The sequence below is a fragment of the Streptomyces sp. NPDC048197 genome, assembly GCF_043202395.1.
In the GTDB taxonomy this organism is placed as follows: Bacteria; Actinomycetota; Actinomycetes; order Streptomycetales; family Streptomycetaceae; genus Streptomyces; species Streptomyces siderophoricus.
Genome location: NZ_JBIDAJ010000002.1, coordinates 287,477 through 345,147 on the forward strand (window position 1 = coordinate 287,477; position 57,671 = coordinate 345,147).

Sequence of the window (57,671 nt, forward strand, 5' to 3'; positions counted from 1 at the left end):
GCACCGTTGACCAGGGCCGGCCGGGCGGACAGTGCCAACCGGGAGAACAGCAGGGCCTGTTCGACGACCGGCCGGGCCCCGCGGACCAGCTTCGAGATGCCGCCGGGCGCGGCACCGGCGTCCGCCCGCAGCACCACGTCCGGGTCGAGCACCGCGAGCAGCGCGTCGAAGTCGCCCCCGCGTGAGGCGGCGAGGAAGGCGTCGACCACCTCCCGCTGGCGGGTGAGATCGGTGTCCGGAGCCGGCGCCGTGCCCCGGACCCGCCGGCGGGCGCGGCTGGCGAGCTGCCGGGTGGCGGCCGGCGTACGGTCGATGACCGGCGCGATCTCGTCGAAGGGCATCGCGAACATGTCGTGGAGCACGAACGCCAGCCGTTCGGCGGGGGAGAGGGTCTCCAGAACGACCAGCAGGGCGAGCCCCACCGAGTCGGCCAGCAGTGCTTCCTGCTCAGGGTCGACGCGGTCCGGGGAGCTCACGATCGGCTCAGGGACATGTGTGTCGAGGGGGTCCTCACGGCGCGCCTTGCGCATCCGCAGCTGGTCCAGGCAGACCCGGCCCACGATCGTGGTCAGCCAGCCGCCCAGGTTCTCCACCCCGTCCACGCCGGACCGGCTCAGGCGCAGCCAGGCCTCCTGCACGGCGTCATCCGCCTCGCTGAGCGAGCCGAGCATTCGGTAGGCCACCGCCCGCAGATGCCTCCGGTTCTGCTCGAACTGCTCCGCCAGCCACTGGGTGTCGGTCATCGCTCTCCTGCTTCCCCGTCGAGGTGCGTCATGAGGATGACGTGGCGGACCGGCACGATGTGACGGTCGCGTGGCGTGACGCAGTGTCGCGCTGTGTCACCCGCCCAGGTCGGCGCCGTCGGTAGCCGGGGGCGCGAGCCCGTCCGCGAGTTGGGCGGCGGCAAGGGCGACGGCCTCCTCGGCGGTAGTGCAGTGAGAGGGCACGGTGGAAGCGCCGGGATGGTGGACCCGGAACCGTCCGTCGTGCAACGGGGTGATGGCCGCCTGAACAACATACGGATAGCGGGGCCGGCTGCTGAGGTTCACGGTGAAGTGGCTGGTGAAAGGGTGGAGCTGCCCCAGGCGCGGATCTGCACGGCAGGCCTCCAGGAGGGGGACGATGCTCGGGTACGGCCTTCCCGGCGTGAGGGCCTCGTGACGTTCACGATTCCACTGCCAGACCCGTATCAGCCGCTGCCACCTGGCCTCGCCCGCTCCGGCAGGCCCGCCACCGTGGGCTGTCACCAGATCGGCGAAGTCGGGCTTCGGCGGTATCGGCCGGTGCCCCGCACGGGTGGGATCGTCAAGGCTCATCACTACAGTCTGCCCCTGCGTCGTCGCCCCGGGGACGGTTCGGCCGGGCAGCGGCGCTGCGCGGTCACATTTCGGTGCGAACGGTCGGGGAGTTCCCTGGGACAGGACAAAAGTCAGGGCATGACCGCGCCGCCTCGATGTACTAGAGTTATCTCGACATCGAGATATCTGCCGAGAGGCGTACCGCTGCCGCGCTGGTAAGGCGAGCCTAACTTAGGTTCACCTTAGCGGATGGGGCGAAAGCCCGTGACGGCAGGATGCGGTGGTACGCGCGAATTCATGCATGAAGGAGACTGTCGTGTCGGCGAACAGCTTCGACGCCCGCAGCACGCTGCAGGTGGGCGACGACTCGTACGAGATCTTCCGGCTGGACAAGGTCGAGGGCTCCGCCCGTCTGCCGTACAGCCTGAAGGTGCTGCTGGAGAACCTGCTCCGCACCGAGGACGGCGCGAACATCACCGCCGACCACATCCGGGCGCTCGGCAACTGGGACTCGCAGGCCCAGCCCAGCCAGGAGATCCAGTTCACGCCGGCCCGCGTGATCATGCAGGACTTCACCGGTGTGCCGTGTGTCGTGGACCTCGCCACCATGCGTGAGGCCGTGAAGGAGCTGGGCGGCGACCCGGCGAAGATCAACCCGCTGGCGCCGGCCGAGCTGGTCATCGACCACTCCGTCATCGCCGACAAGTTCGGCACGAAGGACGCCTTCGGCCAGAACGTCGAGCTGGAGTACGGCCGCAACAAGGAGCGCTACCAGTTCCTGCGCTGGGGCCAGAAGGCGTTCAACGAGTTCGCCGTCGTCCCGCCCGGCACCGGCATCGTCCACCAGGTCAACATCGAGTACCTGGCCCGCACCGTCATGGTCCGCGGCGGCCAGGCGTACCCCGACACCCTGGTCGGCACCGACTCGCACACCACGATGGTCAACGGCCTGGGCGTCCTGGGCTGGGGCGTCGGCGGCATCGAGGCCGAGGCCGCGATGCTCGGCCAGCCGGTCTCCATGCTCATCCCGCGCGTCGTCGGCTTCAAGCTGACCGGTGAGCTCAAGCCCGGCACCACCGCCACCGACCTCGTGCTCACCATCACCGAGATGCTGCGCAAGCACGGCGTCGTCGGCAAGTTCGTCGAGTTCTACGGTGAGGGCGTCGCCGCGACCTCCCTCGCCAACCGCGCCACCATCGGCAACATGTCGCCCGAGTTCGGCTCCACCGCCGCGATCTTCCCGATCGACGACGAGACCCTGAACTACCTCAAGCTGACCGGCCGCTCCGAGCAGCAGGTCGCCCTGGTCGAGGCGTACGCCAAGGAGCAGGGCCTCTGGCTGGACCCGAAGGCCGAGCCCGACTTCTCCGAGAAGCTGGAGCTGGACCTCTCCACCGTCGTCCCGTCGATCGCCGGCCCGAAGCGCCCGCAGGACCGCATCGTCCTCGCCAACGCCGCCGAGCAGTTCAAGCTGGACGTCCGCAACTACGTCGACGTGGTGGACGAGGCGGGCCAGGAGTCCTTCCCGGCCTCCGACGCCCCGGCCGTGCACCCCAACGGTGCGCCGTCCAACCCCTGCACCGTCACCGCCCCCGACGGCTCGACCTACACCCTCGACCACGGTGCGGTGACCGTCGCGGCCATCACCTCCTGCACCAACACCTCGAACCCGTACGTCATGGTCGCCGCGGCGCTGGTCGCCAAGAAGGCCGTGGAGAAGGGCCTGACCCGCAAGCCGTGGGTCAAGACCACCCTCGCCCCGGGCTCGAAGGTCGTCACCGACTACTTCGACAAGGCCGGTCTGACGCCGTACCTGGACAAGGTCGGCTTCAACCTCGTCGGCTACGGCTGCACCACCTGCATCGGCAACTCCGGCCCGCTGCCGGAGGAGGTCTCCAAGGCCGTCAACGACCACGACCTGGCCGTGACCTCGGTGCTCTCCGGCAACCGCAACTTCGAGGGCCGGATCAACCCCGACGTCAAGATGAACTACCTGGCCTCGCCGCCGCTGGTCGTCGCCTACGCCCTCGCCGGCTCGATGAAGGTCGACATCACGCGCGACGCCCTGGGCACCGACCAGGACGGCAACCCGGTCTACCTGAAGGACATCTGGCCGAGCGAGTCCGAGGTGAACGACGTCGTCGCCAACGCCATCGGCGAGGACATGTTCTCCAAGTCCTACAGCGACGTCTTCGCGGGCGACGCCCAGTGGAACGCGCTCCCGGTCCCGACCGGCAACACCTTCGAGTGGGACGCCGAGTCCACCTACGTCCGCAAGCCCCCGTACTTCGAGGGCATGCAGATGGAGCCGGCGCCGGTCCAGGACATCAGCGGCGCCCGCGTCCTCGCCAAGCTGGGCGACTCGGTCACCACCGACCACATCTCCCCGGCCGGTGCGATCAAGGCCGACACCCCGGCCGGCCAGTACCTCACCGAGCACGGCGTCGAGCGTCGCGACTTCAACTCCTACGGCTCCCGCCGTGGTAACCACGAGGTCATGATCCGTGGCACCTTCGCCAACATCCGCCTGCGCAACCAGATCGCGCCGGGCACCGAGGGCGGTTACACCCGCGACTTCACGCAGGCCGACGCCCCCGTCTCCTTCATCTACGACGCCTCGCGCAACTACATCGACCAGGGCATCCCGCTGGTCGTCCTGGCCGGCAAGGAGTACGGCTCCGGCTCGTCCCGCGACTGGGCGGCCAAGGGCACCGCGCTGCTCGGCGTCAAGGCCGTCATCGCCGAGTCCTACGAGCGCATCCACCGCTCGAACCTCATCGGCATGGGCGTGCTGCCGCTGCAGTTCCCCGAGGGCGGCTCCGCCGAGTCGCTCGGCCTGACCGGTGAGGAGACCTTCTCCATCGCCGGCGTGACCGAGCTGAACGACGGCACCACGCCGCGCACGGTCAAGGTCACCACCGACACGGGCGTCGAGTTCGACGCGGTCGTCCGCATCGACACCCCCGGTGAGGCCGACTACTACCGCAACGGCGGCATCATGCAGTACGTGCTGCGGTCGCTGATCGGGAAGTAATCCCCGGCAGCCGCAACCCGGCAGCAGCGCCACGACGGGCCGCACTCCCTCTGCCGAGGGGGTGCGGCCCGTCCGCATGGGCGCGGTGGCGTCACCGCCCCCGGTCACCGGCCGGCCGGCGCTCCCAGCAGCTCGACCTCGGCGAGCGTGGCGGTGCCGTCGGGCACCAGCCGGTAGTGCCGGTAGTCCGCCGAGTGGGCGAGCGCGAAGACCCGGGTCTGCCGGTCCCAGGCGAACGATGCGCCGGAGCGGCGGTCCAGCGGTGTCCAGTGCGTGCCGTCCGCGGAGCCCTCCAGCCGCCAGCCGGCCGGGGCGGTGCCGCGGTCGGCCGAGGTGAGCGTGTACGAGGTGACCCGGGCCGGCCGGGGCAGGTCGATCGGCGCCGCGGTGAGCGGGGCCGCCGTGTCGGAGGTGTTGTCGAAGAGCGGGCCGGCCGACGGGTCGGTGGAGTCCGCCGGCGGCACCGGCACCTCGTCGTCCTCGGTGAGGGACGTGGGCGCGGCGTGCGGGCCGGTGCCCCAGGAGGACGGCCGGTCGCCCATGGTGAATTCGAGGGTGCCGCCGCGGGCGAGCAGCCGGTGCGGCAGCGCGGTGGAATTCCACGGCTTTCCGTCGACCCGGAGGGCCTGGACGTAGACGTTGCGGGCGTTGTTGCGCGGGGCCTTGACGACGAGATCGCGGCCGTTCTCCAGATGGATCGTGGCCTTGGGGAACAGCGGCGAGCCCACCGCGTATTCGCCCTGGCCCATCACCAGTGGGTAGAAGCCGAGCGCGCTGAAGACGTACCACGCGGACATCTCGCCGTTGTCCTCGTCGCCCGGATATCCCTGGCCGATCTCACTGCCGAGATAGAGCCGGGAGAGCGCCTCCCGGACCCTTTCCTGGGTCTTCCAGGGCTGCCCGGCCGCGTCGTAGAGATAGGCGATGTGGTGCGACGGCTGGTTGTTGTGGCCGTACATGCCCATCCGGGTGTCGCGGGCCTCGGTCATTTCGTGGATCACCCCGCCGTAGGAGCCGGCGAATTCCTTGGCGGCGGTTTCCGGGGTGGAGAAGTAGGCGTCCAGCTTCTTCGCCAGCGCGGCGCGGCCGCCGTAGAGGTTGGCCAGCCCCCGGGTGTCCTGCGGTGCGGTGAAGGCGGCGGTCCAGGCGTTGGTCTCGGTGTAGTCATTGCCCCAGACCCGGGGGTCGAACTTCTCCGGGGGCAGCCGCCAGTGGCCCTCGGCGTCCTTGCCCTGGAAGAAGCCGATCCGGTCGTCGAAGAGCTTGACGTAATTCCGGGCGCGACCCAGGAAATAGTCCGACTCCTCCTTGTAGCGGGGCTTCTTGGTCTTCTCGTAGAGCGCCTGGCCCATACGGGCGATGCCGAAGTCGTTGAGACAGCCCTCCAGCGCCCAGGACATGCCCTCACGGGTGTCGGTGCTCGTATAGCCGAGGAAGGGCGCGGTGTTCATGCCCTTGCGGCCGACGCCGGAGCCGGGCGGGGCGACCGTGGCGTTCTTGACGGCGGCGGCATAGGCGGCCTCGGCGTCGAATTTCACGCCCTTGACATAGGCGTCGGCGAAGGCCACGTCGGAACTCGTACCGGTCATCAGGTCCGCGTATCCGGGCGAGGACCACCGCGAGATCCAGCCGCCGTCCTTGTACTGCTGGACGAAACCGTCGACCATTTTCCCGGCCCGCCGCGGGGTGAGCAGCGAATAAGCCGGCCAAGTGGTCCGATAGGTGTCCCAGAAGCCGTTGTTGACGTAGATCTGCCCGTCGACGATCTTCGATCCGGTCCGGGTCGGGGTGTCCGGGCCGGTCTGCGGGGAGAACGGGCTCGCATAGCGGCTGCGCGAACCGACCTGCTCGAAACCGGAGTTGGGGTAGAGGTAGAGCCGGTAGAGGTTCGAGTAGAGGGTGGTCAGCTGGTCGTGGGTGGCGCCCTGGACCTCGATGCGGCCGAGGAGCGCGTCCCACTGCGCCTGGGCCCGCTGCTCGACGGTGCCGAAGGCGGTGCCGGCCGGGATCTCCCGGTCCAGGTTCGCCCGGGCCTGGTCCACGCTGATCAGGGAGGTCGCGATCCGCATCGTCACGGTCCGGTCGGCGCCCGGGCGGAAGCGGAGGTAACCGGTGACGTCCTTGCCGCCCCCGCCCTCCAGCCGGCCGCCGCCGGTCACCGGTGCGTCGAAGACGCCGTAGACGAAGAGCCGGGTGGCGCCGACGGACAGCCCGCTGCGGACGTCCGAGAAGCCGGTGACCACACCGCGGTCGGTGTCCAGGCTCAGCCCGCCCTTGTTGTTGACGTTGTCGAAGATCAGGCTCGCCCGGTCGCCGGGGAAGGTGAAGCGCATCAGCGCGGCGTGGTCGGTCGGGGTGATCTCCGTCTTGAGGCCGTTGTCGAAGGTCACGCCGTAGTAGTGCGGCCGGGCGGTCTCGTTGCTGTGGTGGAACGGCAGTGCGCGGCCGGTGCGGGAGGCGTCCGGGGTGCCGTCCGCGACGGACGGCATCACCTGGAAGGTCTGCCGGTCGCCCATCCAGGGACTGGGTTCGTGGCTGGCGCTGAACGCCTGGAGGGTGGGCAGGTTGTCGGCGTTGTTCTTCCGCGCGTACTCGTAGAGCCAGTCGGCGGAGTTCGCGTTGGTCACCGGGGTCCAGAAGTTGAAGCCGTTGGGGACGGCGGTGGCCGGGAAGGTGTTGCCGCGCGAGAAGTTGCCGCTGGAGAGGGTGCCGCGGGTGGTGACGGCGTAGTCCGACAGATGGGCGAGCGGTTCCTCCGGCGGGGTGGGCCGGAGGCTGATGTCGTCGACCCAGCCGCGGAAGGCGGGCGCGTCGGAGGGGGCCTTGGGCGCGTCGTAGGCGACCAGGATCCGGTCGACGGTCCTGCCGGCGGCGACCGCGCCGATCCGCGAGGTGCGGTGGTTCCACTGGTTGACGTAGAGGGTCTTGGACGCGGCCTGGCCCTGCGGGGTCAGCGGGGCGCCGTACTGGTCGACCGCGGACAGGTCGCTGAGGTAGGTGCCGTCGGTGAAGGCCAGATCGACCGCGACATGGGTCGCGGGGTAGGACAGATCGGTTCTGGTCATTTCCGGGAAGACCAGGTACGAGAGCGAGGTGGACGCCGTGACCGGGACGTTGACGTCGAAGATCTTGTTGTACGCGTAACCGTGGCCGTCGGCGGTGTGGGTGCCGGCATAGCGCAGCGCATGCCCGCCGGTGAAGCCGGCGTGGGCCTTGGCGGTGGGGGAGTCGGTGGGACCGGTGTCGGGGCGGGTGCTCATGCCGGGCGCCGCCGGGGTGGTCTCCGGGCTCACGCCGGAGGTCCGGGGTCTGCCGTCGGGACCGGTCTCGGTGGTGTCGGTCCAGTCGGGGCGGGGCTGGCCCGGTTCGAAGGAGGAGCTGAACTCCCCGTCCGCGCGGGGGAGGTGGGGCGGCGCGGCCTGGGCCGGGCCGGGGAGGGTGAGGACGAGCAGAACGGCCGCGGTGAGGGCGGCCGGGCGGGTGATGTCCCGCAGCTGACGGTGCCGGTGTCGGATCCGCACGCGAGCCCTCTCAACCAGATTGACATCGTTGTCAGTTGAATGGCGCCAAGATAAACAGAGATAAGTAACGTGCGTGGGGACTTTGGTGTCAAGGGTGTCGCTGCGATCGGGGTGCCGGTCGTGTCGCGGGGTGATCCGGCGGACCACCGGCGGCGGATGCGCCGCATGTCCGCGAGGTCTCAACTAGGGAAAGATGCCCGGCCAACCCTGCATTCGATCTTGCCCCTTCGGCTGGAAGTGGACTATACCTGTCGGCGTCCGACCGGCCGTACGACCAAGGCCGTGGATCCGGGGGGAAGGCGGGGAACGGATGATTGACCCGCATTTCTCTAGCAGGCCCGGTGCACATCCCGTACAACTCAGCTTCATCTGACCCGCGGTGCCGGGGTGGCTCCGGTACACCGCCTGAGTCCTGAAGAAGGCGAGGACTTGAGCATGGGATCCACCTCAGAATTCAATCGTCGTGATCTGGTCAAGCGAGCCGCTGCCCTGGGGATCGTCGCGGTACCGGCCATGAGCGTGCTGTCCGCCTGTGCCAGCGGCGGTGGCGGCGACGAGGACAAGGTCGAAAAGGGCAAGAAGTCGGCGAAGAATCCGCTGGCGGTCAACGAGTCGGCCGGCCTCGACGTGGTCATCTTCGACGGCGGATTCGGCGACAAATACGCCAAGGACGCCCAGGCCCTGTACGTCAAGGCCTTCCCGAAGGCCGACGGCAAGGTCAAACTGTCCTCCACCCAGAAGATCCAGTCGACCCTGCAGCCGCGCTTCAACGGCGGAAACCCCCCGGACCTGGTCGACAACTCCGGCGCCGAACAGATGGATTTCGGCACGCTGGTGGCCAAGGACCAGCTGACCGACCTCACTCCGCTCCTGGACGCCCCCTCCGTCGACGACCCGGACAAGAAGGTGCGCGACACCCTGCGCCCCGGCGTCGTGGAAATGGGGCAGTTCGGCGGCAAGGAGACCTGGATCCTCTACTACGCCTACACGGTGTACGGGGTGTGGTACTCCCGGAGCAATCTGCAGAAGCTCGACGCGGAATACCCCGAAACCTGGGACGACATGCTCGCGCTCTGCGCGAAGGCCAAGAAGAAGGGCGTCGCGGGCTGGACCTACCCCGGTAAGTACCCGTACTACCTGCCCTTCAGCCTCTACCCGTTCATCGCGAAGATCGGCGGCGAAGAGGTCCTGAAGAAGATCGACAATCTGGAGCCCAACGCCTGGAAGGACCCGGCGGTCAAGGCGGCCTTCGAGGCCTATTACGAGCTGTACCGCAAGGGCTATGTGCTGAAGGGCTCGCCCGGCCTGGACCACCTCCAGTCGCAGAAGGCCTGGGCCGAGGGCAAGGCGCTGTTCATCCCCAACGGCTCCTGGGTGGAGAACGAGTCGGCCAAGCAGATCGCGAAGAACCCGCACTTCGACCTCGCGGTCGGCGCCCCGTCCAGCCTGTCCACCTCCGACAAGATGCCGTACGGCACGATCTGGGCGTCCGGCGGCGAGCCGTACATCGTCCCGAGGAAGGCCCGGAACGCCGAGGGCGGCATGGAATTGCTGCGCATCATGCTCAGCAAGCAGTCCGCGCAGAACTTCATCAAGCAGGTGTCCTCGCTGACCTCGCTCAACGGCGGCACGGAAGGACTGAAGCTGCCGCCGGGCCTGGCATCGGCGCAGGCCGCGCTGGAGAAGGCGGGCCAGAACATCGTCAATCCGCGGCTGCAGGACTGGTACGTGGCGCTGCAGAAGGAACGCATCGGGGTCGGCGCGCTGGGCGAGATGATGGCCGGCCGGATGACGCCCGACGAGGCCATCGCGAAGATCCAGAAGTATGCGGACGAAACCCGCGACGATTCCAGCGTGAAGAAGTACAAGCGCTGACCGATACGTCGTCCGACGCGTCACCGGCGGTGGGCACGCAGGCAGAGAGCGGGATCGGTAGTCATGAAACACGGTAAGTACCGTTTCATCGCGGGGTTCTTGGTGCTCCCGCTGGCGATTTATGCGATCTTCGTGATCTCGCCATTCCTCCAGGCCATCTACTACTCCTTCACGGACTGGACCGGACTGAGTCCGGACTTGCAGGTGGTCGGGTTCGACAATTACGCCCGCCTCTTCCAGGACGAGGTGTTCTGGGCCGCGGTGGGCAACAGCGTCACGCTGTTGCTGCTGCTGCCGGTGGTGACGCTCTCGCTCGGGCTGTTCTTCGCGTTCATGCTCAACGTCGGTGGCCGCCGCCGGAAGAAGGCGGTCATCGGCGGGGTGCGCGGCTCGGGCGCGTACAAAATCCTCTACTTCTTCCCGCAGGTGCTGTCGGTCCCGATCGTGGCGCTGCTCTTCCAGTTCGCCTACAACCCGGAGAGCGGCGCCCTGAACGCGTTCTTCGAAGCGATCGGGCTCGACGGTGTGCAGCCCGACTGGCTGGGGGATCCGCAGCTCGCGCTGTGGTGCGTGATGGCCGCCATGGTGTGGGCCAATGTCGGTTTCTACGTCGTGCTGTTCTCGGCCGGTATGAGTTCCATTCCGAAGGACTTCTACGAGGCCGCGCTGCTGGACGGCGCGAACCGCTTCAACACCTTCTTCCGGATCACCCTGCCGCTGCTGTGGGACACCGTGCAGACCGGCTGGATCTATATGGGGATTCTCGCCCTGGACGTTTCGGCCTTCGCGTTCGTGCAGATCATGAGCGTCGGCCCGGGCGGTCCCGACTATTCGACCGAGGTCCTTCCGCTGTACGTGTACCAGAAGACGTTCCGCGACGGTCAGGCCGGTTATGCGACCGCCATCGGCGTTTCCCTGCTGATCGTGACCCTGATCTTCTCGGGCATCGTCATGCGGCTGGGACGCCGCGAGCGACTGGAGTTCTGATGAGCGCGCAGACCGACCCCGCGGACCTCCCGGGCGTCACCAAGGAGCAGGGGCCGCCCGGCGGGGCCACCTCACGGGTGCCCGGACCGCGCGCCGGACGCGGCGGCCCGGACGGCACGGCCGGCCGGGACGGCGGCGGCGAGGGCCGGGTCCTCAACGTCTTCTCGCACGGAGTCCTGGTCATCTGGGGCCTGTTGGTGACCATGCCGCTGCTCTGGGCGGTGGTCAGCTCCTTCAAGGACGACACCGAGATCTTCGGCTCGCCCTGGAGCCTGCCCTCGGTGCTGCACTTCGACAACTGGGCCCGCGCCTGGGACAAGGCGAACATGGGCCAGTACTTCCTCAACTCGCTTATCGTCGTGGGGGGTTCGCTGATCGGCACGATGCTGCTCGGGTCGATGGCGGCCTATGTGCTGGCCCGCTTCGACTTCCCCGGCAACCGCTTCCTCTACTTCCTGTTCGTCGGCGGCATGGGCTTCCCGGTCATCCTGGCGCTGGTGCCGCTGTTCTTCGTCATGAAGAACATGACGCTGCTGGACAGCTACCACGGCCTGATCCTGGTCTACATCGCCTATTCGCTGCCGTTCACGGTCTTCTTCCTGAGCGGCTTCTTCCGGACGTTGCCCACTTCGGTGGCCGAGGCCGCGCTGATCGACGGCGCCTCGCACACCCGCACCTTCTTCCAGGTCATGCTGCCGATGGCCAAACCCGGTCTGATCAGCGTCGGGATCTTCAACTTCCTCGGGCAGTGGAACCAGTACCTGCTGCCGACGGTGCTCAACGTCGGTGATCCGGACAAGAAGATGCTCACCCAGGGACTGGTGGCCCTGGCGGTGAGCCAGGGGTACAAGGGCGACTGGTCGGGACTGTTCGCGGGTCTGACGATCGCGATGCTCCCGGTTCTCGCCGCCTACATCATCTTCCAGCGCCAGGTGGTGGCCGGGCTGACCGCCGGCGCGCTCAAGTAGTGCCTGATCAGACCGTGCCTCCCGCCGGATTGCCGGCGGGAGGCCGGTGCGCTGTGCTGGTTTCGGGGTGCCTGGAGGACTTGACGGGAGGTGGCCCGGGCGGCTCAGCTTAGATTCACATGTTGGAGACAAGCCGGGCCCCGCTGCTGTGGTCCGGCAAGGCGGGCGGTCGTCGCGCCGTCCGTCCCAGGCGGGAGTGGATGAGTCGATGGAGACTCCGGGGTCGCAGTCCTCGCTGCACCGGGCCAATCTGGAGCGGGTGGTACGCGCCGTACGCATGGCGGGCTCGCTCACGCAGGCGGAGATCGCCCGGAGCACGGGGCTGTCCGCGGCCACCGTCTCCAACATCGTCCGGGAACTGAAGGACGGCGGCACCGTCGAGGTCACCCCCACGTCGGCGGGCGGCCGGCGGGCGCGCAGCGTCTCGCTCTCCGGCGACGCGGGCATCGTCGTGGGCGTCGACTTCGGCCACTCCCACCTGCGGGTGGCGGTCGGCAACCTGGCGCACCAGGTGCTCGCCGAGGAGGCCGAGCCGATCGATGTGGACGCCTCCGCCGCGGAGGGCTTCGACCGCGCGGAAGTACTGGTCAACCGGCTGATCGAGGCGACCGGCATCGGCGCGGACAAGGTCATCGGCGTCGGCCTGGGCGTGCCCGGCCCGATCGACGTGGAATCCGGGACGCTGGGCTCGACCGCGATCCTGCCGGGCTGGACGGGCACGAACCCCCGCCAGGAGCTGTCCGGGCGGCTGGGCGTCCCCGTCTACGTCGACAACGACGCCAACCTCGGTGCGCTGGGCGAGCTGGTCTGGGGCGGGGGCCGCGGGGCCGCCGACCTCGCGTACATCAAGGTCGCCAGTGGTGTCGGTGCCGGGCTGGTGATCAGCGGGCAGATCTACCGCGGGCCGGGCGGTACCGCGGGCGAGATAGGGCACATCACGCTGGACGAGTCCGGGCCGGTGTGCCGCTGCGGCAACCGCGGCTGCCTGGAGACCTTCACCGCGGCCCGGTACGTCCTGCCGCTGCTGCAGCCGAGCCACGGACCCGATCTGACCATGGCGCGGGTGGTCCAGCTGGCCCGCGAGGGCGACCCGGGCTGCCGGCGGGTCATCGCGGACGTAGGCCGCCATATCGGAAGCGGTGTGGCCAACCTGTGCAATCTGCTCAATCCCAGCCGAGTGGTGCTCGGCGGCGATCTCGCCGACGCCGGTGAGCTGGTGCTCGCGCCGATCCGCGAATCCGTCTCCCGGTACGCAATTCCCAGCGCCGCACGGCAGTTGGGCATCGTCACCGGCACGCTCGGCGGTCGCGCCGAGGTGCTGGGCGCCCTGGCGCTGGTGCTGAGCGAGATGGGCGATTCGTCGCTGCTCGACGGCGCTCAGAACGTGGACGCACCCGCCCTGGCATAAGCGCTCTGCGTTCACACAGCTAACGCATGGCACCGTTGTCATCTCGTTAAGGATTTACTCCTTGACGGTCGGCTAGCGGCCGAGTTGACTTCCCCCACCTCGGCCGCAAGGACGCGGCCTCGTCAGGGAGGCAACCCCAATGAACGTTTGGACGCGTCGCGTCGTCATAGGCACCGCCGCCGTCTCGATGGCCCTCTCCGTGGCCGCCTGCGGCAAGGCCGGTGACAACGCCAAGGGCGGCGGTGGCGACAACAAGACCATCGGCCTGCTCCTGCCGGAGAACAAGACCACGCGTTACGAGACCTTCGACCGTCCGATGATGGAGGCGAAGATCAAGGAACTGTGCAGCGACTGCACGGTCAAGTACAACAACGCGGCGCAGGAGACCGAGACCCAGAAGAAGCAGTTCGACGCGCTGATCACCCAGGGCGTGAAGGTGATCATCCTGGACCCGGTCGACTACAAGGCCACCCAGTCGTGGGTGAACCAGGCCGCCAAGAAGGGCGTCAAGGTCATCGCCTACGACCGTCTGGCCGAGGGCAAAATTTCGGCCTATGTCTCCTACGACAACGAGAAGATCGGCCGCCTCCAGGGTGAGGCGCTGGTCAAGGCGCTCGGCGACAAGGCCAAGGACAGCAATGTCGTCATGATCAACGGCTCGCCGACCGACCCGAACATGCCGTTCTTCAAGAAGGGCGCCCACAGCGTCCTCGACAAGCAGGTCAAGAAGATCGCGTACGAGCAGGACATCCCCGACTGGTCCTCGGACGAGGCCAACAAGAAGATGAACGCCGCCCTCGACTCGCTGGGCAAGGACGGCATCCAGGGCGTCTACTCCGGCAACGACGGCATGGCCGGCGGCATCATCACCGCGCTCAAGCAGAAGGGCGTCAAGGTCCCGGTCGGCGGCCAGGACGCCGAGCTCGCGGGTCTGCAGCGGCTCCTCAAGGGCGACCAGGCGTTCACCATCTACAAGCAGATCAAGCCGCAGGCCGACTCCACGGCCGAGATCGCGGTCAAGCTGCTCAAGGGCGAGAAGATCGACTCCCTGACGTCCACCAAGGTCGACAGCCTCAGCGGCGCGGTCAAGGGCATCCCCGCCAAGCTCTACGACGCGCAGATCGTGACCAAGGACAACATCGCCTCCACGATCATCAAGGACAAGGTCTACAAGGCGAGCCAGATCTGCACCGGCGACGTCAAGAAGGCCTGCGCCGCGGCCGGCATCAAGTAGCCGGCGACAGCACCTACGCCACACCAACCACGCGGCGCCACCCCCTCGGTACCGCGTAAGGCCTCCGGCCCCGGCCCGCGCCGACCCGTTCCGGGCGCGGGCGGGGCCCTCCCCCGCATCCCCTCGGCTCGTAGAGCACCCCTCTGACCGCTCGCAGAGCCCCCCTCTTCGCACCACCATGCCCCCCGCCGTTGTGACGGCGGCGAAGGAGATGATTCACGTGTCCGCTACGCCTGTGCTGGCGTTGCGCGGAATCTCCAAGCGGTTCGGCGCCGTCCAGGCACTCACGGACGTCACGCTGGAGATCCACCCCGGTGAGGTGGTCGCCCTCGTGGGCGACAACGGCGCCGGCAAGTCCACCCTGGTCAAGACCATTTCGGGCGTCCACCCGGTCGACGACGGCACCATCGAGTGGGAGGGCGAGGCGGTCCGCATCAACAAGCCGCACGACGCCCAGGAGCTCGGCGTCGCCACCGTCTACCAGGACCTCGCGCTCTGCGACAACCTCGACGTCGTCGCCAACCTCTTCCTCGGCAACGAGAGCCGCACCGTCGGCATCCTCGACGAGATCGCCATGGAGAAGCGCGCCAAGGAACTGCTCGACACCCTCTCCATCCGCATCCCCAGCGTCCGCATTCCGGTCGCCGCGCTCTCCGGCGGCCAGCGGCAGGTCGTCGCCATCGCCCGTGCGCTGATCGGCGACCCGAAGATCGTCATCCTCGACGAGCCCACCGCCGCGCTCGGCGTCGAGCAGACCGCGCAGGTCCTCGACCTGGTCGAGCGGCTGCGCGAGCGCGGCCTGGGCGTCATCCTCATCAGCCACAACATGGCCGATGTGCAGGCCGTCGCGGACCGGGTCGCGGTGCTGCGGCTGGGCCGCAACAACGGTGTCTTCGACGTCGAGGGCACCTCCCACGAAGAGATCATCGCCGCCATCACGGGTGCCTCGGACAACGCGGTGACCCGCCGCAAGGCGCGCACGGACCAGGTGAAGAAGGAGGCCGGGGCATGAGCGACCTCACCAAGGAGCCGGCGGGCGGCGCCACGGAGGCTGCGGCCGACGCCGCCGCGGAGACCGCGACGGACACCGTGACGGAGTCCCCGTCCGACGCCGCCGCGGAGACCGCGGAAACCGCGGAGGCCACCGCCGCCGACGCCCCCCAGCCCGCCGCCGTCGACCCCCGGCTGCTGGTCCGGGAAGCGGGCCTGGCCGGCTACCTCGCCGACTTCAAGCGCCGGGTGCGCGGCGGTGAGCTGGGCTCGCTGCCGGTCGTCATCGGCCTGATCGTCATCGCGATCGTCTTCCAGCTCAAGAACAGCAGCTTCCTGTCGGCGGACAGCCTCGCGAACATCGGTGTCTACACCTCCGGCCTCGGCATCATGGCCGTCGGCATCGTCTTCGTCCTGCTGCTCGGTGAGATCGATCTCTCCGTCGGCTCGGTCGCCGGCGTCGGCGCGGCCGTCTGGGCGGTGCTCAGCGTCACCCACGGGGTCAGCGACTGGCTCGCGGTCCTGATCGCCATCGCGGCCGGTGTGGTCATCGGCGTCATCCATGGCTTCTTTTTCGCCAAGATCGGCGTTCCGGCGTTCGTCGTCACCCTGGCCGGATTCCTCGGCTGGAGCGGTCTGCAGATCTGGATGATGGGCCAGGAAGGCTCGATCAACACGCCGAGCGGCAGCCTGGTCGAGAACCTCACCGGCTACTACTTCGAGGACAAGGCCGCCGCGTACGGCCTCGCGCTGGTCGCGGTCCTCGCGTACGCCGGTTCGCTGCTGCTGGACAGCAAGCGCCGCAAGGCCGCCGCGCTGACCTCCCGGCCGCTCAGCGAGATCCTGCTGCGCACCGGTGTGGTCGCGGTGATCGCCTTCGTGGTCGCCTACGTCCTCAACGAGCCGGCCGGTGCCCGCGGGCTCCCGCTCGCCCTGGTGCTGTTCCTGGCCGTGCTGGTCATCGCCGACTTCGTGGTGCGCCGCACCTCGTACGGACGGCAGATCTTCGCGGTCGGCGGCAACGCCGAGGCGGCCCGCCGGGCCGGTATCAACGTGAACAAGATCCGGATCAGCGTCTTCGCGATCTCCGGGATGCTCGCCGCCTTCGGCGGTCTCTTCATCGCCAGCCTCTCCGGTGGCGCCACGAAGAACCTCGGTTCCGGCAACACCCTGATGAACGTCATCGCGGCGGCGGTCATCGGCGGCACCAGCCTCTTCGGCGGCCGCGGCAAGATCTGGTCCGCGCTGCTGGGCATGCTGGTCATCCAGTCCATCCAGCAGGGTCTGAACCTGCTGGGCATGGCGAGTGAGATCCAGTACATGATCACCGGCGCGGTGCTGCTGGCCGCGGTCGTGATCGACTCGGTGTCGCGGCGCACCCAAAAGACCGCTGGGCGCACCTGACCGCGGGTCGTATCTCGTGTGCAGCAGCGCCATCAGCGCACGTAACCGCAGGTCGTTTCACGGGTGCGGCAGCGCCATCAGGCGCACGTAGCCGCGGGTCGTTTCTCGGGTGCAGCAGCGCCGCCAGGCGTACCTGACCGCACACCGCCGGCCTCCGGCGATGTGGTCGTCGGCCCCCACCGGGCGTGTCCCGGTGGGGGCCGAAACGTGTTCCTGGAGGCATTTCCAGGGCGGCCGAAAGACGGCTTTCACCCGAGTGACATACATCGCAAGGCCCGGGCGTCGCCGCAGCGGGCGCGACATTAGACTCATCTGATCGGCAAGCTCGATCGATCGACGGCAGCAGCAGCAAGCAGCAAGGAGGCAGGGGTGGCGTTGCTTTCCCGTATCAGGGGACCGCGCGATCTGGACCGACTGGGCCCGGAGCAGCTGGAGCAGCTGGCGGGGGAGATCCGTTCCTTCCTTGTCGACGCGGTCTCCAAGACCGGCGGCCACCTCGGCCCGAATCTCGGTGTGGTCGAGCTGACCATCGCCCTGCACCGGGTCTTCGACTCACCCAAGGACCGGGTCCTCTTCGACACCGGCCACCAGTCCTACGTCCACAAGCTGCTCACCGGCCGTCAGGACTTCTCCAGGCTGCGGGCCAAGGGCGGTCTGTCGGGCTACCCCTCGCGGGCGGAGTCGGCGCACGACGTCATCGAGAACAGCCACGCCTCGACGGTGCTGGGCTGGGCGGACGGTCTGGCCAAGGCCAATCAGGTGCGCGGGAAGAAGGACCATGTCGTCGCGGTCATCGGCGACGGCGCGCTGACCGGCGGGATGGCCTGGGAGGCGCTGAACAACATCGCGGTCGCCAAGGACCGCCCGCTGGTCATCGTCGTCAACGACAACGAGCGCTCCTACGCGCCGACCATCGGCGGGCTGGCCAACCACCTCGCCACCTTGCGCACCACGGACGGCTACGAGCGTTTCCTGGCGCGCGGCAAGGACCTGCTGGAGCGCACCCCGGTCGTCGGCAAACCGCTCTACGAGACGCTGCACGGCGCCAAGAAGGGCCTGAAGGACTTCATCGCGCCGCAGGGCATGTTCGAGGACCTGGGCCTGAAGTACGTCGGCCCGATCGACGGCCATGACATGGAGGCGCTGGAGTCCGCGCTGCAGCGCGCCAAGCGATTCGGCGGCCCGGTCATCGTGCACTGCCTCACCGAGAAGGGCCGCGGCTACAAGCCGGCCGAGCAGGACGAGGCGGACCGTTTCCACGGCATCGGCGTCATCCACCCCGACACGGGGCTGCCGGTGGCCTCCGGCGGTGCCAGCTGGACCTCCGTCTTCGGCGACGAGATGGTCGAGCTGGGCCGGGAGCGCGACGACATCGTGGCGATCACCGCGGCGATGCTGCAGCCGGTGGGCCTGGGCAAGTTCGCCAAGGCGTTCCCCGACCGGGTCTACGACGTGGGCATCGCCGAGCAGCACGCGGCCGTCTCCGCGGCGGGCCTGGCCACCGGCGGCCTGCACCCGGTCTTCGCGGTCTACGCCACCTTCCTCAACCGCGCCTTCGACCAGATCCTGATGGACGTCGCGCTGCACAAGTGCGGTGTGACCTTCGTCCTGGACCGGGCCGGTGTCACCGGCGACGACGGCGCCTCGCACAACGGCATGTGGGACATGTCCCTGCTCCAGGTCGTCCCGGGCCTGCGGATCGCCGCCCCGCGCGACGCCGACCAGGTGCGCGCGCAGCTGCGCGAGGCCGTCGAGGTCAAGGACGCACCGACCGTCGTGCGCTACTCCAAGGGCAAGGTCGGCCCCGCCGTCGAGGCGGTGCGCCGGGTCGGCGGCATGGACGTGCTGCGCGAGCCCGCCAGCGCGGTCGAGCGGCCGGACGTGCTGCTGGTGTCCGTGGGTGCGCTCGCCCCGATGTGCCTGGAGATCGCCGACCTCCTCGACAAGCAGGGCATCTCCACGACCGTCGTGGATCCGCGGTGGGTCAAGCCGGTCGACGAGGCGCTGCCCGGCCTGGCGGCCCGGCACCGGGTCGTCATCACCGTCGAGGACAACTCCCGGAGCGGCGGCGTCGGTTCGGCGATCGCGCAGGCACTGCGGGACGCCGGTGTGGACCTGCCGCTGCGGGACTTCGGCATCCCCGAGCGGTTCCTGGACCACGCCTCCCGCAAGGAGGTCATGGCGGAGATCGGGCTCACCGCCCCCGACATCGCCCGCCAGGTGACCGGCCTGGTCGCCAAGATCGACAACCGCGACGAGGACACCGCCGGCGCCGCGCCGACCGAGGACGCCGCCGGTGCCCAGGGCACGGCGGAGCCCGCCGAGGTCGCCCGCGACTGACTCCCGCGCACTGCTGCCGATGGGCCGGCCGGTCATCCGTACGGATGTTCCGCCCGGCCCATCGGCATCACGGCAACCGCACCCCATCGGGTGAATCCCCACCGCCCGGGGGCCCGCCGAAGCTGACTGTTTCACGCCATTGCGGAGACTCGGTCAGTTCAGGAGAGTTGCCAGGGTCGTCCAGGCGGAGGTTCGCCCATGAGCACACAGCACGGACCACACATCGGACCACGACACACGGCGCGGCGGGACAGCGGCCTGTTCCGCACCAAAACCGTCGAGCAGTCGATCCAGGACACCGAAGAGCCGGAACACACCCTCAAGAAGTCCCTCTCGGCGCTCGACCTGACCGTGTTCGGCGTCGGTGTCATCATCGGCACCGGCATCTTCGTCCTCACCGGAAAGATCGCCAAGGAACAGGCCGGACCGGCCGTCGCGCTGTCCTTCATCACCGCCGGCGTGGTCTGCGCGCTGGCGGCCCTGTGTTACGCGGAGTTCGCCTCCACCGTGCCGGTCGCCGGATCGGCCTACACCTTCTCCTACGCCTCACTGGGCGAGCTGCCCGCCTGGATCATCGGCTGGGACCTGATCCTGGAACTCGCCCTGGGGTGCGCGGTGGTCGCGGTCGGCTGGTCCGGCTACATCCGCTCCCTGCTGGACACCGCCGGATGGCATCTGCCCGCCGGCCTCGCCGGCACGCACGAGGGTCACTTCGGGTTCGATCTGCTCGCCTGCGTCCTCGTGCTCGTCCTGACCGGCATCCTCGTCCTCGGGATGAAGCTGTCCTCCCGGGTGACCGGCGTGGTCGTGGCGATCAAGGTGACCGTGGTCCTGCTGGTCATCATCGCCGGGGCCTTCCTGATCAGCGGCGCCAACTACCAGCCGTTCGTCCCGCCCAGCCAGCCGACCGCAGCCGGAGCCGGGGTGTCCGCACCCCTGATCGAGCTCATCTTCGGGTTCACCCCGTCCCACTTCGGCGCCATGGGCATCTTCGCCGGCGCGGCGGTGGTCTTCTTCGCGTTCATCGGCTTCGACGTCGTCGCCACCGCCGCCGAGGAGACCCGCCATCCGCAGCGCGACGTGCCGCGCGGCATCCTCGGCTCCCTGGCCATCTGCACCCTGCTGTACGTCGCGGTCTCGGTCGTGGTCACCGGCATGGAGAACTACCACAAGCTCTCGGTCGACGCCCCGCTCGCGGACGCGTTCAAGGACCTCGGCAAACCGTTCTTCGCCGATGTCATCAGCTTCGGCGCCGCGGTCGGCCTGACCTCGGTCTGCATGATCCTGCTGCTCGGCCAGAGCCGGGTGTTCTTCGCGATGAGCCGGGACGGGCTGCTGCCGCGGGTGTTCTCCCGCGCCCACCCGCGGTTCGGCACGCCCTACCGCTCGACCATCGCACTCGGCGTCATCGTCGCCGTCGTCTCCGGCTTCACCTCGATCGACGTGCTCGCCGAACTGGTCAACATCGGCACGCTCTTCGCGTTCGTGGTCGTCGCCGTCGGCGTCATCCTGCTCCGCCGCTCCCGCCCCGACCTGCCCCGCTCCTTCCGCACCCCGTGGGTGCCGGTGGTGCCGGTGCTGTCGGTCCTCGCCTCGCTCTGGCTGATGCTCAACCTGCCCGCCGAGACCTGGATCCGCTTCGCGATCTGGATGGCGATCGGCTTCGTCATCTACTTCCTCTACGGCAGATCGCACAGCCGCCTCGGCCTCCGCAACCGGCAGAACAACGGCTAGCGCGGCCCGCCCCACGGATCACCCGGGCCGGCCGGGACCCCGACCGGACCTGCCCGACCCGGGTGATCCGTGAGAACTCCGTACGCAACGACCCTACGAACCGGCCGCCGTCGGGTTGACCGTGCTCCAGTCCTCCTTGCCGCGGCCCTCGGCCAGTGCCGTACCGAACAGGGACAGCACGCCGTCCAGGACCGGGTGCGGGAGCCCGCCGGCCATGCGGGCCGCGTACGTGAGGTCCTTGTGGGCCCACTCCGCCGAGAAGTTGACCGGCTCCGGCGGGGCCAGATAGCTGTTCCAGGCCAGCTCGGTGACCACGCCGCCGGGCCGGTCCAGCAGGGCCGCGCCGACCTGCCCGGTGTCCAGCCCGGCCGCCTCCGCCAGCCGCAGCGCCTCCCCGAAGCCCGCCAGGTGGATCGCCTGGAGGGCGTTCAGCACCAGCTTGAAGCGGGTGCCCGCGCCGGCCGGACCGAAGTGCTTGACCTCCCTGGAGACCGCGTCGAGCACCGGTGCGAGCGGCGGCAGCGCCTCCTGGTCACCGCCGGCGAGCAGCACCAGGTTCCCGGTCCGGGCGCCGGCCGCGCCACCGGTGAGCGGCATGTCGAAGAAGACGGACCCGCGGTCGGCGCACGCCGCGGCGAGCTCCTCCACCCACCCCACGGACAGCGTCGCCGAAGTGATCAGCACCGCCGGCGCCGGGGCCCCCACCAGAATGCCGTCGGCCCCCAGCCACACCTCGCGGGAGGAGGTGTCGTCGGCCGTGACCTCGAAGACCACCTCCGCGCGGGCGACCGCGGCCGCCGGGCTCCCGGCCACCACGGCCCCGGCCGCCACCAGGTCCGCGGCCCGCTCCGGGGTGCGGTTCCAGACCACCACCTCGTGCCCGTTCTTCAGCAGGTTCTCGGCCATGCCCCGACCCATGATGCCCAGGCCCACCACTGCGACGCTCGCCACTTCGACTCTCCCGTTCCGCCGGCCCGCCGACGCGGTCCGGCACCTCCTCGGTACGGAAGAAGTCTGCGCCCCGGGGCCCCGGACGTGGGAGACCCGCCCAAGGGGGGCCCTCGCAGGGCCCCGCACCGGGATCCGGCGAGGGGCATACTCAACGGGTGGAGAACAACACGGGGTTGGGAGAGTTCCTGCGCGCCCGCCGCGCCCGGGTGGCGCCGCAGGACGCGGGTCTGCCGGGCACCACCGGCCGGCGCCGCACCGCGGGCCTGCGCCGGGAGGAGGTGGCGATGCTCGCCGGGGTGAGCATCGAGTACTACCGGCGGCTGGAGCAGGGCAAGCAGAACCGCCCGAGCGCGGCGGTCCTGGAGGCCGTCGCAGGCGTACTGCGCCTCGACGACGACGAGCGGGCGCATCTCTACGCGCTCGCCCGCGCGGCTTCCCCGGCCGCCCCCGGCCCGTCCCGCGAACCGGAGCCCCCGTCGCGGACCCTGCGCCCGGACGTCCTGCGGATGCTCGACATCGTCGCACCCTGCCCGGCGTACGTACTGGGCCGGTCCAACGACCTGCTGGCCGCCAACACCGCCGGGATGTGGCTGCTGCCCGGCATCGAGGAGTGGCCGGTCCGCCGGCGCAACACCGCGCGCTACACCTTCCTGCACCCGCGCGCCCGCACCCTCTACGGCAACTGGGACGAGCTCGCCGCGGCGACGGTGGCCCATCTGCGGGCCGTCTCCGGCGCCCACCCGGACGCACCCGACCTCACCACCCTGATCGGTGAACTCACCGTCAAGAGCGCGGAGTTCGCGACCCTCTGGCAGCGTTACGACGTGCGCTCACGGACCAACGGCCGCAAGTGCTTCGCGGATTCGGCGGTCGGGCGGATGGACCTGAGCTACGAGGCGTACACGGTGGCCCGTACCGACGGCCACCGCCTCGTCGTCTACCAGGCCGAGCCCGGCACCCCGGACCACGACGCGATGCTCCTGCTGAGCCTCGCGGACGCACCGGCCGCCCCGTCGGCGCCCTGAGAAGCCGGACCGCCGTCGCCGCTTCCGGGCGCGGCCGCCGCGCGCGTCACGTGCGTCCGCGCCCCCGGACCGCCCGCGGCCCGGTCACCCGGGCGCCCAGCGCCTGGACGCGGTCGCGCAGTCCACGGTCCGCGGTGACCACCAGGCAGTCCCGCCCGGCGCCCTCGTCCGCGACCAGTTCCACGATCTTGTCGTCGCCGCTGCCGGGCGCCGGAACCACCCGTACGCCCGCCACGGACGTCACCCCGCGCGCCGCGCCCTCCACCACGAGGACCAGCTCCAGGGGTGGTTCGGCGAGGCCCGGCAGCCCGTCCGCGGCGTAGGCCGGCAGGGTGTCGCGGAGCCGTTCCGCCGCGCCGTGCCGGTCCCGCCACCAGCCGTCGGGGACCGAGCCCACGACGTTCGCGGCATCGACGATGACCAAGGTATCCATGGCGCCACCCTGCCATGCCGGGGCGCCGGCGGCTCCCGCCCGGACATACGGCAGCGCGGGCCGGCTCCGCCGAGCCGGCCCGCGCCTTCGTACCGAGCCGCGTTACGCGGGCACGCTGGCCACGCCCGGGGCCAGGAACTTCTTGCCGGTCACCCGCTCGGCGACGCCCTCCCGGTCCAGGTACGGCGTGATGCCGCCCAGGTGGAAGGGCCAGCCGGCGCCGGTGATCAGGCACAGGTCGATGTCCTGCGCCTCGGCCACCACGCCCTCGTCGAGCATGATGCCGATCTCCTCGGCGACCGCGTCGAGCACCCGGTCGCGGACCTGGGTCTCGGTCAGCACCGAGTCGCCCTGCTTGAGCAGCGCGGCAACCTCGGGGTCCAGCTCCGGCTTGCCGCTGTCGTAGACGTAGAAGCCGCGCTTGCCGGCCTCGACGACCGCCTTGAGGTTCGGCGACACCTTGAAGCGGTCCGGGAAGGCCCGGTTGAGGGTCTCCGAGACGTGCAGGCCGATCGCGGGGCCGACCAGCTCCAGCAGCACCAGCGGGGACATCGGCAGGCCGAGCGGCTCGATGGCCTTCTCGGCGACCTCGACCGGGGTGCCCTCGTCGATGACGTTCTGGATCTCGCCCATGAAGCGGGTCAGGATGCGGTTCACGACGAACGCCGGGGCGTCCTTGGTGAGGACCGCGGTCTTCTTCAGCTTCTTGGCGACGCCGAAGGCCGTGGCCAGCGCGGCGTCGTCGGTCTTCTCGCCGCGCACGATCTCCAGCAGCGGCAGGATCGCGACCGGGTTGAAGAAGTGGAAGCCGACGACCCGCTCGGGGTGCTGGAGCTTCGACGCCATCTCGGTCACCGACAGCGAGGAGGTGTTGGTGGCGAGGATCGCGTGCGCCGGGGCGACCGCCTCGACCTCCGCGAACACCTGCTGCTTGACGCCGATCTCCTCGAAGACGGCCTCGATGATGAAGTCCGCGTCCGCGAAGCCCTCGGCCTTGTCCAGGACACCGGTCACCAGGGCCTTGAGGCGGTTGGCCTTGTCCTGGTTGATCCGGCCCTTGCCCAGCAGCTTGTCGATCTCGCCGTGGACGTAGCCGACGCCCTTGTCGATGCGCTCCTGGTCGATGTCGGTGAGGACCACCGGCACCTCCAGGCGGCGCAGGAACAGCAGCGCCAGCTGAGAGGCCATCAGACCGGCGCCGACGACGCCGACCTTGCTGACCGGGCGGGCCAGGTTCTTGTCCGGGGCGCCGGCGGGCCGCTTGGCGCGCTTCTGCACCAGGTTGAACGAGTAGATGCCGGCGCGGAGTTCGCCGCCCATGATGAGGTCGGCGAGCGCCTGGTCCTCGGCGTCGAAACCGGCCTGCAGGTCACCGCTCTTGGCGGCCGCGATGATGTCCAGCGCGCGGTAGGCGGCCGGGGCGGCGCCGTGCACCTTGCCGTCGGCGATGAAGCGGCCCTTGGCGACGGCCTGGTCCCAGGCCTCGCCGCGGTCGACCTCGGGACGCTCGACGGTGACGTCACCCTTGAGCACCTGCGCAGTCCAGATCAGCGACTGCTCCAGGAAGTCCGCGCCCTCGAAGATCGCGTCGGCGATGCCGAGGTCGAAGACCTGCTGGCCCTTGAGCTGCTTGTTCTGGTTGAGCGAGTTCTCGATGATGACCGAGACGGCCTTGTCGGCACCGATGAGGTTCGGCAGCAGGGCGCAGCCGCCCCAGCCGGGGACCAGACCGAGGAAGACCTCGGGCAGCGAGAAGGCCGGCAGGGCCTTGGAGACCGTGCGGTACGAGCAGTGCAGACCGACCTCGACGCCACCGCCCATCGCGGCACCGTTGTAGTACGCGAAGGTCGGCACGGCGAGCCCGGAGAGCCGCTTGAAGACCTCGTGGCCGCCCTTGCCGATGGCCAGCGCGTCCTCGTGCTTCTTCAGCAGCTCGACGCCCTTGAGGTCGGCGCCGACCGCGAAGATGAACGGCTTGCCGGTGATGCCGGCGCCGACGATCTCGCCGTCCGCGGCCTCCTTCTCGACCTGGTCGAGCGCGGCGTTGAGGTTCGCTAGCGAGCCCGGGCCGAAGGTGGTCGGCTTGGTGTGGTCGAAGCCGTTGTCCAGCGTGATGAGGGCGAACCGGCCCGCACCGAAGGGCAGGTCGAGGTGGCGGACGTGCGCCGACGTCACGACCTCGTCCGGGAACAGCTCGGCCGCGCCCTTGAGCAGCTCGGCGGTGGTGGTGGTGCTCACTTGCTGCCTCCGGCGTCCTTGTGGTTCGGGTTCTCCCAGATGACCGTCGCGCCCATGCCGAAGCCGACGCACATGGTGGTCAGGCCGTAACGGACCTCGGGCTGCTCCTCGAACTGGCGGGCCAGCTGGGTCATCAGCCGGACGCCGGAGGAGGCCAGCGGGTGGCCGAAGGCGATGGCGCCGCCGTACTGGTTGACCCGCTCGTCGTCGTCCGCGATGCCGTAGTGGTCGAGGAAGGCGAGGACCTGGACGGCGAACGCCTCGTTGATCTCGAACAGGCCGATGTCGCCGATGCCGAGGCCGGCCTTGGCGAGCGCCTTCTCCGTCGCCGGGATCGGGCCGTAGCCCATGACCTCGGGCTCGACGCCCGCGAAGGCGTAGGAGACCAGGCGCATCTTCACCGGGAGATCGTGCTCCCGGGCGAAGTCCTCGGACGCGATGATCGAGGCGGTGGCACCGTCGTTGAGACCGGCGGCGTTACCGGCGGTGACCCGGCCGTGCGTACGGAACGGGGTCTTGAGGCCCGCGAGGTTCTCCAGGGTGGTGCCCGGGCGCATCGGCTCGTCGGCGGTGACCAGGCCCCAACCGGTCTCGCCCACCTCGGCGTTGGTGTTGCGCACCGAGATCGGGACCAGGTCCTGCTGGATCTTGCCGTTGGCGTACGCCTTGGCGGCCTTCTCCTGCGAGCGCACCGCGTACTCGTCGGCGCGCAGCTTGGTGATCTGCGGGTAGCGGTCGTGGAGGTTCTCCGCGGTCATGCCCATGAACAGGGCCGACTCGTCGACCAGCTTCTCGCTGACGAAGCGGGGGTTGGGGTCGACCGCCTCGCCCATGGGGTGGCGGCCCATGTGCTCGACACCGCCGGCGATGACGGCGTCATAGGCGCCGAAGGCGATGGAGCCCGCGGTGGTCGTGACGGCCGTCAGCGCACCGGCACACATGCGGTCGATGGAGTAGCCGGGCACCGACTGCGGGAGGCCCGCGAGGATGCCGGCGGTGCGGCCGAGGGTCAGGCCCTGGTCGCCGATCTGGGTGGTGGCGGCGATGGCGACCTCGTCGATCTTCGCCGGGTCGAGACCGGGGTTGCGGCGCAGCAGCTCCCGGATCGACTTCACGACCAGGTCGTCGGCGCGGGTCTCGTGGTAGATGCCCTTCGGGCCCGCCTTGCCGAACGGGGTGCGGACGCCGTCGACGAAGACGACGTCCCTAGCGGTACGAGGCACGTTGGCTCTCCTCCAGGTGCGGGATGGCACTGCTGCGGGGCGCCCCCAGGGACGCTTCCCACCGACATGCTACTTACGGGTAACCAGCCTGCCCACCCCCACCGCCCGGAGCGGTGAAGGTCACACCGGATGGAGGTGTGGGGCAGGCCGGGGCGGCGCGTCGCCGAGGGGGAACGGGGCGGCGGAAGGTCGGTGATCGAAAACGTCCGGATGTCGTCGGGTCCTGGCGCAAACCACACCAAGTCACACTTAAAGTGATGGTATGGACACAAAGAGGAGTGCGGCGCTCTGCACCGTCGTCGCCCTGGGCGGCACCCTGCTGGTGGGCTGCGGAAACGGGAACAGCATGGGCACCGGGACACCCGGCCGGGACAGCGCGGCCCCATCCCGGGCGGTGGCCGCCTCGGCCCCCGGCTCGCCGGGCACCACGCTCACCGCGGACCAGACCGAACGGAAGGCGCTCATCCCGGCCGCCAAGGTGGACTACGCGCGGGCCCTGAAGGCGGCGGTCGCCGCGGTGCCGGCCTCGGAGCCGGTCGCGGCCGAACTCAAGGGCACGCCGAAGAGCCCCTACTGGCGGACGGTGGTCGCGACGTCCGACGGAACGGCGCACGCCGTCCGCGTCAACGCGGTCTCCGGCAAGGCCGACCCGCCGCACACCGAGTCGGACGACGCCGACGACAAGAAGGAACTGGCGGCCCGGCTCGACGAGGCCACCGTCACCGCGCAGCAGGCCGCCGAAACGGCCACCGCGAAGACGAAGGGCACGGTCAGCTCCCTGGAGCTGGGCGAGGCCGACAACGGCAGCAGGAAGGCGGCCTGGTCCGTCGCCGTGGTCACCACCGACGACTGGAACCAGACCACTTACGACATCGACGCGACCAACCGCAAGGTCCTCCGGATGCACGTCGACCAGGACTGATCCGACGGATCGGCCCTGGTCGACGCGGTGGTGGGCCGGGCGGCTCAGCCGTCCTCGGAGCCCGTCAGCAGGGCCTCGGTGAGGATCGGGGCGACCTGCTCGATCTGCCAGGGGCGGGCGCCGTGGCCGGTGAGGATCTCGGCGACCGACTCGCGGCTGGGCACGGCGGGCGGCTCCCAGCACAGCCGGCGCACGGTGTCCGGCGTGATGAGGTTCTCCTGCGGCAGGTTGAGCTCCTCGGCCAGCGCGGTGACCGCGGCGCGGGCGGCCGCCAGCCGGGCCGCGGCGACCGGGTCCTTGTCGGCCCAGGAGCGGGGCGGCGGGGGGCCGTTGAGCGGCTGGCCGGGCTGCGGCAGCTCGCTCTCGGGCAGCGCGCGGGCACGGTCGACGGCGGCCTGCCACTGCTCCAGCTGGCGACGGCCCATGCGGTGGCCGAAGCCGGGCAGCGCGGCCAGTGCGTGGCTGTTGGGCGGGAGGTTCAGCGCCGCCTCCACGATCGCGGCGTCGCCCAGTACCTTGCCCGGCGAGACGTCGCGCCGCTGGGCGACCTGGTCGCGGGCCGTCCACAACTCCCGTACGACCGCCATCTGGCGGCGCCGGCGGACCTTGTGCATACCGGAGGTGCGGCGCCAGGGGTCCTTGCGGGGCGGCGCCGGGGGAGCGGCGGCGATCGCCGCGAACTCCTGGTGGGCCCACTCCAGCTTCCCCTGCCGGGTCAGCTCCTCCTCCAGCGCGTCACGCAGGTCCACCAGCAGCTCGACGTCGAGCGCGGCGTAGCGCAGCCAGGGCTCGGGCAGCGGGCGGGTGGACCAGTCGACCGCGGAGTGGCCCTTCTCCAGCGCGAAGCCGAGGACGTTCTCGACCATCGCCCCCAGACCGACCCGGGCGAAGCCGGCCAGCCGCCCGGCCAGCTCGGTGTCGAACAGCCGGGTGGGGACCATCCCTATGTCACGCAGGCACGGCAGGTCCTGGGTGGCGGCGTGCAGCACCCACTCGGCGTCGCCGATCGCCTCGCCCAGGGCCGTCAGGTCGGGACAGCCGACCGGGTCGATCAGCGCGCTGCCGGCGCCCTCGCGGCGCAGCTGCACGAGGTAGGCGCGCTGGCCGTAGCGGTAGCCCGAGGCGCGCTCGGCGTCGACGGCCACCGGGCCGGTGCCGGCCGCGAAGGCCGCCACCACCTCGGCGAGCGCCTCGTCCGTCGCGACCACCGGGGGAATGCCCTCACGGGGCTCCAGGAGAGGGACCGGCGCCGGTCGGGTATCCGGAGGGGAGTCTCCGGGGGCTCGCAGTGTCGTGTCTGCTGCGGTCTTTTGGGCGTCGGTCACCAGTCAAGGGTATCTGTGTATGCACGTCGCCCGTCGAGGGAACGTTCCCTCGACGGGCGAGCAGGTCGTGTAAAGGGGTCAGTGGATGATGCCGGTGCGCAGCGCGACCGCGACCATTCCGGCCCGGTCGCCGGTGCCGAGCTTGCGGGCGATCCGGGCGAGGTGGCTCTTGACGGTGAGGGCGGACAGCCCCATCGACACGCCGATGGCCTTGTTGGACTGGCCCTCCGCCACCAGCCGCAACACCTCGACCTCACGGCCCGACAACTCCCGGTAGCCGCCGGGGTGCCCGGGGGCGCCCGGAGGACGGCGCTGCATGCGGGCCGCGTTGGCCCCGATGGGAGAGGTGCCCGGCCGGCCCGGGATGCCCAGGTTGGTGCGGGTTCCGGTGACGACATAGCCCTTGACGCCGCCGGCCAGGGCGTTGCGGACGGCGCCGATGTCGTCGGCGGCGGAGAGGGCGAGGCCGTTGGGCCAGCCGGCCGCCCGGGTCTCGGACAGCAGGGTGAGGCCGGAGCCGTCGGGAAGGTGGACGTCGGCAACGCAGATGTCACGCGGGTTGCCGACGCGGGGGCGCGCCTCCGCGATGGACGACGCCTCGATCACGTCACGTACTCCGAGGGCCCACAGATGGCGGGTGACGGTGGAGCGGACGCGGGGGTCGGCCACGACGACCATGGCCGTCGGCTTGTTCGGGCGGTAGGCGACCAGGCTCGAAGGTTGCTCAAGGAGAACAGACACCGGGCCTCCTGGGGGAGTGGCGGGGGGACGGAAGCCGGCTGGGGGGAGCCGGAATGATCCGTGTTTGAAGGGTCACTGACCTCTTCGGCAGCAATCCGGCGGGACTTTAGACTTTGATCACGATTTAGTTAGGGGCAATTCGGGCAAATCGGATGCGTGATCGATCAGGTGGGCACCCAGTGCATACCGAGGTGATCAGAGCCGGCGCGAACGTGATCAATACGGCCGGAGCGCGGCCCGCCGAGAGGGTGGTCAGCGGGGATGGGCGCCGCGGCGCTGGGGCAACGGCACGACGCCGCCGCGCGGTGCCGCGTCCGGCGCGGCCGGCGGCAGCCCCGCCACCTGCGCCAGCAGATCGCACCAGGCCGCCAGGTGCACGCCCAGATCCAGCGCCCCCCCGGGCCCCTCAGCAGGCGTCCAGGACGCCCGGATCTCGATCTGTGTCGCCGGCTCGCGCGCCGCGAGCCCCCCGAAGTAGTACGACCCGGCCCGGGTCACCGTGCCGCTCGGCGCGCCGTACCGTACCCCCCGCGCCTCCAGCGCACCCGTCAGCCAGGACCAGGACACCTCCGGCAGCAGCGGGTCGGCGCCCATCTCCGGCTCCAGCTCCGCCCGCACCAGCGTCACCAGACGGAACGTGCCGTGCCACGCGTCCTCGCCGGCCGGATTGTGCAGCAGCACCAGCCGGCCGTCCGCCAGGTCCCGGTCCTCCTCGCCCGGCGCCGTCGCCCGCTCGACGACCGCCGCCTCCAGCGCGTACGCGTACGGGGCGAGCCGTCTCGGCGCGGGTGCCGGGTCGATCTCGACCTCCGGCCGCAGTCGTGCCGCGCGGAGCGCCTCGACCGCCTGACGGAAGGGGATCGGGGCCTCGTCCGCGCTGTCCGCGAGGTGTTCGTGAGCCGCAGCCATGCCCGGAAGATTAGGCGGAACCGGGCCCGCATACGGGGAGGACACCCGGTACACGCGTCGCCCATTCGGAGGCGCCCCGGAGCGCATGCGAAGATTTGGGGCGTGAGCGCCAACCACAGCCCCGAGGGCACGCAGCAGACCGCTACCCACGACTCGGCCTTCCTCCGGGCCTGCCGGCGCGAACCGGTACCGCACACGCCGGTGTGGTTCATGCGCCAGGCCGGCCGCTCGCTGCCTGAGTACCGCAAGGTGCGCGAGGGCATTCCGATGCTGGACTCGTGCATGCGGCCCGACCTGGTCACCGAGATCACGCTGCAGCCCGTGCGCCGCCACAACGTGGACGCGGCCATCTACTACAGCGACATCGTCGTCCCGCTCAAGGCCATCGGCATCGACCTCGACATCAAGCCCGGCGTCGGCCCCGTCATCGCCGACCCGATCCGTTCGCGCGCCGACCTGGCGCAGCTGCGTGATCTGACTCCGGAGGACGTCTCGTACGTCACCGAGGCCATCGGGCTGCTCACCGCCGAGCTCGGCCCGACGCCGCTGATCGGCTTCGCGGGCGCCCCGTTCACGCTCGCCAGCTACCTCGTGGAGGGCGGCCCGTCCCGCAACCACGAGCACACCAAGGCCCTCATGTACGGGGACCCGCAGCTGTGGGCCGATCTCCTCGACCGGCTCGCGGAGATCACCTCGGCGTTCCTGAAGGTGCAGATCGAGGCCGGTGCGAGCGCCGTGCAGCTCTTCGACTCCTGGGTGGGCGCGCTCGCCCCGGCCGACTACCGCCGGTCCGTGATGCCCGCCTCGGCGAAGGTCTTCCGGGCCGTCGAGTCGTACGGCGTGCCGCGCATCCACTTCGGTGTCGGCACCGGTGAGCTGCTCGGTCTGATGGGCGAGGCCGGCGCGGACGTCGTCGGCGTCGACTGGCGGGTGCCGCTCGACGAGGCCGCGCGCCGCGTCGGCCCCGGCAAGGCGCTGCAGGGCAACTTCGACCCGGCGATCCTCTTCTCCACGCCCGAGGCGGTCGAGGTCAAGGCCCGCGAGGTGCTCGACGCGGCGGCCGGACTCGAGGGCCATGTCTTCAACCTCGGCCACGGCGTCCCGCCGACCACCGACCCGGACGCGCTGACCCGGCTCGTGGAGTACGTGCACACGCAGACCGCGCGCTGACCGGTACCTGAGCGGTACGCCGCGCCGCGGTCAGCCGCCCGCCGCCCGCACCGCACCCGTGGCCTTGCGGGCGGCCACCAGGACCGGGTCCCAGACCGGGGAGAACGGCGGGGCGTAGCCCAGGTCGAGGGCGGTCATCCGCTCCACCGTCATCCCGGCGGTGAGCGCGACCGCGGCGATGTCCACCCGCTTGCCGGCGCCCTCCCGGCCGACGATCTGCACACCGAGCAGCCGGCCGGTCCGGCGCTCGGCGAGCATCTTGACGGTCATCGGCCGGGTGCCGGGGTAGTAGCCGGCGCGGCTGGTGGCCTCGACGGTGACCGCGACGAACCGCAGTCCGGCGGCGTGCGCCTGGCTCTCCAGCAGCCCGGTCCGGGCGATCTCCAGGTCGCAGACCTTGCTGACGGCGGTGCCGACCACGCCCGGGAAGGTCGCATAGCCACCGGCCACATTGGCCCCGATGACCTGGCCGTGCTTGTTGGCGTGGGTGCCCAGCGCGATGTGGCGGGTGCGGCCCGAGACCAGGTCCAGGACCTCGACGCAGTCGCCGCCGGCCCACACCGTTTCGTGGCCGCGCACCCGCATCGCCAGATCGGTGAGCAGCCCGCCGGACTCGCCCAGCGGCAGCCCCGCCGCCTCGGCCAGCGCGGTCTGCGGGCGTACGCCCAGCCCCAGGACCACCACGTCCGCCGGGTATTCGCCGTCCTCTGTGGTGACCGCGCGGGCCCTGCCTTCCTTATCAGTCAGTACGCCGGTGACGGTGGCGCCGAGCACCGTCTCGATGCCCATCCGGCACATCGCCTCGTGGACCAGCGCGCCCATGTCCGGGTCGAGGGTCGACATCGGCTGGTCGGCCTGCTCCAGGACGGTCACCTCGTAGCCACGGTGGATCAGCGCCTCGGCCATCTCCACACCGATGTAGCCCGCCCCGACGACCACGGCCCGCCGGCCGGCGGACTTCTCCAGGGTGTCCAGCAGCGCCTGGCCGTCGTCCAGGGTCTGCACGCCGTGCACGCCGGGGGCGTCGATCCCCGGCAGCGGCGGCCGTTTGGGAGTCGCGCCGGTGGCCAGCACCAGCTTGTCGAAGCCGGTCCAGGTCTCCCGCCCGCCGTCGTCCAGCTCCCGGCTGCGCACCCGCCCCCGGTCCAGGTCGAGTTCGGTGACCTCGGTGCGCATCCGCAGGTCGATGTCCCGGGCGCGGTGCTCCTTCGCCGTACGGGCCACCAGCGCGTCCGGCCCGTCGACCTGGCCGCCCACCCAGTAGGGGATGCCGCAGGCGGAGTAGGACGTGAAGTGGCTGCGCTCGAACGCGGTGACCGCGAGCTCCTCGGGCTTCTTCAGCCGGCGCGCCTGCGAAGCGGCCGCCATCCCCGCCGCATCTCCACCGACGATCACCAGCCGCTCGGCCGTCGCCATGTCATGTCCCTTCGCCCAAAAGTGCCTGATGTGCCTGATATGCCGGTCCGTTGCTTGCTGGGTACCCGGTCGCCCCGCGCGTCTACCGCCTGCCCGTGAGGCGGTGCCGAATCGTCCCCGCGACGGGCGGTGTTCCGCCGCGCGGGGGAGCGGTGATGCGCCCGTGGGGCGATGTGCGGCCGGGGCGCGGTGGCCACCCTGGAACGGTGACTGGACACCGCAATTCCGTGACCGCCCCCGCCCCTCGGCCCCCGCTGGACGTGCCGCGGTGGGCGCGGCGCGCCGCCCACGCCGTACCGCTCGTCATCCTGCCGTCGGGGCTCTGGCGGATCGGCGTCATGCTCGCCGTCCCCGGCTTCGGCAGCGCCGCGGCCCGGGCCCAGGGCACCGGGACGCATCTGTACCTGCTGGTCCTCGTGATCGTCTCCGAGGGGCTCGGGCTGCTGACGCTGGGGCTGGTCCGGCCGTGGGGGGAGGTGGTGCCGCGCCGGGTGCCGCTGCTGGGCGGGCGCACCGTGCCGCCGCCGGCCGCGGTGGTCCCGGCCGCCCTCGGTGCCCTCGCCGCCACCGGAGTCGTCTGCTACTTCTTCGCCTCCGTATTGCTGACGGGCTTCCCGCCCGGCCACACCCCCACCGAGGAACTGGTCCTGACGGTCTGTTACCTGCCGCTGCTGGCCTGGGGACCGCTGGTGGGCGTGCTGGCGTACACCTATCACCGGCGCCGGGCGGGCAGCTGAGCCGGCCGGGCCCGCCGCCGCACGGACGTCCCGCTACCGCTCCAGTACGAGCGCCAGGCCCTGGCCCACTCCGATGCACAGGGCGGCCAGGCCGGTGCCGGAGCCCGCGGCGGCGAGCTGGTGGGCGACCGCGCCGGCCAGACGGGCCCCGGAGGCGCCGAGCGGGTGGCCGATGGCGATCGCGCCGCCGCGCGGGTTCACCACGGACGGATCGAGCTCCGGCCACTGGCCCAGACAGCCCAGCGCCTGGGCCGCGAACGCCTCGTTCAGCTCGAACGTGGCCAGGTCGGCGAAGCCGCGCCCGGACCGCTCCAGCGCGCGCCGGACCGCCTCCACCGGGCCCAGCCCGAACAATTGCGGCTCGATACCGGTCACCGCGCTCGCCCGGATCCGGGCCAGCGGCTCCCGCCCGGTGGCGCGCAGCCCCTCCTCGTCGACCAACAGGAGGGCGGCCGCACCGTCGTTGAGCGGTGAGGAGTTGCCGGCGGTGACCGTGCCCCCGGCCGTCCGGAACACCGGCTTCAGCTTGGACAGCGCCTCCAGCGAGGAGCCCTCACGGATCGTCTCGTCACGGTGCAGCTCGACGCCGGGAAGCGGTACCACCTCGGCGTCGTAACCGCCCTCCTGCCAGGCCCGTACCGCCTTCTGGTGGCTGGCCAGCGCGAACACGTCCTGCTGTTCCCGGGTGATGCCGTGCGCGTCGGCGATCAGCTCGGCGCCCTCGCCCAGCGCCACCGTCCACTCCGGGCGCATCCGCGGATTGACCATCCGCCAGCCCAGCGTCGAGGAGAACATCTCCTGATGGCCGGCCGGGAAGGCCCGCTCGGGCTTGCGCAGGACGTACGGCGCGCGGCTCATCGACTCCACCCCGCCCGCCACCACGACCTGCGCATCGCCGTGCGCAATCGCCCGGGCCCCCTGGATGACCGCCTCCAGGCCGGAGCCGCACAGGCGGTTGACGGTGACGCCGGGCACGCTCACCGGCAGCCCGGCGAGCAGCACGGCCATCCGCGCGACATTGCGGTTGTCCTCGCCGGCGCCGTTCGCGTCACCGAAGCAGACGTCGTCGATCCGCGCCGGGTCGAGGTCGGGGGTGCGGTCGACCAGGGACCGCACCACATGGGCGGCGAGGTCGTCGGGCCGGACGCCGGCCAGCGCGCCGCCGTATTTGCCGACGGGGGTCCGTACGGCGTCGACGATGTAGACATCCCGCAGGCGTGGCTCGGTCATCAGGCGCTGTCCTCGCTGTCCCGGCTTTCGAACGGTCGGCGGACGGTACGAAGATCGCCGCCGCCGAACCGAGTCTTTGCCCGCCGCCGCCCGCTGTCAACGGGGTCCTCGGTCACCCTCCCCGGCCGGCACGGTCCGGCCGGGGTCTCCCGCCGCGTTCGCCGGCCCGTCGTCCGCGGCGTGCTCCCCGGCGGCCGGTCCCGGCCCGTCCCGGGTGTCCGCGGCCCGGGCCCGACGGCGGAGCGCCGACGGCAGCCGGCCGCGGACCAGCCGCCACAGGCCGTACAGCAGCCCCACCGCCACCGCGAACGGCAGCACCGCGCCGAGCGCCACCAGCAGCCACTTCACGGCCGCCAGGAAGGCGTGCCAGCCGCCGGACAGCGCGTCCCCGAAGGACCTCGTGTCGTCGTCGGAGGCGCCGTCGGGGGCGGCGTCCGGCTGCCGCAGCAGCAGCGTGACGGTGGCCATCGCGGTCCGGTCCTTGAGCGATTTCAGCTGCGCCTCCAAGGACTCCAGATCCGCCTGCCGGCTGCTCAGTTCGGACTCCAGCGAGACGATGTCGCCGAGCGACGCCGCCTTCTCCATCAGCGCCCGGACCCGCGCCACGCTCGCCCGCTGCGTCCGGACCCGGCTGTCGACGTCCACCACCTGATCGGTGACGTCCTTCGCCGAGACCTCACGGGACACCACGGTGCCCAGGCGGGCCAACCGCCCCAGTACGGCGTCGTACTCCGCCGCCGGGACCCGCAGCACCAGCCGCGACCGTTCATGACCCTCCGGGTCCCGGTCGGTGGTCTCCGCGGCCGGATAGCCGCCCGCGCCGTCGACGACCGCCCGCGCCCGGGTCACCGCCCCGGAGACGTCCTCGGCCTGCACGGTGAGCCTCGCGGTCCGGACGAGCTGCGACGAGGCCGCCCTCGGCACCTTGGCGAGCCTGCCGCCGGGGCGGGCGACGGCGCCCTCCGCGGGGCCCTCTGTGGGGCTCTCCGCGGCGCCCCGGGCACCGGTCCGGCCGTCCGCCGCCGCCCGGCTCGGCGCCGCCTTGCCTGGCCGCGCCGCCCCGGTCGTGTCCGGGCCGGCCGACGCGCTGCACCCGGCAGCCGTCAGGGCGACGGCGAACAGCAGCCCCGCCGTCGCCGTTCGCCCCGCTCGTGCTGTTCCCCGCATGTGCGCTCCCCGCGAAGTGACGTGCCGGTGGCGCTCCTTCGACCGGCGCTTCTTCGACGGAGGCGCCCGGAGCGGGGTTGTGCTGTGCCGGGTCGCGATCCGGTCACGGCGCTGTCAGTGCCCTTTGAGAGAGTGGAGCCATGAGCGCAGCGCACACGAGTACGCCCCCCGGGACCGGCGGCGGGCAGGTCGTCGTCATCGGCGGCGGTATCTCCGGACTGGCGGCCGCCCACCGGCTGCTCGAAGGCGGCGCCCGGGTGACCGTCCTGGAGGCGTCGGACCGGCTCGGCGGCAAGCTGCGGGCGGGCGAGGTCGCGGGCGTGCCGGTCGACCTCGGCGCCGAATCGATGCTGGCCAGGCGGCCGGAGGCGGTGGAGCTCGCACGCGCCGTCGGGATCGGCGACCGGCTCCGGCCGCCGACGACGGCCACCGCCTCGCTCTGGACCCGCGGTGCCCTGCGCCCGATGCCCAAGGGCCATGTCATGGGAGTCCCCGGGGACCTCGCCCCGCTCGCCGCCTCCGGCGTCCTCTCCCCGGAGGGCCTCGCCCGTATCGAGGAGGACACCGAGCTGCCCCGCACGGAGGTCGGCACGGACGTCGCGGTCGGCGAGTACGTCGCCCGGCGTTTGGGCCGCGAGGTGGTCGACCGCCTGGTGGAGCCGCTGCTCGGCGGGGTGTACGCCGGTGATGCGTACAAGATCTCCATGCGGGCCGCCGTACCGCAGCTGTTCGAGGCCGCGCGGACCAGCCGTTCGCTGCTGGAGGGCGTCCGCGGCATCCAGGCCCGGGCCGCCGCCACGATGCACCAGATCGGCGCGGCCGCCGGCGGAGGCGGCCCCGGCGCCCCGGTGTTCATGGGGATCGAGGGCGGGATCGGCACGCTGCCCGGCGCGGTCGCCGAGGCCGTCCGGGCCAAGGGCGGCGAGATCCGGACGGGCACACCGGTCGTCGAGGTCCGGCGGTCCGCCGACGGCTGGCGGATCGAGCTCGACGGCGCGGCGCTCACCGCCGACGCGGTCGTCCTCGCCACCCCCGCGCCGGACGCCGCCCGGCTGCTCGCCCGGGACTGCGCGCCGGCCGCCCGCGAACTGACCACCGTCGAATACGCCTCGATGGCCCTGGTCACGATGGCCTTCCGCCGCTCCGAGCTGGAGCGGCAGCCGGCCGGCAGCGGCTTCCTCGTACCGCCGGTGGACGGCCGCAAGATCAAGGCCGCCACCTTCGCCGGCAACAAGTGGGGCTGGATCGACCACGCCGCCGGGGACCTCTTCGTGCTGCGTACCTCCCTCGGCCGGTACGGCGACGAGGCGGACCTGGCGCGCGAGGACGCCGAGCTGGCCACCCTGGCCCGCGCCGACCTGCGCGAGGCGATCGGGCTGACCGCCGCGCCGGTCGCCGCCCGGATCACCCGCTGGGAGGACGGCCTGCCCCAGTACCCGGTCGGCCATCTGGAGCGGGTGGCCCGCATCCGGGAGGCCGTCGGGCGGCTGCCGGGCCTGCGGGTGTGCGGTGCGCTCTACGACGGCGTCGGCATCCCGGCCTGTATCGCCTCGGCCCGCAAGGCCGCCGAGGACATCCTCGGCACCCTGCGGCCGGCCGGCCTCCCCGGCGAGTGAGAATGGACGACATGACAGACGCTTCCACCCCCGCTTCCGCACCGCAGACCCCTGCGGCGCCCGAGAAGGCACCGAACGCCGGCAAGAAGGCCAAGGACCTCAACGAGGTCATCCGCTACACCCTCTGGTCGGTGTTCAAGCTGCGCGACGTCCTCCCCGAGGACCGCACCGGCTACGCCGACGAGGTCGAGGAGCTGTTCGCGCAGCTCGCAGCCAAGGACGTGGTGGTCCGCGGCACCTACGACGTCTCCGGCCTGCGCGCCGACGCCGACGTCATGATCTGGTGGCACTCGGAGAGCTCGGACGCCCTCCAGGACGCCTACAACCTCTTCCGCCGCACCCGTCTCGGCCGCGCGCTCGACCCGGTGTGGTCCAACATGGCGCTGCACCGCCCCGCCGAGTTCAACAAGGCGCACATCCCGGCCTTCCTGGCCGACGAGCGGCCCCGCGCCTACGTGAGCGTCTACCCCTTCGTGCGCTCCTACGAGTGGTACCTCCTCCCCGACGAGGACCGCCGCCGGATGCTCGCCGACCACGGCAAGATGGCCCGCGGCTTCCCGGACGTCCGCGCCAACACCGTGCCGTCGTTCTCGCTCGGTGACTACGAGTGGGTGCTCGCCTTCGAGGCCGACGAGCTCTACCGCATCGTCGACCTGATGCGTCACCTGCGCGGCTCCGAGGCGCGGATGCACGTCCGCGAGGAGGTCCCGTTCTACACCGGCCGTCGCAAGGCGGTCGCCGAACTGGTCGCCGGGCTGGCCTGACCTCCCGGCACGGACGAGCGGGCCGCCCCTGACCCGGGGCGGCCCGCTCGTCGGTCGTTCCCGCTTACTTCCCCGGGCGCGCGTGCTGGGCCCGGGCGGTCTGCTGGCCCGGCACCGGCTCCGCGCGCGGCGCGCAGTACACCTTGTGCGCCGGGATCTTCCCGTGCAGCAGATACGCCTCGGCGTAGCGGTTCACGCAGTCGTTCTCGCCGAAGCCGATGCCGTGCGTGCCCGCGCCGTTCTCGGTGACCAGCGACGAGCCGGGCAGCCGGCGCTGCAGCTCCAGTGCGCCCCGGTACGGCGTCGCCGCGTCCCGCTCGGCCGCCAGCAGCAGCACCGGCGGCAGCGCACCGGGCTCGGTGTGGACGTCGAGCGGGAAATGCCGGCCGTGCAGTGCACCGTCCAGCTCGGTGGCGGCCGCATGGCCGGCGGCGTCCGCCAGCTCCTGGCCCGACCCCTGCTCCACCCGGCGGGCCGCCGCCGCGACCCCGGCCGCCGCGGACTGCGTCCGGTCCGGCCAGTACGCGCACGGCAGGTTCATCCAGGCGTTGTCCCAGGTCTCGAACGGCGCGATCTCGGCGACGTCGGTGTTGTCCCGGTCCCAGGTCCGCCAGGACCGCGGCCAGGGCGCGTCGTTGCACTCCACGGCCGTGTAGACCGCATTGGCGTTCTCCGCGTCCTTGGCGCCGGTCCCGTGGGGCAGGGCCTGGGCGATCAGCGGTTTGGGGTCGCCGTGCAGATAGCTCGCGAGGGCCTCGGCGCGCAGCGGCCAGAAACCGTCGTTGTAGCCGGTCTTGAGGAAGGCGGACTGCAGCTCGCCGGCGCCGAGCTTGCCGTTGAGGGGATGGCGGCGCAGCTTCCCGGAGGCCGTGTCGTACGCCTGCTGCACGGCCTTCTTGGTCGTGCCGAGGTGGTAGTGGTCGTCGTGCTTGGCGACCCAGCGCAGCCAGTCGCCCCAGCGGCGCTCGAAGGCGATGTCCTGATCGAGGTTGTTGCGGTACCAGATCTGCCGGGGATCCGGGTTGACCACGCTGTCGAAGATCATCCGCCGCACATGGCCGGGGTAGAGCGTCGCGTAGACCGCGCCGAAGTACGTCCCGTACGAGGCACCGATGAAGGTCAGCTTCTTCTCACCGAGGGCGGCCCGCAGCATGTCCAGGTCCCGGGCGTTGTTGACCGAGTTGTAGAACGGCAGGTCCGCGCCGGCCCGCCGGGCGCAGCCCCGGGCGTACGCCCTGGCCTGGTCCCTCTTCTTCCGCTTGAACGCCGCGTCGGGGTACCTCCGGCTGTCGGTGGGCGCCTTGGCGAACTCCTCGGGGTCCTGGCAGGACAGCGGCGCCGAACGGCCCACCCCGCGCGGCGCGTAGCCGACGAAGTCGTAGGCCCGGGCCAGCCTGCTCCATTTGGGCAGCGTGCCGTAGAACGGGAACTCCAGGCTGGAGGCGCCGGGGCCGCCCGGGTTGAACACCAGCGAGCCCTGCCGCTCGCGGTGCTCGGTGGCGCGCGCCCGGCTGACCGTGAGCTGGATCTTCTTGCCGTCGGGACGCGCGTAGTCGAGGGGGACGGTGAGCTTGCCGCACTCGACGGACGACGGCAGATGTTCCACCGGCGCGCACCGGCCGAAGTCGATGCGGTGCGCGACGGGCGCGGGTGGCGCCCCGGCCGCCTGCGTGGTGCCGCCCGCCGGGGCGGTGGCGAGGGCGGTCACGATCAGCGACCCGATGGTGCCGTACAACGCAAGTGCTCTCACTGGCCGTCCCTTCGTGTGTGCATACAAAAGGGATAGTTGGGGCGCTGATTGGCGATGTAAAGCACCGGGCACCGGTGTCGGACGCTATGCCCCGGAAGAGTGGAGCGCGGCGCGAAGGGCGGGATCGGTGAGGGCGCTGGGGCCGTTCAGGGCGAGTGAGATGAGGGAGGTGAGGGGGGCAAGAGGGGCGGAGGGGAGCCGCGAGCCGGGCGGGTCGGCCTTCCCGGGAAGGCGCTGTTCGCCCGCGTCGGTGGCCCAGTCCCGGTACGGGTGGAGCTCGAAGCGGGCCACGGCCAGGGTCCCGAGGCAGAGCACCAGCGGCAGCGAAAACCACCCCAGGAGCAGCGCGGTGTCCGCGCCGGGCGGCGCCATGCAGGAGGCCGCGGCGGCGGCCAGTACGACCAGGAGGGCGGCGGCCCACACCTGGCGGACCCCGCTGCGGATGCCGGGGCGGGCCGCGGCCGGCAGCGCCAGCCCGTCGGCCACCAGCTTGTCGGCCACCGCCCGTACCGCCTCGTCGGCCACCAGGGCCTCCCGCACCGCGGGTATCGGGCGCTGTCCGTCCGGGCCTATCGCGCTGAGCGTCGCCTGCTCGACCGGGTCCTGTGCGACCGGCTCGACGACGGTGGCCCAGCCGGTGTGGGCGAGCAGCAGCCGCCGCTTCTGGGCCATCAGCACCAGGACCACATCGGCGAGCCGCTGCGGCCCGCCGGAGAGGTAGGCCATCTCGTAGAGGGTCAGTCCGGGCGCGTGCCCGTCGTCACCGGCCGGGTCCGGGACCGGAGCGGAGACCGGCGGGCGGTCCGGGCGGGCGGTCCGGGCCGCGGCGACCGCGGCCCGGCACACCCGCGCACAGGAGAACACCGCCGCGACCGCGGCGACGAGGAGGAAGAGAAGCCACATGGACCATTTTCTACGGGAAGGTCCATGACAATGGCCATTAATTTTCCCCTTATGTGGATCACATCACTTCCCTTCCTTCCCTGATCAGGGCCGGTGCGGCTCGCAAACCGGACACCTTCGGCCGGAAAGTCGCCACTCAGCTGCTGCCGCAGCCGGAACCCCCGCCGCACGACGAGCCACCGCCGCACGAGGAACCGCCCCCGCAGCTCGAACCGCCGCCGCACGACGAACCGGAGCCACAGGACGAACCGCCGCTGCCGCAGCCCGAACCGGAGCCGCCGTCGGACGAGCCGCACCAGAAGGAGCTGTCGCCGCCCACGTCGCCACCGGAGTCGTAGCCGGACGCCGCGCTGCCGGACGACGACGAGCCGCCGGCGGTGGCCAGTGCGGCGGTCCGCCGGGCCTCCTCGAACTGCTGCCGCAGCAGCTCGTCCGCGATCAGCGCCGTACCGCCGAGCGCCACCACCAGCCCGGCGGCCTGCCAGGCGCCGCCCGCGCCGCCCCGGGAGTGGGCGGCCTGCGCGGAGCGCAGCGCGCGGGCACCCGCCTTGGTGACGCGGTTCCGGAAGACCGTCCGGCACAGCGCGGCCACGATCAGACCCGCGATCAGCGCCGGCATGATCGTGATCACCGCCGGCGGGTCGAACCCCTCGCCGAGGCCGTCGTCGTTGCCGGCGTCCGCGACCGAGAGCAGCACCCCGAGGGCGAACAGCACGATGGTGGCCGCTATTTGGGTGCTCGCCAGCTGGCGCCAGCCGCGTCCCCGCCGCGGATGACGCATCAGTCCGCGGGCCGCCAGCCGGTCGCCGACGTCCTGGACCGCGCGGCTGCGCATGGCCTCGGCACGCACCGCGGCCAGCGCCCCGCCGGGCGTCCGGGCGACCGCGTCCAGGACGGCGGTCTCGACCGCGTGCTGTGCGGTGGCCTGACGGACGGTCACCACGCCCGGGCCGCCCACCGCCAGCCGGCCGTCCTCGCACATCCCGGCGAGCGCCGCGTCCACCACCCGCCCGGGACCGCCGGCCAGGAACGCCGTCTCCCACACGTTGCGGGCCTGCGCCTCGCCCCTGCGGACGGACGGAGTGCCGCGCCGCACCAGGACCGTGCCGAGCAGCAGCACCAGCGAAGAGGCACCGAGGCCCACGTACACCCCTTGCGTGAACGACATCACCGCCACCTTCCCTTCAGTGCCTGACGGACGGCGTGGACGGCGCGGGCGAGCCGGGCCGCGGAACCGGCGGACGGCGGGGTGGGGCCCGCACGGTCCCGCCACCAGCGGGTCAGCCGCTGCCGGGCAGCGGGGTCCGCGGGACGGCCCTGGGCCAGCAGGTGCGCCGCGAAGTCCAGTGCGTCCTGGCGGTAGCCGCCGCGCATCGGACGGTTGCGGGCATAGCCGGCGAACGCCGGACCGTAGTCGTCGCCGAGGATCTCGGGCAGTTCGGGTGCGACCTTGGCGACCACCCCGGACCGCTTGGCGGTCAGCGCCCGGCTCTGCACGCCCAGCCGGGTGCGGTCGAATCCTTCGGGCGCCGGGGTGCCGGCGACCAGCGCGGAGAGCAGCGCGGTCTGCGCCAGCGCCAGCCGCTGCCGCGCCGCGTCGGTGCCGGTGGTGGGGACGGCGGGGGCCGAGGCGGTGGGGGCCACGGCGGGGCGGGAGCCGGCGTCCGGCTCCCGTACGGGCTCAAGCCGCCTGGACATGGCGGGCCTCCTTCAGGACGGTGCGGATCGCGTCGAGTTCCCCGGCCAGCTCGCCGGCCTCGGGGAAGTCGTCATCGCGCTCCAGCAGCACACCGGGCGGGGTGATCCGGGCACACAGCTCGGCGAGCACGTCCAGCACCGGCCGGGTCACCGGATGGGCGTGGCTGTCGTGCCAGACCCCGTCCCGCTCCACGCCGCCCGCCACATGGACGTAGGCGATCGCCTCGACCGGCAGCTCGTCCAGCGCCACCGCCGGGTCCTCACCGCGGTTGACGTGGTTGGTGTGGAGGTTGGCGACGTCGATGAGCAACCGCACCCCCGTCCGCGCGACGAGCTCGGCGAGGAACTGCCCCTCGGTCAGCTCCTCGCCCGGCCAGTTGACCAGGGCCGCGATGTTCTCCAGCGCCAGCGGCACCGGCAGCGCGTCCTGGGCGATGCGGACGTTCTCACAGAGCACGTCCAGCGCGTCGCGGGTGCGCGGGACCGGCAGCAGATGCCCGGCCTCCATCAGCGGTGAGGCGGTCAGCGGCCCGCCGGCCCGGACGAACGCGATGTGCTCGGTGACCAGCGGGGCGCCCAGCACCTCGGCACGCTCGGCGAGGGCGGCCAGCCGGCCGGCGTCCGGACGGTCGGCGCCGCCGAGCCCGAGCGAGACGCCGTGCGGGACGACGGTCGTCCCGCGCTCGCGCAACTCCCGCAGGGCGTCCGGGAGATGGCCGGGGCAGAGGTTCTCCGCCACCACCTCGACCCAGTCCACACCGGGCAGCCCGGCGATCTCCGCGGCGATTTCCGGCCGCCAGCCGATGCCCGTCCCCAGGCGCTCGATGTCCGTTCCCCAACGCTCCATGGTTCCCCCTCCCGCTCCGTGGTCGGGGTACTCATGGCCACGTCAGGACCGGCCGAATCCTGCACCTGCCGAGTTCAGAGCTTGATTTGAGCTTCCCGCCGGGGACCCCGCCCCCCTACGGCAGTCCGCCGGCCGCCCCCGCCGGTCAGCGCGCGGTCTCGAACCCCACCGCGGCACCGAGCGCCAGCAGCACCCCACCGGTGGCCTGATCCAGCCGCCGCCGTATGCGCGGCCGCTGGAAGACGGCCCGGGCACGGTGCACCGCGAAGGCGACACCGCCGAGCCACAGCACGCCCAGCGCGGCATGGACGGCGACCAGCAGCAGCGTCGTCGCGATCACCGGCGCGCCGTGCGGGATGAACTGCGGCAGCAGCGACATGTAGACCACCCCGACCTTGGGGTTGAGGACATTGGTCAACAGGCCCGTCCGGAACGCCCGCAGCGGAGTCACCGGCGGCGCGCCCCCGCCGTCGCCGGACGCTTCCCGCCCCGCGGCGGGCACCTCGGCCTCCGGAGCCCCGGCGGTCCGTATGCGCCGGGCGCTGCGCAGCGCCTGTATCCCCAGCCACATCAGATACAGCGCGCCGGCCACCCGCAGGACGTCGTACGCCGTCCTCGACGCGGCGAGCATCGCGGTCAGCCCGACCGCACCGGCCAGCCCCCACACGAAGCATCCGGCGGCTACGCCCAGCGCGCTGCACAGCGCGGCGCGCCGCCCCGAGCCGAGCGCGGTCCGCAGGACCACCGCGAAGTCGGGGCCGGGCGAAATGGTCAGCAGCGCGGCCACGAGGGTGAAACCGAGCAGGGACGTCAGCACGGCCGCCTCACCGCCCCTGCGGCAGCGCGCCGCGCAGCGCGGGGTGGTCCGCGACGACCGTGCAGGAGCCCGGTGCGATCTCCGTGAACCCGGCATCGCGGACCACGGGCAGCCCGCTGCGGGTCAGCGCCTCCCAGCGCGCGGGATCCGCCGACCGGACGGCCAGCGGGAAGCCGGCCGCACGCCAGGCCGCCCGCTCCTGCTCGGACAGCTCCCACCACGCCAGCTGGGCGCCGTGGCCGGCCTGCGCCATCTCCTTGCCCGCCGACATCTCCAGCGCCGGGTTCAGCCACAGCACCGGCGCGCCGTCGGCGGGCGGCCCGGGCGGCTCGGGGTCGTCCAGCTCGGTGCCGGAGACCTGGAGCTTCACCAGCTCCTTGGGCCAGCCGTCCAGCGGCACCGGGGGATAGACCCGCACCTCGGCGCTGCCTCCGGTGACCGTGATCCCGGGCAGCGCCTCGGCGCGCCGCCACTCCGCGCCGCGCGCCCGCCGCACCACCTTCCGGATCCGGGCGTCCTGCCAGTCCCGCACCGCCGCCGCCCACTCGCCGTCCCCGGCCGACCGCTCGTCCGACAGCAGCACCAGCACTGCCCGGGCGGCCGTCTCCAGCGCGTCCGTACGCGCCGGAGGGGCGGCCCGCTCCAGTCGCACGACGAGCGGCAGCACGAACTGCACAGCCGCGTCCCGGTCGCTCTCGTCGGGCCGGAACGGGCTGGTGGAATCGTTGCCGGACTGCCCGGCGGTCTCGGTCCTGGTCACCCGATCAGTCTGCCAGCCGCCACTGACAACGCCCCCGCCACCGCCCGCGCAGGCCCGCGCGCGGCCCCGTCCTGCCGACGCAAGCCCACCTGCCCCGGGCGCAGACCCGCCCGCGTGTGCCCGCCCGGACTCGCCCGCGTGTGCCCGCCCTCGCCTACCCGCCGCCCGGCCCCGTCCGCCCGCGCCGTGTCGTCGGCCGCGTCCCTGAGCGCGCGCCCGGCGAGCGGTCCCGCTACCGTCGAGAGCGGCGGACGGACCGACGCCGTACGGCAGTTGGACCGCCCGCAGAAGAGCGACGCCGCACGCCGACGGGCGTGCCGGTACGGGCGATCGGGCCGCCGGGCCGGGCAGTGCGGGGACACGGGGAGACAGCGGGTGCCGGAGCGGATGCGGTTGGACGGGGTGGGGCGGCGCTACGGGGTACGCGGCCCCTGGGTGCTGCGCGAGGTCCACCTCGCGGTGCCTGAAGGCGCGCTGCTGCGCATCGAGGGGACCAACGGCACCGGGAAGTCCACCCTCCTGCGGCTGCTCGCCGGGATCGACCGGCCCAGCACCGGACGCATCACCGGCCGGCCGCGCCGCGCCTACGTCCCCGAACGCTTCCCCGCCGCCATGCCCTTCACGTCCGCCGGCTACCTCACCCACCTGGGCCGCGTGCACGGCCTGACCGGCGCGGAAGCAGCCCGGCGCGCCGCCGAGTGGCTGGAACGCTTCGGCGCGGCCGGGCACGCGCGTACCCGGCTGGCCGAGCTGTCCAAGGGGACCAGCCAGAAGGTCGCGGTCGCCCAGGCGCTGCTTGCCGAGCCCGAACTCCTCGTCCTGGACGAGGCATGGACCGGCCTGGACCGCGGCGCCCGTGAGGTGCTCGACCGCGCGGTTGCCGAACGGGTCGCGGACGGCGGCACCGTGGTGTTCGTCGACCACGACCCACAGCGTTTGGCCGGCGCGGCCGACGCCCGCTACCGGGTCGCGGACGGGCTGCTGCTGGCCCAGGAGGAGCGCCCCGGCACGCCCGCGGATCCGGGCGCCGCGACCGGCCCCCGGGTGACCATCGAGGCCGAGGGCCCACCGGGCGCCGCCCCGCCGACCGGCTCACCGGGTACGACCGCCGGCGCCCCGCGACTACCGGGCGGCCCGGAGATCACTCCCGGCCCCGATGGCGCGTTCCGCTTCACGGTCCCCGCCGTGCACTCCGACGCGCTGCTGCGCGCCCTGCTCACCGCCCGTCCGCCGTGGCACATCCGCGCCGTCACCACCGCCGCCGGCCCGGCCGTACCGCCAGGTCCGGCAGCCCCGTACGCCCCCGCCCCTTCCCCCGATCCCGACAAGGCCCCGCACCCGTGATCGCTCTCCTCCGCTATCAGGCGGCGCTGCTCCTCGGCTCGCACCGCTGGCTGCCGCCGGTCATCCTCTACGCGGCGTTCCTGGCCATCGGCATCCAGAGCGGCGGCCCGATCCTCGACGCGTTCGGTTACGCCGCGGTCGGTGTGCTGCCGGTCGCCGTATGGCTGACCCGGGTGTGCGTCACCAACGAGCCGCCGGCCGCCCGTAGTTGCACGGCGACCGCCGCCGGTCCCGGCCGGGCGCACCTCGCCGGTGTGCTGACCGCGGCCGGTGCCGGGCTGCTGCTCGGGCTGCTCGGTACGGCCCTGGTGGTGCTGATGGCCGATCCGCACTCCGCCGACCACCAGGTCGCGGTACCCGTCCTGCCCGCGACCGGCGCCGGCCTGTTCGCCGTGCTGACCTGCCTGTTGACGGGCCTGGCCATCGGCGTGCTGTGCACCTGGCCGGTGCTGCGCGTCCCCGGCTGGGGCATCCCGGCCGGACTGCTCGGCTCGCTGCTGCTGCTCGTCCTGGGCGGCTCGCCCGCCAACGCCGCCATGACGGGCCTGGTCACCGGCTCCCTGCACGGCACGATCACCGTCCCCTGGCTCCCGGCCGCCGCGGCCGCCCTGCTCGCGGCCGCCGCCACCGCCGCCGCCTGCGCCCTGGCATCCCGTCGCAGCTGAACCACGGAAGGAGGGCCCGGGCGGGGGACATGAGCCTTCGGAACGGCGAACCCCGGGACGGGTGCCAACGGGACGGGTGCCAACGGGACGGCAACCCCGGGACCAGCGGGCGTACCCTCGGCCCCATGCCGCACACGCCCGCAACCCCTGAGCCCCCTCGCCCAGCCCCAGCCGCCACCGCCCCCGAACCCTCGGTCGCCGACTGCCTGTACTGCGGCCGGCCCACCGAGTACCCGGTGGACCGGCCGGGGATCGTGCTCTGCCCGGTGTGCGAATGGCAGGAGGCCCAGCGGACCGCGTGCTCCGGCTGACCTGGGCGAGCCGGACGGCTGACGGACGTCACCCGGCGGACCTCGCCCGGCGGACGTCCGCTAGCGCACCCCGCCGTTCACCAGCGACTTCGCGTCGCGCGCCAGGGCCGTCAGCCGGGAGATGGCCCGGAAGTACTTCTTGCGGTAGCCGCCGCGCAGCATCTCCTCGCTGAACAGCTCGTCGAAGGGCTTGCCGGAGGCCAGCACCGGCACCTCGCGGTCGTAGAGCCGGTCCGCGAGGACGACCAGGCGCAGCGCGGTGGACTGGTCGGGCACCGCCTGGACGTCGGTCAGGCAGACCGCCTCGATGCCGTCGCACATCGCGCCGTACCGGCTGGGGTGCACCTTCGACAGGTGGTCCAGGAGGGAGGGGAAGTCGTCGAGCGAGGCTCCGGGCGTGCGGTACGCGGTACGGGTGACCGTCTCGTCGTCGAACGGGGCGGGCGCCTCGGGCAGACCGCGGTGGCGGTAGTCCTCACCGTCGATCCGCAGCGGGCGGAAGTGGGCGCTCAGGCCCTGGATTTCCCGCAGGAAGTCGGCGGCGGCGAACCGGCCCTCGCCGAGCTTGCCGGGCAGCGTGTTCGAGGTGGCGGCCAGCGCCACACCGGCCTCGACCAGCTTGCCGAGCAGCGTGGAGACCAGCACCGTGTCGCCGGGGTCGTCCAGCTCGAACTCGTCGATGCACAGCAGCTTGTGCTCGCCGAGCGTGCGGACGGTCTGCTGGAAGCCGAGCGCGCCCACCAGGTTCGTCAGCTCGACGAAGGTGCCGAACGCCTTCTGTTCGGCGGGCGCCGGGGACGCGTGCCACAGGGAGGCGAGCAGATGGGTCTTGCCGACGCCGTAGCCGCCGTCCAGATAGACGCCGCGCGGGCCCTTGGGGACGGCGGGCTTCTTGGGGCTCCTGGCGAACCAGCGGCGCTTGCCGCCGGTGTCCGCCCCGGCGGCGAGGGAGTCCGCGAAGTCGCTCAGGACCTGGACCGCCTCGGCCTGACTGGGCTGCTTCGGGTCGGGGATGTACGTGTCGAACCGGGCGTCCTGGAAGCGCGGCGGCGGCACCATCTCGGCGACCAGGCGGTCGGCCGGGACGTGCGGGGCGCGGGCGGTGAGCGCGGCGGGGGCTGCGTCGGCCGGGTCGGCCCCGTCGGCCGGCGTTCCGGCTATCGGGTCGGGCTGCGGCGCGGAGGGCTGGGAAGGTGACACAGCCGTCCAGCCTATCTCCTTCGTCCGAGGTGCCGGACCGTCCGGCGAGGCATGTCACACTGCCGCCATGCGACGCCTGTTCCCCCTCCCCGCCCCGCCCGTACCCGCCGCCGACGGGACGGCCGCCGCGCCCGCGGCGCCCGGTGCCGACGACCGCGAGTGGACGCTGGACGAGCTGGCCGACGCCTACGCCTACCCGGCGGCGGACGACCCGGCGCGCGCGGGACGCCCCGGCTGGCTGCGCGCCAACATGGTGTCCTCCATGGACGGCGCGGCCCATCACGACGGGCATTCGCAGCCGCTCTCCAGCGACGCCGACATGCGGATCTTCGGGGTGCTGCGGGGGGTCGCGGACGTCGTGGTGGTGGGCGCGGAGACGGTGCGCCAGGAGGGGTACCGGCCGGCCCGCGCCCGGGAGGCGTTCGCCGCCCGCCGGGCCGCCGCGGGGCAGTCCCCGGCGCCCGCGATCGCGGTGGTCACGGCCGGGCTCGGGCTGGACTTCGGGCTGCCCCTGTTCACCGAGGCGCTGGCGCCGACCGTCGTCCTGACCGGCGCGGGCGCCCCCGCCGATCGGGTGGCCAAGGCCCGGGCGGCCGGTGTGGAGGTGCTGTTCGCCGGCGAGGGCCTGGGCGTCGACCCGTCCCGGGTGGCCGGTGTCCTGGCCGAACGCGGTCACACCCGGCTGCTCACCGAGGGCGGGCCGATGCTCCTGGGGCAGTTCGCCGCGGCCGGTGCGCTCGACGAGATGTGTCTTTCGCTCGCTCCGGTGGTAACGGTCGGAGATGCGCCGAGGATCATGAAGGGGCCGGCCGTCGAGGTTCCCGAGCGGTTCACCCTGGCATCCGTATTGGAGGAGGCCGGGTTCCTGTTCACTCGCTACCGTCGGTCCTGACAAACAGCGGAATTATCTGTTCCGCTTAGCTTCCTTTGGGCACACTAAAAGCCAACAGGTCCCGCGTGGCGACGGGGCAGGATGGTGTCTGTCGGGCTCCGCACAATGCGGCCTGAGGAGAAGAAGGGCGTCCGTCGTGTTCACGAGCGTATTGATGATCGAGAAACCTCTGACGCCCGCCGACGTGGAGTTCGTGACCACCCTGCACGGCGACGACCCGGTCTCGTTCGTCGTGCTCATGCAGCCCCGCGGCAAGCAGGACGTCCTGCTGCGGGCCATCGACGACGTCGCCCTCGGGGAATTCGACGACGCCGTGCGCGAGGGCGCCGAACCGGGCGGGGCACAGGCCGAGGCCCCCGCCGAGGTCGGGCTGACACACACCCTGCAGGCACTGCGCGAGGCCGGTGCGCAGGCCGTCGGACAGGTCGTCGAGGACCATCCGCTGGACCTGCTGCGCTCCGTCGTGGACGAGACCGGGGCGGACGAGGTGATCGTGCTGACCGCCCCGCACTTCGTCGAGGAGTTCTTCCACCGCGACTGGGCCTCCCGCGCCCGCCACAAGGTCGGCGTCCCGGTCCTCAAGCTCTTCTCGCACGCCGCCGACGACCAGCCCCAGGGGACGCCCGGGGGCTGACCGCACCCCCGGGGCCGGCCACCGGCACCGTCACAGCCGGGCGGCCGGCCGGGGGCGCAGTCGTCCGTCGTGCACCTCCGCGATCTCGTCCGCCACGTCCAGATGGCTGTGGTCATGGGTGACCAGCACCGTCGCCGTCGCCCGCTGGTGGGTCAGGTCGACCAGCAACTCCAGCACCGCGGCGCCCCGCTCGTGGTCCAGCGCGCTGGTCGGCTCGTCCACCAGCAGCACCGCGGGGTCGTTCATCAGCGCCCGGGCGATGTTGACCCGCTGCCGCTGACCGCCGGACAGCTGGTGCGGCCGCCGGCCGGCCAGCCCCTCCAGGCCGACGGCCGCCAGCAGCTCCCGCGCCCTGGCCCGGGCCGTGCGCGGCGAGCGGCCGTCCAGGTGGGCCATCACCTCCAGCTGCTCGGCGGCGGTCAGGGACGGCAGCAGGTTCGGCTGCTGGAAGACCATGCCGAGGGCCGTCCGGCGCAGCGCGGTCAGCTCGGCGCGGCCGAGGCCCGTGGTGTCCGTACCGTCGATCACCACCCGCCCGCGGTCCGGGCGGATCAGCGTCGCGGCGACCGCGAGCAGGCTGGACTTCCCCGACCCGGACGGCCCGATCACCGCGGTCAGACGGCCGGCGGGCACGGTCAGCGAGACCGCGTCCAGCGCGGTCAGCCGGTCCTCGCCGTCGGGGTAGGTCAGGGTCACATCGGTCAGTTCGAGGCTCATCGGGCACTTCCCAGGGCGGTCAGCGGGTCGACGGAGGTGATGCGGCGGATGGACAGCGCGGCCCCGGCGGCGCCGAGCGCGATCATGATCAGGGCCGGGACCAGCACGGTCGGCGGATCGAGCACGAACGGCACCGTGCCGCCGATGCCCGCACCCACCCCCGCCGCCACGGCGGTGCCCAGACCGGTCCCGATCACCAGCAGGACGACGGCCTGCCCGAGCGCGTCCCGCAGCAGATAGCGGGTCGAGGCGCCCAGCGCCTTCAGCACGGCGACATCGCCGCTGCGCTGGATCGTCCACACCGTGAAGAACGCGCCGATCACCAGCGCGGAGATGGCGAACAGGAAGCCGCGCATCAGCTGGAGCGAGCCGTTCTCGGCGGTGTACGAGCCGATGGCCTGCAGGGCGTCGTCGAGCGGCACCGTCTTCGTGCCCAGCCGCCCGTCGGCGTCGGCGAGGCCCTGCGTCCCCGTGGTGGCGAGCGCCAGCACCGTCGCGCCCGGGGAGCCGCCGCCGGTGCCGCCCGTCAGGGACCGCCAGTCGGCGAGCGACGTCCAGACCACCGGGGTGTGGCTGTACATGGCCGCACCCGCCACCGCCGCCACCCGGAAGGTGCGCCCGCCCAGCGACACCGAGCCGCCGGCCCGCACCCCGAGCGAGGCCGCGGCCTTCTCCGAGAGCACCACCTTGCCGTTCCCGGCCCGCCCCTGCGCCGGGGCCAGCGGCGACCCGGGGCGCACCCCGAAGGCCGACACCGCGGCCGCCCGGTCGCCCGCCGCCGCCTTCGTCGTGGCGATCCCCAGCGGCTCGGCCCGCCGTACGCCGGGCACCCGCGCCCACTCCCTTACGGTCCGTTCGGTCAGCCGGGAGTCGGTGAAGGCGACCGTACGGCCCTCCAGGGGCGCGGAGAACACCAGGTGGTCGGCGGGCAGCCCGGTGATCGCCGAGGTGTTCTCCCGGCCCAGGCCCGCCGTCAGGCCCGACAGCAGACCCACCAGCACGGTGATCAGCACCACGACGGTGCCCATGAGGGCGAACCGCCCCTTGGCGAATCTCAGATCTCTCCAGGCGACGAACACGGGCTCGGCCATCCTCCGGGTACCGGCGCCGGACCCACTGCCCGGCGGCTCGACCCCACCGTCGCCCGCCGGAGGGGGCCGCGGCATCGCGCCGCGGAGTGGTCCGCGGAGATCGAAAGGTGCGCCCCGGCATCAACCCTTCGGTTGATGCCGCAGGCCGTACCCGCCCGTAGCCTGAAGGGGCCGTGACCGAAGAAGCCGTGACCGCACACTCCCTCACCCCCGTCCTGCGGGTCCTGCGCAGCTGCCTCCATCTGATGGTGGCCGCGCTGCTCGGGCTCGCCGCCGTCCGCGCGGTCGCCGATCACCGCCCGCACGCGCCCGCGGTCCTCGCCACCGCCGTCGTGCTGTTCGCGCTCTACGTCGCCGGTCCCCGGCTGCCCCGGCTGCGCAGCTCCACCGGCGCCGCCGCGCTCTGGCTCACCGCCGTCGGACTGGTCTGGCTGGTGCTGCTGGCCCTCACCCCGGACGGCGTCTGGCTGGCCTTCCCGCTGTTCTTCGTCCAGCTGCACCTGCTCCCGCTGCGCTGGGCGCTGCCCGTCGTCGCGGCCACCACCGTCGGCGCCGTCGCCGGCTTCGGATGGCACACCCACACCCTCAGCGTCGGCACGGTCCTCGGCCCGGCCCTCGGGGCGGCGGTCGCGGTCGCCGTCGTCCTCGGCTACCAAGCCCTCTACCGCGAGAGCGAGCAGCGCCGCCGCCTCATCGAGGAGCTCACCGCGGCCCGCAGCGAGCTGGCCACCGCGGAGCACGCGGCCGGCGTGCTCGCCGAACGGGAGCGGCTGGCCCGCGAGATCCACGACACCCTCGCCCAGGGCCTCTCCAGCATCCAACTGCTGCTGCGCGCCGCCGAACGCGCCCTCCCCGAGCGGCCCGGGGCGGCGCTCGGGCACGTCCGGCAGGCCCGTACGGCCGCGGTCGACAACCTCGCCGAGGCCCGCCGGTTCGTCCGCGCGCTCAGTCCGCCCGACCTGGAGACCGGCTCGCTGCCCGCCGCCCTGGAGCGGCTGTGCGCCACCACGGAGCGCACCTCCGGCCTGACCGTGCACTGCCAGGTCTCCGGCGCGCCCACCGCGCTCCCCACCCCCCACGAGGTCGCTCTGCTGCGCATCGCGCAGTCCGCGCTGGCCAACACCGTCCGGCACGCCGCGGCCGGCCGGGTCGAGCTGACCCTCAGCTACATGGACACCGAGGTCGCCCTGGACGTCGTCGACGACGGCACCGGATTCGTCCCGGCGCAGGTGCCCGCGCCGGGCTCCGCGGCGGCCTCCGGCACCGGCTTCGGCCTCGCCGCGATGCGCGCCCGGGCCCGCGCCCTCCAGGGCACCCTCGCCGTCGAGTCCGCCCCGGGAGAGGGCACCGCCATCGCCGTCACCCTGCCCTGCCCCGCAGCGCCCGCCGGCCCGGAGGTCGCCCCGTGACCAGCCCCGCTACCCCCATCCGGCTGCTGCTCGCCGACGACCACCCCGTCGTACGGGCCGGCCTGCGCGCCGTCCTGGAGACCGAACCGGGCTTCGAGGTCGTCGCGGACGTGCCCACCGCAGAGGAGGCCGTCGAGCTCGCCGCGCGGTGCGAGGTGGACGTGGTCCTCATGGACCTCCAGTTCGGCGGGCGGATGCTGGGCTCGCAGGCCACCGCCGCGATCACCGCCCGGGCCGGCGCCCCGCGCGTCCTGGTCCTGACCACGTACGACACCGACGCCGACATCCTCGCCGCCATCGAGGCCGGCGCCACCGGCTACCTCCTCAAGGACGCGCCGCCCGAGGAGCTGGCCGCCGCGGTGCGCACCGCCGCGGCCGGGAAGTCCGCACTCGCACCCACCATCGCGCTGCGCCTGATGGACCGGATGCGGACACCCGCCACCGCGCTCTCCCGCCGCGAGACCGAGGTCCTCCAGCTCGTCGCCGACGGCCTGTCGAACGCCGCGATCAGCAAACGACTCTTCCTCAGCCAGGCGACCGTTAAATCCCACCTTGTCCACATCTACTCCAAGCTGGAGGTGGACTCCCGCACGTCCGCGGTCGCCGCGGCCACCGCGAAGGGCCTGATCCGCCGCTGAGCAGTGATCGCTCGGCCGTTGACCACTGTCTCGCAGCGCCGGTGCGGGCCGGTCCGCGGTCGTTCGGGCTCGTCCCGGGCTCGTGCCGGGGGGCGTCCGGGGGCCTGTGGGAGCCGTTCCGGGGTCGTCCGGGATCCGTGGACCGGCGGTGTCGGTGCCGGGTGCGACAATCTTCGGCAGCGGGACAGCCGTACCGGCAGCACGAGCACCGGAACCGGCCGCCCGACAGCAGAACCGCACGACCGCAGAACCGCACCACCGCACGACCGCACCACCGCTCGCGATGATCGACGATCAGGGAGACCCGCTCATGGCACCCGCCATCCCAGCCTCGATGGACCGACCGCACTTCATCGGTATCGGCGGAGCCGGCATGTCGGGCATCGCCAAGATCCTCGCCCAGCGCGGCGCCCGGGTGGCCGGCAGCGACGCCAAGGACTCCCCGACCGCCGAGGCCCTGCGCGCCCTCGGCGTCACCGTCCACCTCGGCCACGCCGCCGAGCACCTCGCCGCCGACGCCACCAGCGTCGTGGTCTCGTCCGCGATCCGCCCCGACAACCCCGAGCTGGCCGCCGCCCACGAGCGCGGCATCCCCGTCGTGCACCGCTCCGACGCCCTCGCCGCCCTCATGGACGGCCTGCGCCCGATCGCCGTGGCCGGCACGCACGGCAAGACCACGACCACCTCCATGCTCGCCGTCTCCCTCGGCGCCCTCGGCCTCAAGCCGTCCTACGCCATCGGCGGCGACCTCGACGCCCCCGGTTCCAACGCGGAACACGGCACCGGCGAGATCTTCGTCGCCGAGGCCGACGAAAGCGACCGCAGCTTCCACAAGTACGCCCCCGAGGTCGCCATCGTCCTCAACGTCGAGCTGGACCACCACGCCAACTACGCCTCGATGGACGAGATCTACGAGTCCTTCGAGACCTTCGTGGGCCGCATCCGCCCCGGCGGCACCCTGGTCATCGCCGCCGACCACCCCGGCGCGCGCGAGCTGACCGCCCGGGTCGCCGGCCGCGAGGACATCGAGATCGTCACCTACGGCGAGTCCAAGGACGCCGACGTCCGCATCCTCCAGGTCACCCCGCACGGCCTGACCAGCGACGTCACCGTCAGCCTCACCAGCGGCAAGATCCTCACCTTCACCGTCTCCGTCCCCGGCCGGCACTACGCCCACAACGCCGTCGCCGCCCTCGCCGCCGGCGTCGCCCTCGATCTGCCGCCGCACAACCTCTCCACCGCCCTCGGCAAGTACACCGGCGTCAAGCGCCGCCTCCAGCTCAAGGGCGAGGCGGCCGGCGTCCAGGTCATCGACTCCTACGCCCACCACCCGACGGAGATGACCGCCGACCTCGAAGCGATCCGCGGCGCCGTGCCCGAGGGCTCCCGCGTCCTGGTCGTCTTCCAGCCGCACCTCTTCTCCCGCACCCAGGAGCTCGGCACGGAAATGGGCCAGGCGCTCGCGCTCGCCGACGCCTCCGTCGTGCTGGACATCTATCCGGCCCGTGAGGACCCGATCCCGGGCGTCACCAGCACCCTGATCATCGACGCCGCGCGCGCCGCCGGCGCCGAGGTCACCGCCGAGAGCGACAAGTCCGCCGTCCCGGACGTCATCGCCGGAATGGCGCGACCCGGTGACCTTGTTCTCACCATGGGCGCGGGCGATGTGACCGACCTCGGCCCCGCCATCCTGACCCGCCTGGGCAGCTGACCCGGAGGAGGCCCCGAATGCCGTACGAGATCGACAAGCCCGATGAGCAGTGGCGCGCCGAGCTGACCCCTGCCGAGTACCAGGTACTCCGCCAGGCCGGCACCGAGCCCGCCTTCGTCGGTGAGTACACCGACACCAAGACCTCGGGCATCTACTCCTGCCGCGCCTGCGGCGCCGAACTCTTCCGCTCCGACACCAAGTTCGAGAGCCACTGCGGCTGGCCGTCCTTCTACGACCCCAAGGACTCCGACGCCGTCGAGCTCCTGGAAGACCGCTCGCACGGGATGGTGCGGACCGAGGTGCGGTGCGCGAAGTGCGGCTCCCACCTGGGGCACGTCTTCGAGGGGGAGGGGTACCCGACGCCTACCGATCAGCGGTACTGCATCAACTCGATCTCTTTGAGGCTGACTCCGGACGAGGACTGACCGGGCCCTGACCGCGGGCGGCCCGCCGTTCATGCGGCCGCTCGCGGACCGTGCTCGCGGTAGTCGTCAGGGAGCTGAGCCCTGTGAGTGTGGGCCGTGCGGGGCACGCATGCTCGGATGTTGCCTGCGGGCGCACGCATGCCCCGGGCGGTGAGGAGGGTGCGCCCTCGGTGTGGGTCAGTTCGTGCGCGAACGCCGCCTGCGGCGCACGGCGGTGACCGTGGCTGTGACCGCGAGTACGGCCGCGGCCGCGGCGGTCCACGGCAGCCATGCCGTCGCCCCTTCGGACCCGGACCCGGACTCCGCTCCCGCCCTGGCCGCCGCATGTGCGGTGGCCGGTGTGGCGGGCTCGACGGACGGGGCCGCGGAGGCGGTCCCGGACGCCGTGGGCCGCGCCGGCCGGGGGGTTGTCTTCCCCGCGGGCCGGGGGTCCACCACCGGCACGTCGATCTTCCCCTCTCCCCGGCCGAGTTCCGGGAAGCCGGATTCGACGGTCACCTTCCAGGTGCCCGGAGGCAGTACCTCCTGGGTCGTGACGGTTCCGGCGTGGCCCGGGACGGCGACCAGCCGCCACGGGCCACGCGTGCGCCCGTCCGCGGACACCGCGGTCAGCGTGCCCGAGATCCGCTCGTCGACCGGGTCATGGTCGTCCTCGTACGTCGCCTTGGCCCGTACGTGCCCGGTGTCCTGGCCGGTGACCGTGAACTGGATGCTGTCACCGTGCGCGTCGGCCTGACCGGCCTGGACCAGGACGAGCAGCGGCGACGCCAGGAACGCCAGGAGGGGCACGCACAGTGCGCGAGGACGCAGACGCATGGATCAGGGGCTCCTTGCCGAGGTGGCGGGTGTGGCCGGTGCGGCTGGTATGGCCGGCGTGGCCGGGGAGAGGGGAGGAAGGCGGTCAGGAGACGGGCTGGGCGGTCCAGTTCTGCTGGCCCCGGCTGTCCGGCCGCTGGAGTTCGAGCAGCGTGCCGCCGTAGTAGTCGCGGGCGCTGACACCGAGCACCAGGTCCGTGCCCTTGGGCGCCAGCGTCCACGTGCTGCCGGAGGCCGTCGTCTTCCACTGCTGCGACGCGGCGGACGAGCACGGCTGCTGCATCACGTACGCACCGGCCTGGAGCGAGCCGCCGACCTGGAGGCACTTGTGGGACAGCACCGACTCGATCCGCAGGTAGCCGCCGCCCGCGTCGCGGAAGACC

General features: G+C 72.1%; 48 protein-coding genes and 1 pseudogene (2 of these 49 running past the window's edge). 25 read left to right on the plus strand and 24 right to left on the minus strand.

The features are described 5' to 3' along the window. On the minus strand, window positions 1–743 hold the 5' portion of the coding sequence (gene sigJ, locus ACGF4C_RS04380) for an RNA polymerase sigma factor SigJ (protein ID WP_393563150.1). Its footprint begins 208 nt before the window's first position; only the first 743 of its 951 coding nucleotides appear in the window; it begins with the start codon at window positions 741–743; the stop codon falls past the left edge of the window. 96 nt (window positions 744–839) lie between these two features. Next, window positions 840–1,316, minus strand: a complete 477-nt coding sequence (locus ACGF4C_RS04385; RefSeq protein ID WP_393563151.1) for a DUF6193 family natural product biosynthesis protein — start codon at window positions 1,314–1,316, stop codon at window positions 840–842. 298 nt (window positions 1,317–1,614) lie between these two features. Here ACGF4C_RS04385 and acnA point away from each other — a divergent pair, with 298 nt between their 5' ends. After that, window positions 1,615–4,332 (plus strand): aconitate hydratase AcnA, encoded by a 2,718-nt coding sequence (gene acnA, locus ACGF4C_RS04390; RefSeq protein ID WP_362136836.1) that lies wholly within the window; start codon window positions 1,615–1,617, stop codon window positions 4,330–4,332. Between the two features lie 104 nt (window positions 4,333–4,436). Here acnA and ACGF4C_RS04395 read toward each other — a convergent pair whose 3' ends face one another. After that, window positions 4,437–7,853: a GH92 family glycosyl hydrolase gene (locus ACGF4C_RS04395; protein WP_393563153.1), complete on the minus strand. Its 3,417-nt coding sequence runs from the start codon at window positions 7,851–7,853 to the stop codon at window positions 4,437–4,439. A gap of 435 nt (window positions 7,854–8,288) precedes the next feature. Here ACGF4C_RS04395 and ngcE point away from each other — a divergent pair, with 435 nt between their 5' ends. The 9 genes from ngcE to ACGF4C_RS04440 all read left to right on the plus strand — a co-directional run bounded on the left by ngcE (window position 8,289) and on the right by ACGF4C_RS04440 (window position 20,793). Continuing rightward, a complete protein-coding gene (gene ngcE, locus ACGF4C_RS04400; protein ID WP_393563155.1) occupies window positions 8,289–9,728 on the plus strand; it encodes an N-acetylglucosamine/diacetylchitobiose ABC transporter substrate-binding protein in 1,440 nt (479 codons plus the stop codon). 63 nt (window positions 9,729–9,791) lie between these two features. Further along, entirely contained in the window at window positions 9,792–10,715 is a 924-nt protein-coding gene (locus tag ACGF4C_RS04405; protein WP_393563157.1) for a carbohydrate ABC transporter permease, read from the plus strand. After that, window positions 10,715–11,683, plus strand: coding sequence for a carbohydrate ABC transporter permease (locus tag ACGF4C_RS04410; RefSeq protein ID WP_393563159.1), 969 nt, complete (start codon window positions 10,715–10,717; stop codon window positions 11,681–11,683). The genes ACGF4C_RS04405 and ACGF4C_RS04410 overlap by 1 nt, the downstream gene beginning before the upstream one ends. Before the next feature lie 208 nt (window positions 11,684–11,891). Next, window positions 11,892–13,091 (plus strand): ROK family protein, encoded by a 1,200-nt coding sequence (locus tag ACGF4C_RS04415; RefSeq protein ID WP_393563160.1) that lies wholly within the window; start codon window positions 11,892–11,894, stop codon window positions 13,089–13,091. 139 nt (window positions 13,092–13,230) lie between these two features. After that, a complete protein-coding gene (locus ACGF4C_RS04420; protein WP_393563161.1) occupies window positions 13,231–14,325 on the plus strand; it encodes a substrate-binding domain-containing protein in 1,095 nt (364 codons plus the stop codon). 211 nt (window positions 14,326–14,536) lie between these two features. Next, complete coding sequence (locus ACGF4C_RS04425) at window positions 14,537–15,337, plus strand: ATP-binding cassette domain-containing protein (protein ID WP_201807370.1); 801 nt, start codon at window positions 14,537–14,539, stop codon at window positions 15,335–15,337. Continuing rightward, window positions 15,334–16,719: a sugar ABC transporter permease gene (locus tag ACGF4C_RS04430; RefSeq protein ID WP_393563163.1), complete on the plus strand. Its 1,386-nt coding sequence runs from the start codon at window positions 15,334–15,336 to the stop codon at window positions 16,717–16,719. Before ACGF4C_RS04425 ends, ACGF4C_RS04430 begins: the two co-directional genes overlap by 4 nt. A gap of 369 nt (window positions 16,720–17,088) precedes the next feature. Further along, window positions 17,089–19,059 carry a 1-deoxy-D-xylulose-5-phosphate synthase gene (dxs, locus tag ACGF4C_RS04435; RefSeq protein WP_393563165.1) on the plus strand — a complete coding sequence of 657 codons (1,971 nt, stop codon included), beginning with the start codon at window positions 17,089–17,091 and terminating at the stop codon, window positions 19,057–19,059. Between the two features lie 198 nt (window positions 19,060–19,257). Then, entirely contained in the window at window positions 19,258–20,793 is a 1,536-nt protein-coding gene (locus ACGF4C_RS04440; protein ID WP_393563166.1) for an amino acid permease, read from the plus strand. 93 nt (window positions 20,794–20,886) lie between these two features. On the opposite strand, the gene ACGF4C_RS04445 is transcribed toward ACGF4C_RS04440, so the two are convergent. Further along, window positions 20,887–21,870: an NAD(P)-dependent oxidoreductase gene (locus ACGF4C_RS04445; RefSeq protein ID WP_393563168.1), complete on the minus strand. Its 984-nt coding sequence runs from the start codon at window positions 21,868–21,870 to the stop codon at window positions 20,887–20,889. 29 nt (window positions 21,871–21,899) lie between these two features. Between ACGF4C_RS04445 and ACGF4C_RS04450 the strand changes: the two genes are divergently transcribed. After that, window positions 21,900–22,769, plus strand: a complete 870-nt coding sequence (locus ACGF4C_RS04450; protein WP_393563169.1) for a helix-turn-helix transcriptional regulator — start codon at window positions 21,900–21,902, stop codon at window positions 22,767–22,769. A 46-nt stretch (window positions 22,770–22,815) separates the two neighbouring features. On the opposite strand, the gene ACGF4C_RS04455 is transcribed toward ACGF4C_RS04450, so the two are convergent. The 3 genes from ACGF4C_RS04455 to ACGF4C_RS04465 all read right to left on the minus strand — a co-directional run bounded on the left by ACGF4C_RS04455 (window position 22,816) and on the right by ACGF4C_RS04465 (window position 26,663). Then, the gene (locus ACGF4C_RS04455; RefSeq protein WP_393563171.1) at window positions 22,816–23,202 is read right to left on the minus strand and encodes an NTP pyrophosphohydrolase; all 387 of its coding nucleotides are present in this window, start codon (window positions 23,200–23,202) and stop codon (window positions 22,816–22,818) included. Between the two features lie 102 nt (window positions 23,203–23,304). Then, window positions 23,305–25,440: a 3-hydroxyacyl-CoA dehydrogenase NAD-binding domain-containing protein gene (locus tag ACGF4C_RS04460; protein ID WP_362138778.1), complete on the minus strand. Its 2,136-nt coding sequence runs from the start codon at window positions 25,438–25,440 to the stop codon at window positions 23,305–23,307. Then, window positions 25,437–26,663 carry a thiolase family protein gene (locus ACGF4C_RS04465; protein ID WP_393563173.1) on the minus strand — a complete coding sequence of 409 codons (1,227 nt, stop codon included), beginning with the start codon at window positions 26,661–26,663 and terminating at the stop codon, window positions 25,437–25,439. Before ACGF4C_RS04465 ends, ACGF4C_RS04460 begins: the two co-directional genes overlap by 4 nt. Before the next feature lie 262 nt (window positions 26,664–26,925). On the opposite strand from ACGF4C_RS04465, the gene ACGF4C_RS04470 reads away from it, so the two are divergent. Continuing rightward, the gene (locus ACGF4C_RS04470) at window positions 26,926–27,585 is read left to right on the plus strand and encodes a PepSY domain-containing protein (RefSeq protein WP_393563175.1); all 660 of its coding nucleotides are present in this window, start codon (window positions 26,926–26,928) and stop codon (window positions 27,583–27,585) included. A gap of 44 nt (window positions 27,586–27,629) precedes the next feature. On the opposite strand, the gene ACGF4C_RS04475 is transcribed toward ACGF4C_RS04470, so the two are convergent. The 3 genes from ACGF4C_RS04475 to ACGF4C_RS04485 all read right to left on the minus strand — a co-directional run bounded on the left by ACGF4C_RS04475 (window position 27,630) and on the right by ACGF4C_RS04485 (window position 30,560). Next, entirely contained in the window at window positions 27,630–28,910 is a 1,281-nt protein-coding gene (locus ACGF4C_RS04475; RefSeq protein ID WP_393563177.1) for an HRDC domain-containing protein, read from the minus strand. A 78-nt stretch (window positions 28,911–28,988) separates the two neighbouring features. Beyond that, window positions 28,989–29,651 (minus strand): response regulator transcription factor, encoded by a 663-nt coding sequence (locus tag ACGF4C_RS04480; RefSeq protein WP_006602452.1) that lies wholly within the window; start codon window positions 29,649–29,651, stop codon window positions 28,989–28,991. A 252-nt stretch (window positions 29,652–29,903) separates the two neighbouring features. Then, window positions 29,904–30,560 (minus strand): DUF3000 domain-containing protein, encoded by a 657-nt coding sequence (locus ACGF4C_RS04485; protein ID WP_030416214.1) that lies wholly within the window; start codon window positions 30,558–30,560, stop codon window positions 29,904–29,906. A 102-nt stretch (window positions 30,561–30,662) separates the two neighbouring features. On the opposite strand from ACGF4C_RS04485, the gene hemE reads away from it, so the two are divergent. Beyond that, entirely contained in the window at window positions 30,663–31,730 is a 1,068-nt protein-coding gene (gene hemE / locus ACGF4C_RS04490) for a uroporphyrinogen decarboxylase (RefSeq protein ID WP_362138788.1), read from the plus strand. A 30-nt stretch (window positions 31,731–31,760) separates the two neighbouring features. On the opposite strand, the gene ACGF4C_RS04495 is transcribed toward hemE, so the two are convergent. Then, window positions 31,761–33,146, minus strand: a complete 1,386-nt coding sequence (locus tag ACGF4C_RS04495; protein ID WP_393563180.1) for an FAD-dependent oxidoreductase — start codon at window positions 33,144–33,146, stop codon at window positions 31,761–31,763. Between the two features lie 206 nt (window positions 33,147–33,352). On the opposite strand from ACGF4C_RS04495, the gene ACGF4C_RS04500 reads away from it, so the two are divergent. Beyond that, window positions 33,353–33,883: a hypothetical protein gene (locus ACGF4C_RS04500; protein ID WP_393563181.1), complete on the plus strand. Its 531-nt coding sequence runs from the start codon at window positions 33,353–33,355 to the stop codon at window positions 33,881–33,883. Window positions 33,884–33,916: 33 nt separating this feature from the next. Here ACGF4C_RS04500 and ACGF4C_RS04505 read toward each other — a convergent pair whose 3' ends face one another. Next, the gene (locus ACGF4C_RS04505; RefSeq protein WP_393563183.1) at window positions 33,917–35,113 is read right to left on the minus strand and encodes a thiolase family protein; all 1,197 of its coding nucleotides are present in this window, start codon (window positions 35,111–35,113) and stop codon (window positions 33,917–33,919) included. Window positions 35,114–35,209: 96 nt separating this feature from the next. Further along, the gene (locus ACGF4C_RS04510) at window positions 35,210–36,280 is read right to left on the minus strand and encodes a DUF4349 domain-containing protein (RefSeq protein WP_393563185.1); all 1,071 of its coding nucleotides are present in this window, start codon (window positions 36,278–36,280) and stop codon (window positions 35,210–35,212) included. A 140-nt stretch (window positions 36,281–36,420) separates the two neighbouring features. Here ACGF4C_RS04510 and hemG point away from each other — a divergent pair, with 140 nt between their 5' ends. Both hemG and hemQ read left to right on the plus strand, forming a co-directional pair. Continuing rightward, on the plus strand, window positions 36,421–37,896 hold the full coding sequence (hemG, locus tag ACGF4C_RS04515; RefSeq protein WP_393563187.1) for a protoporphyrinogen oxidase: 1,476 nt from the start codon (window positions 36,421–36,423) through the stop codon (window positions 37,894–37,896). A 2-nt stretch (window positions 37,897–37,898) separates the two neighbouring features. Next, a complete protein-coding gene (gene hemQ / locus ACGF4C_RS04520) occupies window positions 37,899–38,660 on the plus strand; it encodes a hydrogen peroxide-dependent heme synthase (protein ID WP_030416221.1) in 762 nt (253 codons plus the stop codon). A gap of 64 nt (window positions 38,661–38,724) precedes the next feature. On the opposite strand, the gene ACGF4C_RS04525 is transcribed toward hemQ, so the two are convergent. From ACGF4C_RS04525 to ACGF4C_RS04550, 6 genes and pseudogenes are all read right to left on the minus strand, one after another. Next, window positions 38,725–40,410 carry an alpha/beta hydrolase gene (locus ACGF4C_RS04525; protein ID WP_393563189.1) on the minus strand — a complete coding sequence of 562 codons (1,686 nt, stop codon included), beginning with the start codon at window positions 40,408–40,410 and terminating at the stop codon, window positions 38,725–38,727. 84 nt (window positions 40,411–40,494) lie between these two features. Next, window positions 40,495–41,313, minus strand: a complete 819-nt coding sequence (locus ACGF4C_RS04530; protein WP_393563191.1) for a TIGR04222 domain-containing membrane protein — start codon at window positions 41,311–41,313, stop codon at window positions 40,495–40,497. 136 nt (window positions 41,314–41,449) lie between these two features. Then, entirely contained in the window at window positions 41,450–42,481 is a 1,032-nt protein-coding gene (locus tag ACGF4C_RS04535; protein WP_393563193.1) for a TIGR04222 domain-containing membrane protein, read from the minus strand. Then, window positions 42,481–43,858 (minus strand): annotated as a pseudogene (locus ACGF4C_RS04540) (DUF692 family multinuclear iron-containing protein). Before ACGF4C_RS04540 ends, ACGF4C_RS04535 begins: the two are co-directional and overlap by 1 nt. A 145-nt stretch (window positions 43,859–44,003) precedes the next feature. Beyond that, window positions 44,004–44,675: a LysE family translocator gene (locus ACGF4C_RS04545; protein ID WP_393563194.1), complete on the minus strand. Its 672-nt coding sequence runs from the start codon at window positions 44,673–44,675 to the stop codon at window positions 44,004–44,006. A gap of 7 nt (window positions 44,676–44,682) precedes the next feature. Further along, window positions 44,683–45,435 carry an aminoacyl-tRNA hydrolase gene (locus ACGF4C_RS04550; RefSeq protein ID WP_393563196.1) on the minus strand — a complete coding sequence of 251 codons (753 nt, stop codon included), beginning with the start codon at window positions 45,433–45,435 and terminating at the stop codon, window positions 44,683–44,685. Window positions 45,436–45,822: 387 nt separating this feature from the next. Between ACGF4C_RS04550 and ACGF4C_RS04555 the strand changes: the two genes are divergently transcribed. The 3 genes from ACGF4C_RS04555 to ACGF4C_RS04565 all read left to right on the plus strand — a co-directional run bounded on the left by ACGF4C_RS04555 (window position 45,823) and on the right by ACGF4C_RS04565 (window position 47,755). Then, window positions 45,823–46,779, plus strand: a complete 957-nt coding sequence (locus tag ACGF4C_RS04555; RefSeq protein ID WP_393563452.1) for an ATP-binding cassette domain-containing protein — start codon at window positions 45,823–45,825, stop codon at window positions 46,777–46,779. Next, window positions 46,776–47,444, plus strand: a complete 669-nt coding sequence (locus tag ACGF4C_RS04560; RefSeq protein ID WP_393563198.1) for an ABC transporter — start codon at window positions 46,776–46,778, stop codon at window positions 47,442–47,444. The genes ACGF4C_RS04555 and ACGF4C_RS04560 overlap by 4 nt, the downstream gene beginning before the upstream one ends. 125 nt (window positions 47,445–47,569) lie before the next feature. Beyond that, the gene (locus tag ACGF4C_RS04565; RefSeq protein WP_393563200.1) at window positions 47,570–47,755 is read left to right on the plus strand and encodes a hypothetical protein; all 186 of its coding nucleotides are present in this window, start codon (window positions 47,570–47,572) and stop codon (window positions 47,753–47,755) included. A gap of 60 nt (window positions 47,756–47,815) precedes the next feature. Here the strand turns inward: ACGF4C_RS04565 and zapE are convergent, their stop codons facing one another. Then, the gene (gene zapE / locus ACGF4C_RS04570; RefSeq protein ID WP_393563202.1) at window positions 47,816–48,955 is read right to left on the minus strand and encodes a cell division protein ZapE; all 1,140 of its coding nucleotides are present in this window, start codon (window positions 48,953–48,955) and stop codon (window positions 47,816–47,818) included. Between the two features lie 67 nt (window positions 48,956–49,022). Between zapE and ACGF4C_RS04575 the strand changes: the two genes are divergently transcribed. Further along, window positions 49,023–49,847: a dihydrofolate reductase family protein gene (locus tag ACGF4C_RS04575; protein WP_393563203.1), complete on the plus strand. Its 825-nt coding sequence runs from the start codon at window positions 49,023–49,025 to the stop codon at window positions 49,845–49,847. Window positions 49,848–49,983: 136 nt separating this feature from the next. Further along, entirely contained in the window at window positions 49,984–50,481 is a 498-nt protein-coding gene (locus tag ACGF4C_RS04580; protein WP_030803677.1) for a hypothetical protein, read from the plus strand. Between the two features lie 30 nt (window positions 50,482–50,511). Here the strand turns inward: ACGF4C_RS04580 and ACGF4C_RS04585 are convergent, their stop codons facing one another. Together ACGF4C_RS04585 and ACGF4C_RS04590 are read right to left on the minus strand one after the other, a co-directional pair. After that, window positions 50,512–51,198 carry an ABC transporter ATP-binding protein gene (locus ACGF4C_RS04585; RefSeq protein WP_393563204.1) on the minus strand — a complete coding sequence of 229 codons (687 nt, stop codon included), beginning with the start codon at window positions 51,196–51,198 and terminating at the stop codon, window positions 50,512–50,514. Next, window positions 51,195–52,277: an ABC transporter permease gene (locus ACGF4C_RS04590; protein WP_393563454.1), complete on the minus strand. Its 1,083-nt coding sequence runs from the start codon at window positions 52,275–52,277 to the stop codon at window positions 51,195–51,197. Before ACGF4C_RS04590 ends, ACGF4C_RS04585 begins: the two co-directional genes overlap by 4 nt. A gap of 185 nt (window positions 52,278–52,462) precedes the next feature. Between ACGF4C_RS04590 and ACGF4C_RS04595 the strand changes: the two genes are divergently transcribed. From ACGF4C_RS04595 to msrB, 4 genes are all read left to right on the plus strand, one after another. Next, on the plus strand, window positions 52,463–53,698 hold the full coding sequence (locus tag ACGF4C_RS04595) for a sensor histidine kinase (RefSeq protein ID WP_393563206.1): 1,236 nt from the start codon (window positions 52,463–52,465) through the stop codon (window positions 53,696–53,698). Further along, on the plus strand, window positions 53,695–54,336 hold the full coding sequence (locus tag ACGF4C_RS04600; protein ID WP_393563208.1) for a response regulator: 642 nt from the start codon (window positions 53,695–53,697) through the stop codon (window positions 54,334–54,336). Before ACGF4C_RS04595 ends, ACGF4C_RS04600 begins: the two co-directional genes overlap by 4 nt. A 310-nt stretch (window positions 54,337–54,646) precedes the next feature. Next, entirely contained in the window at window positions 54,647–56,047 is a 1,401-nt protein-coding gene (gene murC, locus ACGF4C_RS04605; RefSeq protein ID WP_393563210.1) for a UDP-N-acetylmuramate--L-alanine ligase, read from the plus strand. Between the two features lie 17 nt (window positions 56,048–56,064). Next, entirely contained in the window at window positions 56,065–56,472 is a 408-nt protein-coding gene (msrB, locus tag ACGF4C_RS04610) for a peptide-methionine (R)-S-oxide reductase MsrB (protein ID WP_393563212.1), read from the plus strand. A 177-nt stretch (window positions 56,473–56,649) separates the two neighbouring features. Here msrB and ACGF4C_RS04615 read toward each other — a convergent pair whose 3' ends face one another. After that, entirely contained in the window at window positions 56,650–57,288 is a 639-nt protein-coding gene (locus ACGF4C_RS04615) for a hypothetical protein (RefSeq protein ID WP_393563214.1), read from the minus strand. A gap of 85 nt (window positions 57,289–57,373) precedes the next feature. Beyond that, on the minus strand, window positions 57,374–57,671 hold the end of the coding sequence (locus ACGF4C_RS04620; protein WP_393563216.1) for an RICIN domain-containing protein. It continues 1,736 nt past the right edge of the window; 298 of the gene's 2,034 nt are visible here — the last part of the coding sequence; its start codon lies off the right edge, out of view; the stop codon is at window positions 57,374–57,376.

Coding starts and splice junctions, on each gene's coding strand:
- ACGF4C_RS04535 (WP_393563193.1), bottom strand. CDS start 42,481: ATGTCGTTCACGCAAGGGGTGTACGTGGGCCTCGGTGCCTCTTCGCTG.
- hemG (WP_393563187.1), top strand. CDS start 36,421: ATGAGCGCAGCGCACACGAGTACGCCCCCCGGGACCGGCGGCGGGCAG.
- ACGF4C_RS04440 (WP_393563166.1), top strand. CDS start 19,258: ATGAGCACACAGCACGGACCACACATCGGACCACGACACACGGCGCGG.
- ACGF4C_RS04565 (WP_393563200.1), top strand. CDS start 47,570: ATGCCGCACACGCCCGCAACCCCTGAGCCCCCTCGCCCAGCCCCAGCC.
- ACGF4C_RS04430 (WP_393563163.1), top strand. CDS start 15,334: ATGAGCGACCTCACCAAGGAGCCGGCGGGCGGCGCCACGGAGGCTGCG.
- ACGF4C_RS04575 (WP_393563203.1), top strand. CDS start 49,023: ATGCGACGCCTGTTCCCCCTCCCCGCCCCGCCCGTACCCGCCGCCGAC.
- ACGF4C_RS04410 (WP_393563159.1), top strand. CDS start 10,715: ATGAGCGCGCAGACCGACCCCGCGGACCTCCCGGGCGTCACCAAGGAG.
- ACGF4C_RS04555 (WP_393563452.1), top strand. CDS start 45,823: ATGCGGTTGGACGGGGTGGGGCGGCGCTACGGGGTACGCGGCCCCTGG.
- msrB (WP_393563212.1), top strand. CDS start 56,065: ATGCCGTACGAGATCGACAAGCCCGATGAGCAGTGGCGCGCCGAGCTG.
- ACGF4C_RS04510 (WP_393563185.1), bottom strand. CDS start 36,280: ATGCGGGGAACAGCACGAGCGGGGCGAACGGCGACGGCGGGGCTGCTG.
- ACGF4C_RS04425 (WP_201807370.1), top strand. CDS start 14,537: ATGATTCACGTGTCCGCTACGCCTGTGCTGGCGTTGCGCGGAATCTCC.
- ACGF4C_RS04615 (WP_393563214.1), bottom strand. CDS start 57,288: ATGCGTCTGCGTCCTCGCGCACTGTGCGTGCCCCTCCTGGCGTTCCTG.
- ACGF4C_RS04530 (WP_393563191.1), bottom strand. CDS start 41,313: ATGTGGCTTCTCTTCCTCCTCGTCGCCGCGGTCGCGGCGGTGTTCTCC.
- ngcE (WP_393563155.1), top strand. CDS start 8,289: ATGGGATCCACCTCAGAATTCAATCGTCGTGATCTGGTCAAGCGAGCC.
- ACGF4C_RS04470 (WP_393563175.1), top strand. CDS start 26,926: ATGGACACAAAGAGGAGTGCGGCGCTCTGCACCGTCGTCGCCCTGGGC.
- ACGF4C_RS04585 (WP_393563204.1), bottom strand. CDS start 51,198: ATGAGCCTCGAACTGACCGATGTGACCCTGACCTACCCCGACGGCGAG.
- ACGF4C_RS04505 (WP_393563183.1), bottom strand. CDS start 35,113: ATGACCGAGCCACGCCTGCGGGATGTCTACATCGTCGACGCCGTACGG.
- ACGF4C_RS04385 (WP_393563151.1), bottom strand. CDS start 1,316: ATGAGCCTTGACGATCCCACCCGTGCGGGGCACCGGCCGATACCGCCG.
- ACGF4C_RS04420 (WP_393563161.1), top strand. CDS start 13,231: ATGAACGTTTGGACGCGTCGCGTCGTCATAGGCACCGCCGCCGTCTCG.
- murC (WP_393563210.1), top strand. CDS start 54,647: ATGGCACCCGCCATCCCAGCCTCGATGGACCGACCGCACTTCATCGGT.
- ACGF4C_RS04495 (WP_393563180.1), bottom strand. CDS start 33,146: ATGGCGACGGCCGAGCGGCTGGTGATCGTCGGTGGAGATGCGGCGGGG.
- ACGF4C_RS04415 (WP_393563160.1), top strand. CDS start 11,892: ATGGAGACTCCGGGGTCGCAGTCCTCGCTGCACCGGGCCAATCTGGAG.
- hemQ (WP_030416221.1), top strand. CDS start 37,899: ATGGACGACATGACAGACGCTTCCACCCCCGCTTCCGCACCGCAGACC.
- ACGF4C_RS04405 (WP_393563157.1), top strand. CDS start 9,792: ATGAAACACGGTAAGTACCGTTTCATCGCGGGGTTCTTGGTGCTCCCG.
- ACGF4C_RS04455 (WP_393563171.1), bottom strand. CDS start 23,202: ATGGATACCTTGGTCATCGTCGATGCCGCGAACGTCGTGGGCTCGGTC.
- ACGF4C_RS04485 (WP_030416214.1), bottom strand. CDS start 30,560: ATGGCTGCGGCTCACGAACACCTCGCGGACAGCGCGGACGAGGCCCCG.